This is a genomic window from Dictyobacter formicarum (assembly GCF_016587435.1).
Genome location: NZ_BNJJ01000013.1, coordinates 57,672 through 115,342 on the forward strand (window position 1 = coordinate 57,672; position 57,671 = coordinate 115,342).

At 50.3% G+C, this 57,671-nt stretch carries 51 protein-coding genes and 1 tRNA gene (1 of these 52 only partly in view); 21 read left to right on the forward strand and 31 right to left on the reverse strand.

Annotation, left to right across the window (positions count from 1 at the left end; translation table 11 throughout):
• Positions 1-302: 302 nt before the first annotated feature.
• The 3 genes from JMI88_RS22160 to JMI88_RS22170 all read right to left on the reverse strand — a co-directional run bounded on the left by JMI88_RS22160 (position 303) and on the right by JMI88_RS22170 (position 2,021).
• Positions 303-647: an ArsR/SmtB family transcription factor gene (locus tag JMI88_RS22160; RefSeq protein ID WP_201364160.1), complete on the reverse strand. Its 345-nt coding sequence runs from the start codon at positions 645-647 to the stop codon at positions 303-305.
• 208 nt (positions 648-855) lie between these two features.
• Positions 856-927, reverse strand: a tRNA-Lys gene (locus JMI88_RS22165).
• Positions 928-1,031: 104 nt separating this feature from the next.
• Positions 1,032-2,021: a helix-turn-helix domain-containing protein gene (locus JMI88_RS22170; RefSeq protein ID WP_201364161.1), complete on the reverse strand. Its 990-nt coding sequence runs from the start codon at positions 2,019-2,021 to the stop codon at positions 1,032-1,034.
• A 125-nt stretch (positions 2,022-2,146) separates the two neighbouring features.
• Between JMI88_RS22170 and JMI88_RS22175 the strand changes: the two genes are divergently transcribed.
• Positions 2,147-2,959, forward strand: a complete 813-nt coding sequence (locus tag JMI88_RS22175) for a phytanoyl-CoA dioxygenase family protein (RefSeq protein WP_201364162.1) — start codon at positions 2,147-2,149, stop codon at positions 2,957-2,959.
• A gap of 11 nt (positions 2,960-2,970) precedes the next feature.
• Positions 2,971-3,783: a phytanoyl-CoA dioxygenase family protein gene (locus JMI88_RS22180; RefSeq protein ID WP_201364163.1), complete on the forward strand. Its 813-nt coding sequence runs from the start codon at positions 2,971-2,973 to the stop codon at positions 3,781-3,783.
• Positions 3,784-3,945: 162 nt separating this feature from the next.
• Here JMI88_RS22180 and JMI88_RS22185 read toward each other — a convergent pair whose 3' ends face one another.
• Positions 3,946-5,277 (reverse strand): hypothetical protein, encoded by a 1,332-nt coding sequence (locus tag JMI88_RS22185; protein WP_201364164.1) that lies wholly within the window; start codon positions 5,275-5,277, stop codon positions 3,946-3,948.
• A gap of 684 nt (positions 5,278-5,961) precedes the next feature.
• Between JMI88_RS22185 and JMI88_RS22190 the strand changes: the two genes are divergently transcribed.
• From JMI88_RS22190 to JMI88_RS22215, 6 genes are all read left to right on the forward strand, one after another.
• Positions 5,962-6,627, forward strand: coding sequence for an MBL fold metallo-hydrolase (locus tag JMI88_RS22190; RefSeq protein ID WP_201364165.1), 666 nt, complete (start codon positions 5,962-5,964; stop codon positions 6,625-6,627).
• Positions 6,628-6,631: 4 nt separating this feature from the next.
• Entirely contained in the window at positions 6,632-8,047 is a 1,416-nt protein-coding gene (locus JMI88_RS22195; protein WP_201364166.1) for a UDP-glucose dehydrogenase family protein, read from the forward strand.
• 26 nt (positions 8,048-8,073) lie between these two features.
• The gene (gene acpS / locus JMI88_RS22200) at positions 8,074-8,640 is read left to right on the forward strand and encodes a holo-ACP synthase (protein WP_201364167.1); all 567 of its coding nucleotides are present in this window, start codon (positions 8,074-8,076) and stop codon (positions 8,638-8,640) included.
• A complete protein-coding gene (dtd, locus tag JMI88_RS22205) occupies positions 8,637-9,089 on the forward strand; it encodes a D-aminoacyl-tRNA deacylase (protein WP_201364168.1) in 453 nt (150 codons plus the stop codon). Before acpS ends, dtd begins: the two co-directional genes overlap by 4 nt.
• Positions 9,090-9,540: 451 nt before the next feature.
• Entirely contained in the window at positions 9,541-10,251 is a 711-nt protein-coding gene (locus JMI88_RS22210) for a YIP1 family protein (RefSeq protein WP_201364169.1), read from the forward strand.
• Between the two features lie 301 nt (positions 10,252-10,552).
• Entirely contained in the window at positions 10,553-10,804 is a 252-nt protein-coding gene (locus JMI88_RS22215) for a hypothetical protein (protein WP_201364170.1), read from the forward strand.
• Between the two features lie 69 nt (positions 10,805-10,873).
• On the opposite strand, the gene JMI88_RS22220 is transcribed toward JMI88_RS22215, so the two are convergent.
• A complete protein-coding gene (locus JMI88_RS22220; protein WP_201364171.1) occupies positions 10,874-11,218 on the reverse strand; it encodes a DUF805 domain-containing protein in 345 nt (114 codons plus the stop codon).
• A 456-nt stretch (positions 11,219-11,674) separates the two neighbouring features.
• Between JMI88_RS22220 and JMI88_RS22225 the strand changes: the two genes are divergently transcribed.
• The 4 genes from JMI88_RS22225 to JMI88_RS22240 all read left to right on the forward strand — a co-directional run bounded on the left by JMI88_RS22225 (position 11,675) and on the right by JMI88_RS22240 (position 16,241).
• Positions 11,675-12,748 (forward strand): ROK family protein, encoded by a 1,074-nt coding sequence (locus JMI88_RS22225; RefSeq protein ID WP_201364172.1) that lies wholly within the window; start codon positions 11,675-11,677, stop codon positions 12,746-12,748.
• A gap of 34 nt (positions 12,749-12,782) precedes the next feature.
• Positions 12,783-13,544: a TlyA family RNA methyltransferase gene (locus JMI88_RS22230; protein ID WP_201364173.1), complete on the forward strand. Its 762-nt coding sequence runs from the start codon at positions 12,783-12,785 to the stop codon at positions 13,542-13,544.
• A 381-nt stretch (positions 13,545-13,925) separates the two neighbouring features.
• Positions 13,926-14,684 carry a response regulator gene (locus JMI88_RS22235; protein ID WP_201364174.1) on the forward strand — a complete coding sequence of 253 codons (759 nt, stop codon included), beginning with the start codon at positions 13,926-13,928 and terminating at the stop codon, positions 14,682-14,684.
• 24 nt (positions 14,685-14,708) lie between these two features.
• The gene (locus JMI88_RS22240) at positions 14,709-16,241 is read left to right on the forward strand and encodes a sensor histidine kinase (protein ID WP_201364175.1); all 1,533 of its coding nucleotides are present in this window, start codon (positions 14,709-14,711) and stop codon (positions 16,239-16,241) included.
• Here the strand turns inward: JMI88_RS22240 and JMI88_RS22245 are convergent.
• Positions 16,232-17,137 carry a serine/threonine protein kinase gene (locus JMI88_RS22245; RefSeq protein ID WP_201364176.1) on the reverse strand — a complete coding sequence of 302 codons (906 nt, stop codon included), beginning with the start codon at positions 17,135-17,137 and terminating at the stop codon, positions 16,232-16,234. The two genes, JMI88_RS22240 and JMI88_RS22245, sit on opposite strands and share 10 nt — an antisense overlap.
• A 512-nt stretch (positions 17,138-17,649) precedes the next feature.
• Here JMI88_RS22245 and JMI88_RS22250 point away from each other — a divergent pair.
• The gene (locus JMI88_RS22250) at positions 17,650-20,424 is read left to right on the forward strand and encodes a winged helix-turn-helix domain-containing protein (protein ID WP_201364177.1); all 2,775 of its coding nucleotides are present in this window, start codon (positions 17,650-17,652) and stop codon (positions 20,422-20,424) included.
• Here the strand turns inward: JMI88_RS22250 and JMI88_RS22255 are convergent, their stop codons facing one another.
• A complete protein-coding gene (locus JMI88_RS22255; protein WP_201364178.1) occupies positions 20,425-23,151 on the reverse strand; it encodes a winged helix-turn-helix domain-containing protein in 2,727 nt (908 codons plus the stop codon). It abuts the gene before it with no gap.
• Between the two features lie 718 nt (positions 23,152-23,869).
• On the opposite strand from JMI88_RS22255, the gene JMI88_RS22260 reads away from it, so the two are divergent.
• The gene (locus JMI88_RS22260) at positions 23,870-24,067 is read left to right on the forward strand and encodes a helix-turn-helix domain-containing protein (protein ID WP_126596251.1); all 198 of its coding nucleotides are present in this window, start codon (positions 23,870-23,872) and stop codon (positions 24,065-24,067) included.
• Between the two features lie 68 nt (positions 24,068-24,135).
• Here the strand turns inward: JMI88_RS22260 and JMI88_RS22265 are convergent, their stop codons facing one another.
• Positions 24,136-25,188, reverse strand: a complete 1,053-nt coding sequence (locus JMI88_RS22265) for an ABC transporter ATP-binding protein (protein WP_201364179.1) — start codon at positions 25,186-25,188, stop codon at positions 24,136-24,138.
• A gap of 61 nt (positions 25,189-25,249) precedes the next feature.
• Positions 25,250-25,858 (reverse strand): RNA polymerase sigma factor, encoded by a 609-nt coding sequence (locus JMI88_RS22270; RefSeq protein WP_201364180.1) that lies wholly within the window; start codon positions 25,856-25,858, stop codon positions 25,250-25,252.
• Positions 25,859-26,653: 795 nt separating this feature from the next.
• On the opposite strand from JMI88_RS22270, the gene JMI88_RS22275 reads away from it, so the two are divergent.
• Both JMI88_RS22275 and JMI88_RS22280 read left to right on the forward strand, forming a co-directional pair.
• Positions 26,654-26,839 carry a helix-turn-helix domain-containing protein gene (locus JMI88_RS22275; protein ID WP_126596249.1) on the forward strand — a complete coding sequence of 62 codons (186 nt, stop codon included), beginning with the start codon at positions 26,654-26,656 and terminating at the stop codon, positions 26,837-26,839.
• Positions 26,840-27,396: 557 nt separating this feature from the next.
• Entirely contained in the window at positions 27,397-27,768 is a 372-nt protein-coding gene (locus tag JMI88_RS22280; protein ID WP_201364181.1) for a hypothetical protein, read from the forward strand.
• Between the two features lie 302 nt (positions 27,769-28,070).
• On the opposite strand, the gene def is transcribed toward JMI88_RS22280, so the two are convergent.
• Entirely contained in the window at positions 28,071-28,577 is a 507-nt protein-coding gene (gene def, locus JMI88_RS22285; protein WP_201364182.1) for a peptide deformylase, read from the reverse strand.
• Positions 28,578-28,677: 100 nt separating this feature from the next.
• Between def and tilS the strand changes: the two genes are divergently transcribed.
• Together tilS and hpt are read left to right on the forward strand one after the other, a co-directional pair.
• Complete coding sequence (gene tilS, locus JMI88_RS22290) at positions 28,678-30,153, forward strand: tRNA lysidine(34) synthetase TilS (protein WP_201364183.1); 1,476 nt, start codon at positions 28,678-28,680, stop codon at positions 30,151-30,153.
• A 19-nt stretch (positions 30,154-30,172) separates the two neighbouring features.
• A complete protein-coding gene (gene hpt / locus JMI88_RS22295; RefSeq protein ID WP_201364184.1) occupies positions 30,173-30,757 on the forward strand; it encodes a hypoxanthine phosphoribosyltransferase in 585 nt (194 codons plus the stop codon).
• 74 nt (positions 30,758-30,831) lie between these two features.
• Here hpt and JMI88_RS22300 read toward each other — a convergent pair whose 3' ends face one another.
• From JMI88_RS22300 to JMI88_RS22320, 5 genes are all read right to left on the reverse strand, one after another.
• Complete coding sequence (locus JMI88_RS22300) at positions 30,832-31,806, reverse strand: sugar ABC transporter permease (protein ID WP_201364185.1); 975 nt, start codon at positions 31,804-31,806, stop codon at positions 30,832-30,834.
• The gene (locus tag JMI88_RS22305) at positions 31,803-32,723 is read right to left on the reverse strand and encodes a carbohydrate ABC transporter permease (protein ID WP_201364186.1); all 921 of its coding nucleotides are present in this window, start codon (positions 32,721-32,723) and stop codon (positions 31,803-31,805) included. Before JMI88_RS22305 ends, JMI88_RS22300 begins: the two co-directional genes overlap by 4 nt.
• A gap of 381 nt (positions 32,724-33,104) precedes the next feature.
• Positions 33,105-34,358, reverse strand: coding sequence for a sugar ABC transporter substrate-binding protein (locus tag JMI88_RS22310; protein WP_201364187.1), 1,254 nt, complete (start codon positions 34,356-34,358; stop codon positions 33,105-33,107).
• Between the two features lie 386 nt (positions 34,359-34,744).
• Positions 34,745-35,221 carry a MarR family winged helix-turn-helix transcriptional regulator gene (locus JMI88_RS22315; RefSeq protein WP_201364188.1) on the reverse strand — a complete coding sequence of 159 codons (477 nt, stop codon included), beginning with the start codon at positions 35,219-35,221 and terminating at the stop codon, positions 34,745-34,747.
• A 111-nt stretch (positions 35,222-35,332) separates the two neighbouring features.
• The gene (locus JMI88_RS22320) at positions 35,333-37,219 is read right to left on the reverse strand and encodes a glycoside hydrolase family 13 protein (RefSeq protein ID WP_201364189.1); all 1,887 of its coding nucleotides are present in this window, start codon (positions 37,217-37,219) and stop codon (positions 35,333-35,335) included.
• Between the two features lie 364 nt (positions 37,220-37,583).
• On the opposite strand from JMI88_RS22320, the gene JMI88_RS22325 reads away from it, so the two are divergent.
• From JMI88_RS22325 to JMI88_RS22335, 3 genes are all read left to right on the forward strand, one after another.
• A complete protein-coding gene (locus tag JMI88_RS22325) occupies positions 37,584-38,594 on the forward strand; it encodes an NAD(P)H-dependent glycerol-3-phosphate dehydrogenase (RefSeq protein WP_201364190.1) in 1,011 nt (336 codons plus the stop codon).
• A gap of 25 nt (positions 38,595-38,619) precedes the next feature.
• Positions 38,620-39,264 (forward strand): hypothetical protein, encoded by a 645-nt coding sequence (locus tag JMI88_RS22330; protein WP_201364191.1) that lies wholly within the window; start codon positions 38,620-38,622, stop codon positions 39,262-39,264.
• Positions 39,265-39,643: 379 nt separating this feature from the next.
• Complete coding sequence (locus JMI88_RS22335; RefSeq protein ID WP_201364192.1) at positions 39,644-40,021, forward strand: response regulator; 378 nt, start codon at positions 39,644-39,646, stop codon at positions 40,019-40,021.
• A gap of 230 nt (positions 40,022-40,251) precedes the next feature.
• Here the strand turns inward: JMI88_RS22335 and gcvPB are convergent, their stop codons facing one another.
• From gcvPB to JMI88_RS22415, 16 genes are all read right to left on the reverse strand, one after another.
• Entirely contained in the window at positions 40,252-41,736 is a 1,485-nt protein-coding gene (gene gcvPB, locus JMI88_RS22340; protein ID WP_201364193.1) for an aminomethyl-transferring glycine dehydrogenase subunit GcvPB, read from the reverse strand.
• A complete protein-coding gene (gcvPA, locus tag JMI88_RS22345; RefSeq protein ID WP_201364194.1) occupies positions 41,733-43,085 on the reverse strand; it encodes an aminomethyl-transferring glycine dehydrogenase subunit GcvPA in 1,353 nt (450 codons plus the stop codon). Before gcvPA ends, gcvPB begins: the two co-directional genes overlap by 4 nt.
• A 575-nt stretch (positions 43,086-43,660) precedes the next feature.
• Positions 43,661-44,056 carry a glycine cleavage system protein GcvH gene (gcvH, locus tag JMI88_RS22350; protein ID WP_201364195.1) on the reverse strand — a complete coding sequence of 132 codons (396 nt, stop codon included), beginning with the start codon at positions 44,054-44,056 and terminating at the stop codon, positions 43,661-43,663.
• Positions 44,057-44,141: 85 nt separating this feature from the next.
• Positions 44,142-45,260, reverse strand: a complete 1,119-nt coding sequence (gene gcvT / locus JMI88_RS22355) for a glycine cleavage system aminomethyltransferase GcvT (protein WP_201364196.1) — start codon at positions 45,258-45,260, stop codon at positions 44,142-44,144.
• A gap of 149 nt (positions 45,261-45,409) precedes the next feature.
• Entirely contained in the window at positions 45,410-46,795 is a 1,386-nt protein-coding gene (locus JMI88_RS22360) for a S53 family peptidase (RefSeq protein ID WP_201364197.1), read from the reverse strand.
• A gap of 149 nt (positions 46,796-46,944) precedes the next feature.
• Complete coding sequence (locus JMI88_RS22365; RefSeq protein ID WP_201364198.1) at positions 46,945-47,823, reverse strand: PfkB family carbohydrate kinase; 879 nt, start codon at positions 47,821-47,823, stop codon at positions 46,945-46,947.
• Between the two features lie 154 nt (positions 47,824-47,977).
• Positions 47,978-48,919, reverse strand: coding sequence for an RNA-binding cell elongation regulator Jag/EloR (gene jag, locus JMI88_RS22370; RefSeq protein WP_201364199.1), 942 nt, complete (start codon positions 48,917-48,919; stop codon positions 47,978-47,980).
• A 91-nt stretch (positions 48,920-49,010) separates the two neighbouring features.
• On the reverse strand, positions 49,011-50,084 hold the full coding sequence (locus JMI88_RS22375; protein ID WP_201364200.1) for a YidC/Oxa1 family membrane protein insertase: 1,074 nt from the start codon (positions 50,082-50,084) through the stop codon (positions 49,011-49,013).
• A 24-nt stretch (positions 50,085-50,108) separates the two neighbouring features.
• Entirely contained in the window at positions 50,109-50,336 is a 228-nt protein-coding gene (gene yidD / locus JMI88_RS22380) for a membrane protein insertion efficiency factor YidD (protein WP_201364201.1), read from the reverse strand.
• A gap of 1 nt (position 50,337) precedes the next feature.
• A complete protein-coding gene (rnpA, locus tag JMI88_RS22385) occupies positions 50,338-50,730 on the reverse strand; it encodes a ribonuclease P protein component (protein ID WP_201364202.1) in 393 nt (130 codons plus the stop codon).
• Positions 50,731-50,748: 18 nt separating this feature from the next.
• Positions 50,749-50,883 (reverse strand): 50S ribosomal protein L34, encoded by a 135-nt coding sequence (rpmH, locus tag JMI88_RS22390; RefSeq protein ID WP_126596227.1) that lies wholly within the window; start codon positions 50,881-50,883, stop codon positions 50,749-50,751.
• 250 nt (positions 50,884-51,133) lie between these two features.
• Entirely contained in the window at positions 51,134-51,829 is a 696-nt protein-coding gene (locus JMI88_RS22395) for a double zinc ribbon and FHA domain-containing protein (RefSeq protein ID WP_201364203.1), read from the reverse strand.
• 97 nt (positions 51,830-51,926) lie between these two features.
• On the reverse strand, positions 51,927-53,165 hold the full coding sequence (locus tag JMI88_RS22400) for a vWA domain-containing protein (RefSeq protein WP_201364204.1): 1,239 nt from the start codon (positions 53,163-53,165) through the stop codon (positions 51,927-51,929).
• A gap of 109 nt (positions 53,166-53,274) precedes the next feature.
• Positions 53,275-55,308, reverse strand: coding sequence for a PP2C family protein-serine/threonine phosphatase (locus JMI88_RS22405; RefSeq protein WP_201364205.1), 2,034 nt, complete (start codon positions 55,306-55,308; stop codon positions 53,275-53,277).
• Positions 55,309-55,320: 12 nt separating this feature from the next.
• Entirely contained in the window at positions 55,321-57,390 is a 2,070-nt protein-coding gene (locus tag JMI88_RS22410; protein WP_201364206.1) for a protein kinase domain-containing protein, read from the reverse strand.
• Between the two features lie 36 nt (positions 57,391-57,426).
• Positions 57,427-57,671, reverse strand: partial view of a PP2C family protein-serine/threonine phosphatase gene (locus JMI88_RS22415; RefSeq protein ID WP_201364207.1) — the end only. It continues 640 nt past the right edge of the window; the window shows 245 of its 885 coding nt (coding positions 641-885); its start codon lies beyond the right edge, outside the window; it ends in the stop codon at positions 57,427-57,429.

Below are 57,671 nucleotides of genomic sequence, written 5' to 3' on the forward strand. Positions count from 1 at the left end.
CTCACCTGATATCATGGGCGGTATTCTTTATCTTGTCATCAGAACCAGACATTCGCTCATCCGTTCTGCCTATGCCTTGCAGCACTTGGGTCTACAGGCCTACCCCCCTCGTTCAGGTTCCACTTCCACACTACCATAGGTACATTAAACTTTCGAATTAAAATTATGTAATTTTTTGTTAAATTTGTGTTTACTGACTGCATAGCGCAACGGCTATATACAATTGTAGGTTAAAGAGGCGGACTAGTTGATATTGAGAGTATGCGAAGCTTTCGTCTTGAAGGTTACATCCATGATCATGCCTACTCTTCCGATCCTGTATCGGCCTCAATAAGCGCGGCACCAGTTGGTAGCGGCTCAGTCAGGATATGTGGATCAATGAGCCCCTCTAAGCGCTGAAGGCAGAGCTGAAAACGCTGGTGGTTTAAAGAACAGTAAACCTGTCGGCCAACCCGCCGGGTCTGGATCAGCTTGGCGCGGCGCAATTTACGCAGGTGCCAGGAAACAAGCGGCTGACTGATGTTCAGCCGCTCGGTCAGATCTGTCACAGTAACTTCATGATTATGTGCCAGATGATAAATGATGGTTAAACGAGCTACGCCCGCCAACGCTTTCAAGATCCTTTTGAGGTCACGCCAGTTGTCCATGGGCGTTTAATTTCCCCAGTTTCTTGAATATTTACAGACAGTATTTTGTCTGACTAGGTACCCCTCGATGAAGCTCTAAGGCCGTTTCGATAGAGGTTACACAATGCATAAAACTGTATTTATATTTTATGTTTCATTCCATACTATGTCAAGATGATGAGAAAAATGGGTCAAAAAAAAGCTTCCCAGTACTAGGAAGCTTATCTTATGGGTGACCAGGGACTCGAACCCTGAACCTAGCGATTAAGAGTCGCTTGCTCTACCATTGAGCTAGTCACCCGCGCCATTCCGCGTGGCAACATGATAATAGCATACTGTCCGGTTAGCGTCAAGGGGGAAAAGCATCCATTTTGTTCAATGTTATCACATCGACGTGCCCGGCTCCTACTGTATGCGGAAGTTGCGCCGATAAGCGGTGGGGGTGAGGTGAAAGGTTGAACGAAATACACGCGCCAGTTGAGCACTATCCCGAAATCCTACCTGGTGGGCAATATTGGTGGTGGAGAGTACGGTGGTGCGCAGCAAGGTCTGTACCCTCTCCAGTCGCAGTTGCTTGATATAGGCGGCCGGTGACATGCCAACTTCATGGGAGAAAATTTCGCTGAAACGGCTGGGCGATAAAAACATTCTGGCCGCTAGCTGCGGGACATTGAGTGGCTCGTGGTAGTTCTCTTCACAAAAACGGAGGATGCCTGCCAGACCCATCTTCTGCTGCGTATCGGTCTGGGCTATGGCCTGTGGTGCGCAGCCCTTCACCTCCGCTTGCTCGTTTTGCCAGCGCGCCAGGTGAATTAACATGCGAAAAAACTGGCTGCGCGTGAGTACGACGGCGTCCGGTGTGAGCGTTATATACTCGCTGTGAATTTCTGCAATCTTTTGCTCGATCTCAGCTTGTTTTTCTGGCGATAAATGCAGATGATGGTCGATCGCTTCTTCACGTACCTCTGGCTGCTTGAGCTGTTCAGGGACGATAAAGAGCCGCCAGAAGCCTGACAGTGAGTGGAGCGCCAGTAATTCATCGGCCCGAAATACTTCAGGCTGAAAATAAAAGGCATCAATAACTAGCTGACAGTAATTGCGATAAGCATGCACGGTTCCAGGGGAGAGCACATAGACGTTGCCACGGGTAATAGCATAAGGATGATCGTTGATCAGGTGCACGCCACTGCCAGAGCGTACGATATAAAAGGCATAAAAGTCTTCATGCTTATGCAGACCGGTGTCGTTGCCTTGCTCGAAGAACTCCTGTCGTATCCCCAGCGGCAGCCGTGGATGCGTTAAGATATCAGTAAAGAAGCAGCGCTGTAACTCTGGCCGGGCATTAGAGAAAAATCGGTATTCATATCGATAATGCAATTGCTCGTATACTGGCATCGGTCTTGCTCCTGTTCGGTGAAAATGCCAAAATCTCTCTCCAAATTGACAAGCAAGTCGGGCCTATTTTCCTTACTATTATCACTATAACCGTAGTATACCTTATCCAATCGAAGGAGAGAGATATGAGTCAGACAGAAGCAGCTGCCGCCAGCTATATCCCTTTTATTCAGTCGGATGCTCATAGCGATGCCGCAACGCTACGGGCTCGGATAGATGAGTATGGGTATCTGTTCTTTCGCCATCTTGTGCCGTCAGAGACAGTATTAGGGGTGCGACGCTCGGTGCTGACGGTCATCAAAGAGGCCGGCTGGCTAGATCCCGATCGTGACATGATGGAGGGCATTGCCCTGCCGGGCATCGAACCCAAAACCGAGGGGCAGCGGGAATATCTGGATGTCTATCGCCAGGTTTTGCGCTTACCAGACTTCCACAATTTTCCTTGCCATAGTTCATTGATGGCTATCGCTACGAAGTTGCTGGATGGCGAGGTGCTGGTTCATCCACGCCGCATCGGGCGCATTACCTTTCCCGGTTCAATGAAATATACGACTCCAGCCCATCAGGATTTCTTCTATATCCGTGGCTCGGTTGAGACGTATTCCTGCTGGACGCCCCTGGGCGCCTGCCCAATTACACTGGGAGGACTGGCCGTGTGGCCCGGTTCGCATCGTCGGGGCTTTATCGAGCACACCGCGAACCATCCAGGTGCCGTGGGAGGCAAGGGTGTACCGGTTGATGAGTCACAGGCGACCTGGCATACCGATAACTTCGAAATTGGTGATGCGCTCTTCTTCCGCTCCTATACCATCCATAAAGCGCTGCCCAATCTAACGCCCGATCACCTGCGCCTCTCTACGGATAATCGCTATCAATTGGATAAAGACGCTATCGATCCATCCGCCTTGCGTCCCCATTTTGATAGCAGTGGCAAATAAAGGAGAGATGTATGACAGCTACGTATTCTCTCAGTGAAGAACAGGTCCGTTTTTATCAGGAGAATGGCTATCTTCAGTTACTCAATGTATTGACGGCTGATGAGTTGATGCAGGCCCGCCAGGCCCTGGATGAGGTGCTGGAACAACAGCTAGATGCCCGCCATGATCGCAGCGAGGATGCCGAGTATCGCAAGATCTTCGTCCAGAAGGTTAATCTATGGCAGGTCAGTGCGGGCATGCGGCGGTATGTCTTTAATACCAGGCTGGCCGAGATCGCTCGCCAGTTGACACGGGCCAACACCATTCGCCTCTGGCACGACCATGCTTTGATTAAGATGCCCGGCGACTCTAAAGCCTCTAGCTGGCACCAGGATATTCCATACTGGCCGATGCAAGAGGATGGTGCGCTCTCCTGTTGGATGGCATTAGACGATGTGTATGTGGAAAATGGGTGCATGGCCTTTATACCGAAGTCGCATAAGCTGGGACGCCTGGAGCCGATCAATTTGAAAGCTCCACAGGATCTTTTCAAGCTGGTACCGGATGAGCAGGCGCGTACTTTGAATCTGGACTTCACGCCGCGCTTTCAACCTATGCCCGCTGGCAGTTGTACCTTCCACGATGGGCGCACATTCCACTATGCCGGCCCCAATCAGAGTAGCAAGCCGCGGCGTGCCATCATTACTATTTATATGCCGGATGAGATTCACTACAATGGTAATCCACACATTGTTACCGATGATCTGCAGCTTACCCCGGGCGCTACCTTGATCGGCGAACGCTTCCCGATCCTCGCCCCTAAACCCATGGTCGCAACCGCATGATCTTTAACAAATAAAGCGGGGAGGTGCAGGAGGGGCGGCGAGCCCCTCCTGCCGAGGTGTGGGCGAGCATGCCGGGGGCATGATCAAGTTCCCCACAAAATCCCCTCCCCTTCCTCGCGCTTTTTCGAGTGGTGAGGGAGAAAGCGGCCACGAGGGCCGCTTCTACCGGGCAGTTGGTGGTTTAGGGGTTGGCGTAGCCGTCGGTTTTTGATTAACCTTAGCCTTTTCATCATCAACCTTGCGCTGCAGGGCGCGCAGATACGCCTGTGCGCCATCTAGATCGGATTGCGTAATGGCATCCAGTTGTTTGGGTAGTTTATTGGATTGGTCGACCCAGGATTCCAATACCTTCTGGATCGCGATCAGCGTGGCGTTATCCTGATAGATACCCGCCAGCAGACCACGGGCAGTCTTGAAGGCACTCAGCATGCCCTTCAGGACGTCTCCTGTGATGGTGGCACCAAATTTGATGATTGGCGAGACAAACACATCATAGGCAACACGGGTGAGACGGGCCGCGGTAATGGCGCCTTCCAAGGTAAAACCTTCGAGATTTTCCACTGAGACGATGAATTCTTTGCGCGCCTGGTCCATACCTTGCGCTACCCCTCTATTAAAGGCATCCTGCACCTGGTGCTCGATGTTAGTGCTTACATCTCCCACCGATTGGGGTATTTTAGGAGCATATTCATAGGCAGCAATACCAGCACCAGCCACCACAGCTGCCCCGGCGCCTATCAATAAGCCACGGCGAGATAATTTCTTCTTTTTTGCCTTGCCTCTGGAAGGGCGTACCGCAGGTCGGTCTTCCGTATATTCATATTCATAATCGTAGTTATCGTCTTCTTCGGGATAAATCCGCTCGATCTCTTCGGGCTCCAGGCGTCGTGTTAATTTAGACTGAGGACGCTGACGTAGCGCGACAGACTGCACTGACTCATCATCGTCCTGATAATCTTCATAGTCACTGTCATAGCGCGCACGCTGGTCCAATGGTTCATCTATACCAAGATCGGGATCAACATCCACCAGGTCCCGCCAGTCATCCCCGTATTCGTCGTCTTTCGGCAAGTAGAGAGCGCTGGTCGGCGGCAAGTCTCTCCGCGAAGCTCGCTCTTCAGGTTGGATCCCCCGGTAACTCCTGCGAATAGGCGTTAGATAAGGATCGGACTCCTCATGACGCTCAATTGGTCTCCTACTAGGACGAGCTTCGTACAGATCATCGTCGCCATCATAGGGATGATCATTAAATTCTAGTTGTTCGGTTTCATCTTCGATCGGACGTTTACTGGCAATAATACTTTGACGCATGAGCTGCCGAGTTCGTCGAGGGTCCGGGCGCTGGGCAAGCAACATCCCGGATCTACCCGCAGTTTCGCCCTTGGACGATTTCGAGTCACTTCCACTTCGACTACGCAACGGATCATAATCATAGCCATACTGGCGTCCAGGGCTCTTACGATACATTCGGCGTTCCAGGTGATCCTTCGACATGCTTTCTTCTACTCCTCCTGAGCTGACAGTTGCCAATTGGGGCACTCATGCGGCACCAAGACACAGGATAATGAAGCAAGTTCCTTATAGTACACATTCTACCTCACATATTCCGTTTCGTCCACATTCTCCCCATCATGATAGGCACCAGACACTTTCTTATGGTATGGTGCAGAATATGTGCGAACGCACACATTCTGCACCATACCATAAGAATCTTTTTGAGCGCTGAAGGCGCGTAGGGTCAGGTGTCGAAGACACAATGCGCACACCTTTCAGACACGCTTTTGGAGGATATATTTTAGTATCCGATAGTAATTAACTGCTACGTGCCTCTAGTTTTGGAGAAATCACTCGTTGCAGATTGCAGATGCATAGCAAAAAAGGATTTGTATACATGAGGTGGGAAATAGATAGAAGATAAACCATTAGTACCCAATGAAACTTTCTATCTACTTGATTCGTCCGAAACAAACAGAAAGGTACATAAGTACTGTCGCCTGAAAAAAATATCTCCGGGCCGCCGCCACAAGTTGGCTCTGACCAGTGGAGAGCAGCGTTGTCGAGCTGACGCAACACGATCCGGCACGGCATTAGGCGATAGTTTTCACGCTCGTGATTGATGGGAAGCTATGCTATAATGTCTCTCAGTGTTATGCGCCTGAGGGCTAGGAGGAACACAACATGCCTGAAAATGCAAACAACACAGAACAGACGCCCATTGTGAAGTGTGTGACAGTCGGCATGTTTGAAGAAAACTGCTATTTGTATGCCTGTCCGGAAACACGTGAAGCTGTCATCATAGATCCAGGTGACGAACCAGAGAAAATTCTTGATGCTATTCAAGAACTTAAGCTTATTCCCAGGTATATCATCAATACCCATGGGCACGTAGATCATATTTGTGCCATTGATGCTGTCAGCGCGGTCTACCCGGTACCGCTCGCTATTCATCCTGCTGATGTTCCTCTTTATACAGATGAGCAAACTGCACGGGAGTACGGATTGACAGTTCCATTGGTCAAACGGAAACCGGATATTTTACTTCAAGAGGGTGATACCATCTCGTTCGGTAATATTACACTCGAGGTGATACATACACCCGGACATACACCTGGCGGCATCTGCCTGATCAGTCAACCGTATTGTGTCTTTAGTGGGGATACCCTCTTCTATCGGAGTATTGGGCGCACCGATTTTCCAGGAGGGAGCTATGAACAGATTGAGCAATCGATCCGAAATAAATTATATACCCTTGAAGATGAGCTGGTCGTCTTTCCGGGTCACGGGCAGCCGACAACTATTATAGAAGAGAAGTATGAAAATCCATTCGTAACTGCAGAGGAGTAATATTGTGTCAGTTATCTGTGTAATTGGAACAGGCTATGTGGGCCTGGTAACGGGCACGTGCCTGGCCGATCTAGGCAATACAGTCACCTGCATTGATATTGTTCAGGAAAAAATTGATCGTTTAAAAAAGGGCATTCTCCCAATCTATGAGCCCGGCCTGGAGGAGATGGTGGACCGCAATGTGCAGGCTGGCCGCCTGCGTTTTACGACGAGCTATCCTGAGGGTCTTGAAAATAGCGAATTTATCTTTATTGCTGTCAATACTCCCACCGGCAACAATCAAGGTGGGGCCGATATGCGCTATGTCGAAAGTGCTGCACGCAGTATCGCTGAAAATCTCGATCATTATGCTATCGTTATTAATAAGAGTACCGTTCCAGTCGGTAGTGGCGATGTCGTTTCTCGTGTAATCAGCAATAATTTGAAGTCACCTGATGCAAGTTTCTCGGTCGTTTCTAATCCTGAGTTCTTGCGTGAGGGCGCTGCCCTGCTGGACTTCCAGAATCCTGATCGCATTGTACTGGGCTCTTCTGAGCCTGAGGCGGCCCATAAGGTTGCGCGTCTGTACCTCCAGTTGCGTGCCCCATTCGTGATCACTGATCTCTATACCGCTGAAATGATCAAGTACGCTTCCAATGCCTTCCTGGCTACCAAGATCTCGTTCATCAATGAGATCGCTCAGGTCTGTGAGCGCCTGGGTGCCGACGTAAAACAGGTCGCGATTGGTATGGGCTATGATAAGCGCATCGGCCATTCCTTCCTGGATGCCGGTCTGGGCTATGGCGGCAGTTGCTTCCCGAAAGATGTGCGTGCCCTGGCACATATGGCAGATGAGGCTGGCTTGCATCCTCAGATGTTGCGTGCGGTAATGGATATCAACCATGATCAGCGTCGCCTGGTCGTTACCAAATTGAACAATTTGCTCGGCTCACTGCGCGGCACCACCATCGGTATCCTGGGCCTGGCCTTCAAACCCAATACAGATGATATGCGCGAAGCTCCAGCCGTCGATATCATCCACTGGGTAACCAGCCAGGGTGCACATGTGCGCGTCTATGATCCGGTGGCAACCGAAACTGGTCGCGAAGCATTGGTACGTGAGAACGTCAAATTGCAGGATGTCACCTTCTGTAAATCAGCCTATGATGTTGCTGAAAAGGTCGACGCTCTGGTTGTGGTGACGGATTGGAATGAGTTCAAATCGTTAAATATGCAGAAGATTCACGACTCCATGCATCGTCCGATTCTGATTGATGGCCGCAATATCTACGAGCCATCGGAGATGACCCGCCATGGTTTCACCTATCGCGGTATAGGTCGCGCCACCAATCCTGCCCCGTCTGTCCTGCCCTCTGAAGACACTACCAGTGAAATTCCCGAAAAGATGGCTCAGGAATCCTTGATTGCCAGCGAAAGCTAAGCCAAGCTAAAGGAGCTATGAATACAATGAATGAAGAAGAACAGCCATTATTGTTTACTCCACTGGTACGCCAGGCAGATGCACCTATGCCGGAATGGTTGTTTGGTTCAAGCGGTATGGCTGGTCTTCCCTCTTCATTGCATCCTACGCAGGGTGTCAATGTGGCGGTCGGCGTGGATATCATTGAAGTGGATCGTATTCGTAAGGTCTTTGAACGACATGGAGAGCGCTTTCTGAAGCGAGTCTTTACCGATTTAGAAGTGGCCCAGAGCCGCGGCAAAATGTCGCGTCTGGCGGGTCGCTTCGCGGTAAAAGAGGCGATCAGTAAGGCGCTGGGTACCGGTATCCGTGGCGTGGGCTGGCGGGAAATGGAGGTCGTCCATCTACGCAGTGGACGCCCTTCTGTGCGCTTGCATGGCAAGGCCAGGAGGCGCGCTGAATATCTGGGCTTGAATGCCTTTGATGTCAGTATGGCCGATCTGGCTCAGTTCTCGATTGCTATCGCCGTGGCCATTCAGGCCTCCTCTTTAACGGCTGCAACACAAATGTCGGATTCATCCATAGAGTTAGAAACAGGGAAGCAATACGAGTGAGAGCAGTAGTGCAACGGGTAAAACAGGCCAGCGTCAGTGTAGAGGGCCAGATTGTCGGCGCGATCGAGCAGGGCTTCCTTGTTCTGCTCGGCGTTGGTCATGAGGATGGAGAGGCCCAGGTTACGCAACTGGCGGAGAAACTGGTGCATCTACGCGTCTTTGAGGATGCTGAAGGGAAAATGAATCGCTCGCTGCTAGATGTGCAGGGAGCGGTACTGGTGGTTTCTCAATTTACCCTCTATGCGGATATTCGTAAAGGGCGTCGCCCCAGTTTTACGGCGGCCGCTCCACCCGCTCTGGCCGAGCCTCTGGTTGAACGCTTCAAAAACGCGCTCTCCTCGCATGGCCTGCACGTCCAGGGCGGCATCTTTGGCGCTGATATGGATGTCACGCTCACCAACAGCGGCCCCGTCACCATCATCATGGACAGTGAGCACCTGACCCGCTAACCGCCCCCCCTCGGGCGCTAACGCGCCCGCATCTTTATCTTAGGAAGTTGTCCGCAGCACACTGAGTCCCTTCCTTAGGAAGTTGCCTGCAGTGCGCCGAGTTTTTATTTTAGGAAGTTGCCTGCAGCTCGCTGAGTCCCTTCCTTAGGAAGTTGCCTGCAGTGCGCTCGGCGCACTGCAGGCAACTTCCTAAAATATTTTTTTGAGCGCCGAAGGCGCGAACCGTCAGGGGCCGAAGGCACAAAAAGCCAGGAGTCCACCCCCCTCTACGCGCACCTCTTGCACCACTGAATAAAAGGGAGACGGGCGCTTCGGTGCCCGTCTCCCTTTTATTCACATCTAACCTCATCTTATGTTCATTTGCACATTTCATCTGAGTCAGTTATGATAGTACCGTTAGCTTGCTTGGAAAATCTCGACTATGGATATACATGCGAAGAGGTAGAAAACCATGAAATGGGATTCTGAACATTTTCAACCGGCGCAAGCTCAAACGCTAGGCATGCCGCCACATCCAGGACGCAGGTTACCCGGCTTCTACATTAAAGCCATTACACATCCGACGGCTCATACTTTTGCACAGGCAGCTGAATATGCCAGATGGCGGCTGGTCTGGATTCAACTGGCGATACTCTTATTGATACCCGTAGTCATGGGACTATTCAGGAGCGTCTTACGCGATACCTCTACCGGGGTCAATACCCACTCGAACATCATCTTTGGTCTACTAAGTGTAATCACCATAGGAGCAACGGTCGGCGCCTTTATTCTCAAGGTCATTTTTGTGCCGCTGCTATTCTTTATCGAGGTCGGACTACAATATTTGGTAGCACGCCTGCTTAAAGGAAATGGGCGCTTCGTGGCGCATGCCTTCGGTATGCTCCTCTACCTGCTACCGTTGAGCTTGATTGGCGGTATCATCATCACGCTTTTTGTGGCCTTCCATTTCTCAACTCTCTTCTTTGCGCCTCTAATCAGTCTGCTAGCATTCTGTTATGGCGTCGTCATCAACGTATTCGTCGTAAAAGGAGTCCACAATCTCGACCGTGATAAATCCATCGTAGTTGTAGCCGTCCCTTACATCATTGGTGTCCTGGCCCTGTGTGGTGCACTCTTTGCTCTTGCCCACTACCTCTCCACCAACCTCCCGATCCTGCACTAAAATATATAGAAGCAAGCACTCAGGGCACGCAGAGAAAAAATGCAGAAGGCTGTCGGCCCTCTGCATTTTTTCTCTCTATGCCCTCTTAGCAGGAGGCGCCTCACCTTTTTATTAAAAAGAAACTTTATACGTCTTAACACTAAGAGCAGAAAATGCTCTGCACAAAAACTAAAAAGTAACATATTATATCCATTACCTATTGATCAAACGTAATATATCCACAGAAAACTGTGAACTATTTCATTCATAGCAAAGCGACTATCGCTATATAACGCTAGGAGCGCATTTTGAAGGTAAATATATGACATCACCAGCAATTAATCCGAAGGGGCTCACAATGGGCAAAAAAGTAAGCTTGCTTATCCTGGGTGCCATTATCACCATTTTTTTTCTGGCCTTGAGCGCCTACCAGCTCTCGAAGGTTTTTACAGGCAGTGTGGCTGGTGACGAATTAACGGCAGCTCAAATCTCGGGCTGGACTGCGTTGATTCTTTTTCTCCTCGGCATCAGCGGTATTATCTTCATTATGCGCAGCAATAGTGCAGATCTCTAGCCAGCTACACAAAAAATAAAGAGGAAGCTTTCCCAGCTTCCTCTTGAGTTGATATTGATTGAGCGCACCTTAGTAGCGCGGATATTGTGGTCCCGATTGAAAGTTTTGGCCTGGTGTGAATTGTGGCCCCTGTGGGTTAGGAGCATATTGCGGCGGCATGGATCGCACCTGCTGGCGCAACATGTTCAACTCCTGCAGAACAGGCCAATCTCCAAATGCCAGGATGCACAGAGCAACCAGGTTAGCAATTGGAACGAACATTAAGAGGCTCATAGCACCGCTATAGCCCGCTTTAGAGAATATTTTCCAATAGATAATTACAGAAAACACAATAGAAATGAGTACAATAATTCCCACTATTGCGAAATACGCTGTTAGCGCGGCGGCTACCTGTGTGCTCTCACTAGATGACATGGCTGCTCCTTTTTGTTAGTGACAATGACATTTCAAATGCTTGCCCCAACATCAGAACAAGCATCGATAGATGCAACTAAAAACACCACAATGTACATGTGGCGACGTTTAACCTTACCAATTAAACGTCGCTGTCTCCGTTTATTGGGGTAGCAAATTTCAATCTACCAATAAAATATGCCCTTGCCAGTTGCTCTATATATGTATAACGTGTAAAGTTACATTCAATATCATGCTTGCCGTAAATCTGTAGTTCGATGCTCTCGCCACTTATTACTGGTTAATGACTATGCGAAAGTACTCATATTTTTCTGTGTCGTGACAGAGCTGCGATCCTTTCTCACACTTGTTCTGACGGACATTTATCCGCCTGCCACCAGGTTGCCCCTCCCTTGTTCAGTTGGGTGAAATGCAGTATCATCTATGGTAAGAAACTTCAACCGGAGCTATAAATCCATGAACGACCAACAGACAGAGTTGAGCCAATCAGCCAGATGGAGTAAGAACACTGAAGATCTCCCACTGGTTATTGGACTGGATCTCGGCGGTACACAGATTCGTACCGCGGTCCTGCGAGGGGAAAAGTTATTGTCGCGTGTGGGATTATTGACTGGTGAGTCTCCATCTCCCGATCGGCTGATTCCACGCATGTATGATTCAATTCACCAGGCGTTACGAGAAGCCAATGTGACATTGGATGAGATTGCTGGCATCGGCATTGGAGCCCCAGGTCCCCTTAACAGTCGTACTGGCGTTATTTTCTCTCCACCGAATCTCCCCGGTTGGAGGGATGTTCCTTTACGATCTATTTTCTTTGAAAAGTTCAATATACCCATCTATGTTGAGAATGATGCCAACGCAGCGGCGCTCGGCGAGTTTATGTTTGGAGCCGGTCGCGGCAGCAATGAGGTGGTGTATATTACGATCAGTACCGGCATCGGCGGCGGCGTGATTGCAGATGGGCATATCATTGAGGGTATCTCTGGTACAGCAGCCGAGCTGGGTCATATGACCATCGATTGGCGCGGGCCACGCTGCAATTGTGGTAATATTGGGTGCTGGGAAAGTATCTCTTCTGGCACAGCTATTGCTCGTCGCGCTCACGAGTTGATCGCCCTTGGACGTGGTGAAAAACTGTTCAATTTTGCGCTAGCCCACCAGGAACCTGTCACCGACGCCGATACACCAGCGGATGTGAAGCGGGCCCAGAAAAATGCGCTGCATATCAATGCACGTATGGTTTCGCTGGCCGCACAGGCTGGCATTCCTGAGGCGCGTGAGATCATTGCTGGCGCCGCGGAAGGCATTGGGGTTGGACTTATCAATGTGGTGCATATCTTCAATCCGGAACTTATCGTACTGGGTGGTGGGGTCGTACAGATGGGTGATGCATTGCTGGAACCAGCCAGGCGTATTCTAAAAGAGCGAGCGATGAAGGTACCCGCCAAGTCAGCTAAAATTGTGCTGGCCAAGCTGGGTTCGGATGTCGGACTGGTAGGTGCCGGCGCTTTGTCATATTATAATCATTAAGATACATATAGGATAGGGGAGCAGCAAAGTCAACATGGCAGCAAAAAAAGAGCGCCTGGATGTAGCGTTAGTACGCCTGGGGTTAGCTCCAAGCCGGGAGCGGGCCCGCGCCATTATTATGGCCGGGCAGGTTTATGTCGGGGAACGGCTGGTGGATAAACCCGGAACCCTGGTGCCACTGGATGCGTCGTGCCGTGTAGCAGAGGCTTCTCCAGAATTAAAATTTGTGAGCCGTGGCGGTCTTAAACTGGAAAAGGCGCTGGATACCTTCCAGCTGCAACCAGCGGGCCGGATTGCGATCGACGTCGGCTCTTCAACCGGTGGCTTCACCGAGTGCCTGCTAGAACGCGGAGCCACCCGTGTCTATGCCGTAGATGTTGGCCATGGACAGCTAGCCTGGAAATTGCGTAATGACCCTCGTATAGTGGTAATGGAGCGCACCAATATTCGGCATCTCACCAGCTTACCAGAGCCAATGCAATGCGCGGTCATCGACGTTTCCTTCATTTCGTTGCGCCTGGTGTTGCCAGCACTGGTCCCATTGTTGGCCCAGGATGCTGATACCTGGATCGTCGCACTGGTCAAACCCCAGTTCGAAGCTGGCAAGGCAGAGGTTGATCGCGGTGGTGGTGTCATCAAAGATCCCGAAGTTCATCAACGCGTTCTACAGGAACTACGTAGCTGGATTTCCGAGCAAACACCGTTACAGGTCGCAGGCGAAATCGATTCGCCTATCCTGGGACGAGATGGCAATCGCGAATTTCTCTTCCTGCTACGTTTCAAAGAGAGTGGATAATTCCCATGAATATGGGAATTATAGCGCTCCTTGCGGACGGGCGCATACGAGCCCGAGCGGTTTTATTGTGTATTATGTATTGCATGAGTTGTGCTTCGCACAACTCATGCAATACATAATACACAATAAAAATCAGACATCTGTGATGCAAACATGTATTTTTTTATTTGGTGCAAAAAGGGCGCTGTGCGCACTTTTTGCACCAAATAAAAAAAGGGCGCGGGCGCGCATGCGCCCGTCCGCAAAGAAACAACACATCCTATGACAAAAGAACACATATTTATCTCTTGCATGCGGGCTCACCCGCATGCAAGAGATAAATATACAAAAACCTTACAAATTTCTGGTATTTTTTTGATCAGTGATAGGTAAAATATAGGTATGAAAATTCTGGTCATAGAGGATGAAGCCAATATCACACAGGTCATCCGGCTCTACTTAGAACAAGCTGGCTACACAGTCCTGGCTGTCAGCGATGGTATTGCTGGCATCGAACTTCATGCCCGTGAGCATCCCGACCTGGTCGTGCTGGATTTGATGCTTCCCATCCTGGACGGGATGGAGGTCTGCCGCCGCATTCGTACCTGGGCCGATACACCCATCTTGATGCTTACGGCACGCCAGGGCGAAGACGATCGCATCGCCGGCTTAGAGGCGGGCGCGGACGATTACCTGGTCAAACCGTTTAGTCCACGCGAACTGGTAAGCCGGGTTAAAGCTATTTTACGTCGTAGCAACTCTCATCCATCCGGCAATCCAGCAGAAAGTCAGCCGGCGAGAGAAGAACAGGCCGTCAGCAGTAGCAATCCCGATGAAGAGCTTCACTTCGGTGGGCTTGTCATCAACCTGCCTTCGCGCCGTGTCACCGCCAACGGCAAACAGGTGACCCTGACGGTCAAAGAATTTGATCTGCTAGTAGCACTGGCGTCGGCACCCGACCGTGTCTTTACCCGTGAGTCTCTGCTCAACCAGGTCTGGGGCTATAGCTATCTCGGCGATGGTCGCACGGTTGATGTGCATATCGGCACCCTGCGCAAAAAACTAGAGGCTGCGCCAGGCATGCCCCATCATATTCAGACCGTCTGGGGCGTAGGCTATAAGTTTGTGCCAGCCCCCGCCACCTCTTCACAACACGCCTGAGTAAGATAATAGGGAGCGTTTAGCATGCGTACCACTACCCCGAAAAACTCAACCTTTAGTCTGAAATCAAAACTGGTGCTAAGCTACCTCCTTGTGATTCTGGGCACGGTGTTAGTGCTCAGCTTTGCCGTCTCGGTCGCGGTCCAGAACTACTTTTATAGCCTTCAAGTTGAGCGACTAAATTACAATGCCGCGTTGCTGGCACGCAGTATCATCACGTATTATCGCATGAATGGCTCAGACTGGAACAATATGCAGCCACCTAATCTGGTACCTAATGACCAGGTGTTCGCCTTGATTGTTGATAACAATGGCAAACATATCGTATGCTCCAACAACAATCCTGTAGAGCAAAATAACTGTGATAATTCTGATATAGCCCAGGCGTTAAAGACTGTGTTGCAATCGGGCAATGCCAGTTCTGGTAGCATACAATTAACGCTAGATAACTACAACGGCCCCGTTATCTATGCCAGCGTACCACTACAATATGGCAATCAAACCATCGGAGCCGTCTTTATTGCGCAGCCACGTATTACCTCGGGCTACGATGTGTTAAGTCAGATCAACCAGTCAATCATTCTGGCTAGCCTGGGAGTGGCGGCGATCGCGGCCCTCTGTAGCTATCTCTTTGTGCGCCGCTTTGTACGCCCACTGGAGTTATTAACCACGGCGGCAGAAGATATGAAACATGGTCGTTATACCCGGCGCGTGGCGCAGAATTTTCCACAGGACGAGGTGGGACTGCTAGCACAGACGTTTAATGAGATGGCGGATACCATTGAGGCCGATGTCACTGAGCTACGGCGCCAGGATCAGATGCGCCGCGATCTGATCGCGAATATCGCCCATGACCTGGCGACACCTTTGACAGCTATCCAGGGATTAAGCGAGGCGCTGGCCGATGATGTAATTTCTGATCCTGAATCTCGCCAGGAGACCGCGCAGCGCATTGGACGCGAGGTACAGCGTCTGCGCCGCCTGGTGGCCGATGTGCGCCAGATGACGATGCTGGAAGCGGGACAGATCCGCCTGGACCTGGCCCCGCTAGATCTGAATTCGCTGGTGGATGAAACGGTGGCGGTAATGGCGCCCGAATGCGAGGAACTCGGGATTAAACTCCAAAATGCGATCCCGACCAGTATTCCCTATGTCGAGGCTGATAGCGACCGTATTACACAGATACTCTTAAACCTGCTGGATAATGCGCGCCGCCACACCAATGAAGGCGGTCGGATCAGCGTGGGAGCGGTAGAGAAGGATGGTCAGTTGCGCGTCTCAATCAGCGATACTGGCGTCGGCATTGATAAGGACGACCTGCCACATATCTTTGAGCGCTTCTACCGTGCCGACCGTTCGCGTGCCGCGAAAACTGGGGGTAGCGGTCTGGGACTGGCTATCGTCAAGGCTATTGTTACGGCCCACAATGGACAGGTGTGGGCGGAAAGTACGCCAGGCAAGGGCACAACTGTCATTTTTACGCTACCGCTGGCTCAGCAACTACCCCAGCAGGCCAAACAGCTACTGAATAGCATTCCTGCTTCCCATTATGAGTGATGATGTATTTCCTGCGCCGACTGCAAGGAGCCAAACATTGGCAGGGCCGTATCAAAGTAGGAGTCATCCGCCATGCGCAGAGCATAAGCGAAGTCCTGTATATGCTTGAAGCGCTGGTATGGATCTTTAGACAATGCTCTAAGAATGACTTTTTCTACCTGATGCGGAATGGTAGGAATAATCTCGTGGGGCGGCAATGGCTCTCGATATAAATGTTGCTTGCACAGCTGAATAGAGGAACCCGCAAAGGGGGGGCGGCCGCATAGCCAGGTATAAACCAGTATTGCCAGAGCATATTGATCACTCATCTTCAAGGGATAGCCCTCGATCTGCTCAGGCGCAGCATAGAGCGCTGTCCCGATCGATTCTTGTATGGCATGCAGATTCCAGGGCTGCACAGCCACAGCGATCCCAAAATCGCTCAGCCAGACTTCATAGCCGCGACTGAGCAGGATATTCTGCGGCTTGATATCCCGATGAATGATATTGTGATTGTGAACATATTGCAAGGCGCTGGCAATGCTGACCACAAAGGGAATGATCGTCGATACTGGCTGGGGCACATCAGGCTCAAAGTAATCCTGCAGCGTGCCGTTGGTGGCATAATCCATCACCATGAATGGAGATTTCCCCTTGATGCCAAAATCCAGCACACGCACGATATTGGGGTGACACAGACTGGCATGCAACCGGGCCTCAGCGCAAAATTTAGTGATTTGCTCATCGCTGGCCACCCAGTTATTCAAAACCTTCACCACTACTTTATTGCCCAGATGGATATGCTCTCCAAGATAAATGGTTGAGGCCGCGCCGCGTCTCAAAACACGAAACAAGCGATAGTTCCCAAACACAAATCCATCAGTACGCTTTTCTAAAAAATCATTTGGCATAGACATACAGTATTTGTCCTTGTCCAGCGATCACATGTCATCAATAATGCTCTCTTTGAGTGCATACAATACCCTGCTCAAAAAAAAGGTTCTGGTGAGGTGCAGAAAAATGTGTGCGACATATTTTCCTGCACCTCACCACGACCCAATAACCAGCCAAAACCAGAGATCTTATCTCTGATTCCTCTGAGTGTACGTTTTCTCTGCTGGAATGTCATCAACCAGAAGGAGGATTCATCCGTCCAGATGGAATGTGTCTGACTATCGCCCAAATGGAGGAAACAGGCCACGTTTTCAACACTCGCTAACCTGACATACAACAACATGTTATACTATGTTAAGCAAATAAGCAGTATTTTAATAATGCAATCCTCGTGTGGTTAGAATAGATAGGATGTTGGCTGTTTAGTGTTCTATGCTTCGTAGCTCGCCGATAATAAAGAAGGTGGGAGAGCACATTGTCGATAAGAAAATCGAGATACACATTCCTGACCGAGCACGTAAAAAAGGAGTCTCCGATGGAACGAGGAAGTCAAGACCCGCAAATCATTACAACTAAGCTAACAATTCCACCTTACTACCTAAAAAAAATAATTCCCCGTAACCATGTTTATATGACGATGGATGCTGGTTTGCAACGCCCATTGCTGCTAGTGACGGCTCCGGCAGGATTTGGCAAGACAACCGTGGTCAGTGAGTGGATTCGGCAGCACCAGTTGCCAGCCGCCTGGGTCTCCCTGGATCCTTCGGATAACGATATTGTGCGCTTCTGGCGCTATATTCTAACCGCCTTAAGTCGTTTTCTGCCCGACCTCACTGATTTGATTGTTGCCTGGCAAAATGAGCAGGATGAGCTCAGTATCGAAAATATATTGACCCGCTTCATTAATAGTGCGATTATGCTTCCAGAGGATATCTTGTTGGTGTTAGATGACTACCATACCATCTGTACGCCAGCAATTCATCAGAGCTTTACGTTTCTGCTGGAACATCTCCCACCACGCCTGCATATTATTCTGATTACCCGGCGCGATCCTCCTCTGCCGCTGGCGCGCCTGCGCGTGCAAGGAAAATTGACTGAGATCCGGACACAGGATCTCCGCTTCACCAATGAGGAGACCAGTATATTTCTAACTCAGGCAATGAATCTCAATCTGAGTCCTGACGATGCCATTGCGCTACGCAAGCATACGGAGGGTTGGATCGCAGGTTTACAACTGGCTGCTCTTTCGCTGCAGGGACGCTCCAGTTACGACTCGATTGCACAGTTTCTCAAAACATTCTCAGGTATCAATCGTAATATCTTGCACTATCTGACCGATGAAGTCCTGCAGCAATTGCCGGAGCATATACAAACATTTCTGCTCCAGACGTCGATTCTAGAGCGCCTGAATGCTTCCCTGTGCGATGCAGTGACTGGTAACGCAGATGGAGAGATGATGCTGGAATGGCTGGAGCAAAATAACCTCTTTTTAAATGCACTGGATAATCAACAGTGCTGGTATCGCTACGATCAACTTTTTCTGGAGCTTTTGCAGCATCGCTTGAAACAAAAATATCCAGAACTGCTGCCGGAATTACATCATCGAGCGGCCACCTGGTATGCGCAACGGGGAATGGATATCGATGTGATCAAACATGCTATTCTGGCGGAAGACCTCGAGCAGGCAGTACAGTTGATTGAGCATCACGCCTGTCACTTTATTCAGCGTGGAGAGGAATCGTTGGTAAGGAAGTGGCTGTCCAGCCTGCCAGAACAGCTCGTAGCGTCCCATCCTATGCTCTCCCTCTTACAGGCTTATACGGCTTTCTTACAGGCTCAAATGGACGTCTATGAACAGGCCCTGACACGGGCTACACAATTGTGGCAGGAGGATAAGCAGCATCGCTATATGCTTAGCCGTGTCTACGATTTGCGGGCCCGCGTGGCCCTCTACTGTGGCGATGGTCCCCAGACTATAGACTATGCCAGGCAGGCGCTGGATTTCATTGACGAGGAACATTCCTCACCTTTCTATTGTAGTACCATGCTGCACCTGGGCGCGGGCCATCTCTTGCAGGGCAAACTGGTGCAGGCGACCCACTATTTGACAGAGAGTTACCGGCTGGGCCAAAAATATGGCTATACAACTGTGGCGCTGGCGGCGGCCGTCTATCATGGTTTGCTGCAAAAAATTCAGGGAAACTTGCGTACTGCCATCCAAACCTTTCAGCAGATCTGTGGCGAAGCACAGGCAATAGTAACCTGGCCAGTGATCGCCGCCCATGTCTATCTGGCGGATATCTATCGCGAATGGAATGATATCTCAAACGCCCAGGAACATATGCAGCAGGCACAATTATTGAGCCTGCAAACCTCAAATGAGGGACATATAGCTGCGGAACGCTATCTGGTAATGGCGCGCCTGGCATGGTTACAAGAGGAGCGTGAGCAGGCTATGACCTTCCTGGTGCAGGCTGAACATAGCTCGCAACGCTTTGGATCCAACCCGACCTTTCTGGCCCGCGTGGCCGAGCTACGCATGCATTTCTCACTGGCACAGAGAGATCTCAATGCCGCCCAGCAGTGGCAGACGCAGTATGCACCGCCGCTGACAGATGAGATGTTCCTCTATGAGCGCGAGAACTGGTTAATGGCACAGGCGCGCCTGTTGATTGCGCAGGAGCAGGGTGGACAGGCAATCCAACTATTAGAACCAGCTTACCAGCAGGCACATAATCAGGGCCGGAGCCAGAGTGAATTAGCGCTGCTGCTGCTGCTGACGCTGGCTTATCACATCGAGGGCAATACACAATATACGCTGCAGAAGCTTGAACAGGCACTGCTTCTGGGTGAAGCGGGCGGATACATGCGCAGCTTTGTGGATGAAGGAGCGGTCATGATCGCACTACTGACAGAGCTCTATAGTCGCTATCAGCGCCATGCTGCGGCCGAGACAACCCATAGTTCACCGGGCTATATCTATACGTTGCTCTCATCGGTTAGTACCGAGACCCAACCTCCACGCTGGCTGATCTCGCAGGAAAATGATGATGAGATGATCGATAAGCTAAGCGAACGCGAATATATGGTGCTGGGCCTGATCGCCGAAGGGCTCTCTAATCAGGAGATCGCCCAGAAGCTGGTAGTCACCGTCAGTACCATTAAAACGCACCTGAATAACATTTATGCCAAGCTCCATGTGCACACTCGGCTGCAGGCCGTCACGCGCGCTTACGACCTGGGTGTCCTGCGCCGCAGCGAAGTAGATACTGAGCCACTGATCCCTCCGCGCTCCGCGGAACGATTGTAATTAAATTTCTAGCAATCCAACCGTATGCGCTTTTGTCAGAGCCTGCAGCCGGGAATTGACATTTAACTTGCTGTAGATGTTATTAAGATGAGTCTTGATCGTACTTTCAGCTACAACAAGGGTACAGGCAATTTGCTGGTTGGAATTTCCCTCGGCAATTAGCTTTAAAACTTCTAGCTCGCGATCACTCAGTTGTTCCAGCGAGGCTTGCGCACGCTGCGCCCGCTTTTGCCAGGATCTCCAGTCGCGTGGCTCCACATCACACCCGAACTCCAGTAGCAGGGCATGTACGTAGCTCAGGACCAGGGAGTGCAAATCGCCGGTATAGCGTTTCTGCTGGCGGTGATATAGTTCGGAGAGCAACGTCATTAATACCTGTCCCTCATCAAGAAACAGGCGGCGGTAGCCTCCTGGCTCGGCCAGTATCAAGATATGTTCCAGGGTTTGCCTGGTGCGTCGAATATCTCCTGCTATATAGTAAGCTTGCACTAAGAGCATTTGGAACTGAAGCTCGTCAGCAATACGTCCCTGAGCCTTGATGGTTGGTAACAGTGTCTGCACCAGTCGTATGACTTCGGCAGGACGCTGCTGAGCCAGCAGCAGACGAGCTTTTGCTTGCTGCCAGAGTTCTTGTTCCAACAAGGAACGCTCATCAAGATTGGTAGGATAGTTGCGCTGCAGCAATTCTTGCACAGCACTCACATGGCCTTGTGCCAGTCGGTATTGTGTGCGTAGCAGGGCAATCTGTGCCAGCGCATATGTGTGGTTGTCCCTGTACGTCAAAGAGCCCTCCGCCTGGTCCAGCAGCAGCAAGGCTTGCTCTACCTTACCATTAGCCCAGGCCAGCCGGGCGGCTAGCATGCTATATCCGATCGCAGGCGGGCCAACTTCAATTTGCTCGCTACTCTCCTGCGCCATCCTGAGCTGCTCCTGTGCTCGCACCAGCTCATTCCATTCTAAATAAAGCTGTCCAGCCTGCACATGCGCCTGCCTGGCAAACCAGGCCATGCATTCTCCACGATTACTGCTGCATTGTTGATAGAATTTCATGGCCTCGCGCAACTGACCCTGCATCATGCGCAGACGACCTTGATGTAGCTGGCCGCTAGCGATAGCAATAGCGCAATTCATCTGGCTGCCGATGCGCTGACCTGACGTCAACTCAACCTGCGCCTGCTGGATCTCTCCACAGCATAAATGGGCGGCCCCACGCAACACATGTGAGAAACTGGACAACAAAGGTCTATTCCGATTGGCATCCAGCGCCCGTTGCGTATACGCCAGAGCTTGCTTGCCATTGCCAGTACAGATAGCGTAACAGGCCTGTAAGTCATAGATGCTACTCAGCATTTCATTGTTCTGGCTGGCCTGCCAACTATGGCGTGCAATAGCCAGCGCCTGCTCATAGCGCTCCCATTGTCCTGTGTAGAGATAGCTGCAGGCAGACAGGTAGGCCACAACCGGACGTTGCTGGAGCTCAATAGATTCATGTAATTGCGCCAGCCAGTCAAAAATGCATGGGATATGTCCCTGCATCCAGAGGGGCCAGGCATGGGCTTCCAGCAGGTCAGCGGCCCGCTCGTAGGCATGAGCTGCCAGTGCATGCTCAACCGCTTCGTGCAGCATATGTTCCCGCTCATACCAGCAGCTAGCACGTATATGTAGCTCACGCAGGCGTTCTGGATATTTCTGACACAATTGCTGACGCAGGAACTCGGCCAAAAGTCGATGGTGACTTCTCCAGGCACCTTCCTCATCCGGAGTAGCAATAAACAGGTTGGCCTGCTCTAGCCACTCCAACATCGTTTCAGCGTTTCCCTGACCAGTCACCGCGTTGCAGAGGTCAGCCCTCATGCGCGTCAGGATAGAGGTCGAGAAGAGAAAGTCAAGGACGTCATCAGGTAAGGTCATCAGTATCTCTTCGCTCAGATAGCGAGCAAGATGGCGGTTGATGCTCATAAACGACGAGATCGTAGCTGGCCGCTCTTTCTGCTCAGGCATTCTTTGTAGCGTCATGGCAGCTAGCTGTAAACCGGCGATCCAGCCTTCGGTAGCACGCAGTAAATCAAATAGGTACTCTGGCTCAAGCTGTAGCTTCATACCATGGCTGAACAGTTGCACCGTCTCGTCCAGAGTAAAACGTAGTTCACTGGAGCGTATTTCTAGCAGTTGTCCTCGTACGCGTAGACGCACTAATGGCAGGAGAGGGTCAATCCGCGTACTGATGAATAAGTGAACATGAGACGGCAAATGTTCCAGAAAAAAGGTCAGGGACTGGTGAATGACTGGCAGTTGAATGTATTGGTAGTCATCCAACACACATATCAGCGGCTCAGGATAGGTCATCAAAATATTAATAAAGGCGGCCAGCATATCTTCGATCGATGTGTGCAGATATACATCCAGGCACTCCTGTACTTTAACCTCCAGATCAGGATTGACGCGGGCAAAGGCAGCCAGGCAATAGCACCAGAAGCGTATCAGGTCGTTATCATCCTTATCTAAGGAAAGCCACGCTACCTGGCTAGAAGAATGCTGCTGCAACCAGCCAGCAAGTAATGTAGTCTTGCCAAAGCCTGCCGGCGCAGCAATTAAAGTCAAGGGATGGTTTGCGCCACGCTCTAACTTATGATAGAGACGTATACGCGGAATAACCAGGGGAGCATAGCTCTGAGGCATAGTCAATTTCGTCGCAAGCAGTAATTGTTTGGTCGGGCTAATCTCCATCTCCATCCTCTTTCTTCCAACACGCATCCCTGCTAGCGATACCTGATACCAAAGACCAATTAATCACTATTATACAATAAACTCAAGGTCTTTATCTATGCATATCTATATATGCTCGTGCTGATATATGCAGTATTTCGTTTAATCTCATATCAATACGTTACTATTTTCCATGTCATTATAATAACAATACAGGAGGAAAATGCTTTAATACATGATTTTGAGGAGCATCACATCCATATTTTACGAAAACTTATGCAAAAATGTTCGCTCAAAAATTGATACCTTGATACACCCCTGGGTCATACAAGTATCACATTGAGTATGCCACCCTACCGGGTCGGATAATGAGGCAACTACTCTCTGCTACCATACAGACGTACATGTGTTGATCCTACCTTTTTATCCACCCTACGGTGGAACAAACACTATCACGTCCTCACTATACTAATGCTGTAACAACATTGTACTCTAGCTGAGCATAGCGAGAAGGCTTATTTGCACATGTGACCGTAAGAGAAAGGGGCAGACAGAATTGTCAAAAACTTCTCAGCCGAGAAGGTCCTTCATCAAGGATAGTATGTCTTCCTGTCATGCTGCTTGACCCAGGCCTGGCTAGATTTAGCAGGCCATACATGCGAAGAGTAACGATGGGTTATCCTGCGCAAAATCTAGTCATGTATGAATACAACGCTAATTAAATGGAGGGTATACGACCATGGAACAAACTGATGAACTGCTGACTGTCCGGGAGGTCGCACGCCGCTTACGCGTGGATGATACAACGGTACGTCGTTGGATTAAACACGGCACTCTGGAGGCTGTCTCGCTTCCTCATGTTGGCAAGCGTCAGGCTTATCGAGTACGCCGTAGCACAATTGATACGTTACTCAATCAACCAGCCCTACCCGTATAGAATTCACAACCAACGAAGAAGGGTATCCTATCTGGGAGACCTTCTTCGTTGGTTGTAAGCTATATCGATCACGCAGGGGTGGTGGCATGAAGAGGTGTTGCAGTCAATTCGAGGAAATATTGTTCCAGACTGGTTTCGCGCCGGCGAATCTCGGTTGCGTAGATGCCGCGCTCAGCAAGAAAAGCATTCACAGCTCCCGCCTGTTCCATTGTAGCCTCAACCTCCAATAGCTGCCCTCCTGGCGGCGTCCAACCAGTATTTGTTGGAGCTGTCACAATCCGAGCATGGCGCATCCAGCGCAGGTCCCCGTCTGGCTGTGTATGTAAGAGTAACTCGGCCTGCTGTAATAGAGTTGGCTCTGCAAAGCCAAGTAAAATACATTGTTGCTCGGAAAGAAGGTCCTGTACATTACCCTGTACCAGCAATTTACCACGCTTGATGATAGCCACCCTTGAGCAAACCTGTTGGATCTCATGTAATTGATGGCTCGATAACAGGATAGTAATGCCCTGCTGCGATAAACGCCCAATCAGTTCGCGTATCTCAACGACTCCGGCTGGATCAAGTCCATTGGTCGGTTCGTCTAAAATAATCAGCTGTGGGTAGTGAACGAGGGTGGCGGCCAGGGCCAGGCGCTGCTTCATGCCCAGCGAGTATTTACTATAGCTGTCATTGGCGCGCGTGGCCATGTCGACTAGTTCGAGCACTTCCTCAATACGCTCATCGGTCGTCTGATTGTTTGCCATACAGCCAAAGGTAGCAATACCACGCAAATTCTCACGGCCAGTCAAAAAAGGATAAAAGACAGGTTGTTCGACAATAGCTCCCATATGATGTAAGGCTCGATAGCGTTGCTTCTCGTCGCCCATAGCATACCCCAGCGTAGTGACCTGTCCCGACGTTGGATGAATCAATCCTAAGAGCATGCGAATCGTCGTAGTTTTACCTGAACCATTGGGACCAAGCAGCCCGTAGACATCTCCACGATATATCTCGATGCCCAGATGATCAACGGCAGTAAAGGTATCGAAACGCTTGGTCAACTCTTCGGTCCGTAATACAACCTCAGCATGCTGCGATGGTCGTTGATCATGACTGGGTATCTTTGGCAGATCGCCCATACACACTATGTCCTTTCCTCAACCGTGTGCAGACGTTCTCCTCTATCATCCATCCAAAACATTAACGGGACTGCAAGGAGGCGCGCAGTTTGGTGCAGGCGCGATAGTAATACGTTTTGGCCGTGGTCATTGGCATCTCTAAAACTTGCCCAATCTCTGAAAAACTACATTGATAGAGATAACGCAATAAAACAACTGAGCGGAATTTGGTGGGCAGCGCTTGAATAGCCTGCTGAAGCGCGTGCTGCATATCATGATATTCCGCGATCTCTTCCGGCAAGGGATGGGTATCTGGAATGGCTGCCAGTGGAGGCATCTCTTCTTCTTCAGATTGCCACTCTAAGGCGGAAAACAGCGTTACTCGTCTGCGTCGCCGCTTGCGCAATTCATCACGACAACAGTTCTGGGCCACGCGAAATAACCATGGTTTAAGCTGCTCTCCCGTTGGAAGATTAGGCAAGGCAATATATAACTTGAGAAATACCTGCTGCAACACATCACAGGCCTGATCATACTCACCCAGGTGATGATAAATAAAGCGATAAAGCATGGTGTGATAACGTTCAACCAGGGCCTCAAAAACAACCTGATTGCCAGCTAACACTTCACGTACCAGGACACCATCAGAGAACTCTAGCCATTTAGAAGGAACGTATTCTTGCTTTTGCATGAGAAGATCCTTTCTATCAAACGCGTCCCTTTGCGAAGTCGTTTGGTTATCATTACCAGAGGACAGTATGGGTGCACTACAGCAATACATTACAGCACTGTCTCTTTTTTCCCTTCTCCCGCGTTACCATATATTCGTGTGCTTGCTCAGAAGTGTAGCGGATTGTTGAGGAAATTTCATCCTCCAAAAGGACGATTCATCAACTACTGATCTCATCCACCACCCTCCAACGCGTAGAAGTTGCAATAACAGCTATTGTATATATTCAGGGCTTACCCCAAAACTTTTAACTCAAGGCGATAATTTTAAGATAAGATAAAGCAACAAGAAGAAACCTGCACCTTGCAGGTTTCTTCTTGTTGCTTTATCTTATCTTTTACACTTATATAAAAGTTATTGCCGCTTTTCTATAATAGAATATGGTGGATAGGATGCACAGATTGAAGATATCGCTTATATTCAACATATTCATGCTATGCCCCACATGTCAATCTATAGTTGGAATTACAACTTGCAGTCGAACAAACAGCTCATAGTTACATGAACAGGTATGAATAACACAATTAAATGTAGCATACTACGAACCGCTTTTTTTAGCTATGCATTTAACGTAACTTCCAAACAAAAAAAGTCATATCTATTTCATAACCCATCCAAAATCTCTTTTTATAAACCTTTACAAGTCTTCATCAATATTATACAATATTTATACAATGTACTTGTATGAAGATTCTCATACATCTTTTTTTTGAAACTTCACAGGGGTAAGTCGAAATAACAGGTAGGAGGAGCCCTATGAGCAATTTATTAACTGTATCGGAAGTGGCCCGCATTCTACGCGTTGATGATGCAACAGTGCGCAGATGGGTAAAACAGGGTGTACTAGAGGCGGTAGTGCTACCACATGTGCATTCCAGACAGGTATATCGTATAAAGCGCGAAACCCTGGACCGAGTTCTTGGTGACAACAGCATTCAATAATGTATCTCTACCAATATAAAAAAGGATATTCCAGGCTATTGCAACGGCGCGCCAGCTGCTATGGCGCCTGAGTAAACACAATCGTACCTTCTCTATTGTGTGCCTGTTCATCGTCTGATTTCGCTCCCACAAGCTTGACTTCAGATGATGGGTGTTTCTTCGCTTTGGGGGATAAGCGAAGAACAAATTTTGAACTCAGCGGTTATTTATCATGGGCGATAAATAACACTAATACTCTCACCATTAACTTCACATATCATATCAAAAAAATTCGTTCTATTTCTCTTTTTATATCATTTCTCATGGCAATATCTTATTGCCGCATTTAATACTTGACAAACAGCAAACCAGATGTTATTACTTACATAAGTAATGCATAACTAACTCCCGGTGGTCATAGTGTAGTGGTTAGCACCGGAGGCCGTGACCCTCCTGGCATCAGTTCAAATCTGATTGATCACCCCGACCTGCTAACAAGCCAAGCTTGCTTTCACTCATACCGGAAGGTATAATAACTGAAGTGTTACCCATTGCATTTGTTTCGGGAGATTTTTGCTTTGAGCAATAACTATACAGGTGGATCCGAAGGTGGAACATTGAACAATGGCAGTTCACCGATTAGCCGTCGCGAAGCGCGTGCTAATAGCAGCACTGGCGCTTTGCCGCCGCTGGGTATGTTAGGCATTGAACGTCCAACATCACCAGGCGGATTTGACTTTGAACAAATGGTGCTATCACTGAAAGATCTTTTCGAAAAAGATCGTCAGGTTGCCAGCCAGTCAGATGCGACGCGTTGCGGAATCTGCTATCTTCACTTTCGCGTCAACGAACTTCACTATCGTGAGGAAGGATTCTATGTGTGCTCCCATTGTGAGCAACAACTGGGATCTCATCGTCTAACAGTGTTACGCAAGCAACAAAAACTGTAGGTTTATATATAACTCGCTAGCCTGGGGGCGCTGACGCCCCCATTCTTTTTTTATGGGTTGTTGCAGCACATGCGCATCTGCGCATGTGCTGCAACAACCCATAAAACGTTTTGAGCGCCGTAGGTGCGTACCGTCATAGGTGCTGACGAGCATGCTGGGGGCCTGATCTTCTCCTCCTCCTTGCCTCAGCTTGAGGGCACGAAACGCATGTTTTTCAAACACTCTCTCAACGAGAGATAAAGGGCGCGGCCTCTCCCATCCTCATCAGGGAGAGGCCGCGCCCTTTATCTCTCGTTTATTGTCTATTCGGCTAAGACTGGCTCGCCTTCTTCAAGGTCGCCTTCTCTTACTTCACGCAGGTCTTCGGGGCTATCCAGTCGATCGATAAAGAGGATACCATCCAGGTGATCGATCTCGTGCTGGAGGATACGTGCAAACCAGCCTTCGGCATTAACCCGAATGGCCTTGCCACGTACGTCCTGTCCCTTCACAACAATTTTGGTCGCGCGACGAATATTTTCACCGATATATCCCGGGATACTCAGACAGCCTTCGGGTCCTTTTTCCTCACCCTCCGCTTTTACGATCTCAGGATTAAAGATTGCCACCTTCCGATCTTCGTATTCAGCTACAAAGACACGAATTGATTGTGCAATTTGCGGCCCTGCCAGTCCCACACCGTTAGCTGCACGCATGGTCTCAAACATGTCTTCCACCAGCTTTGGCAGCGATGGATCAAAATGATGGACCTTTTTGGCTTTCTGGCGTAGAATTGGATTTTCAGTGGTAATAATTTTCCGAATGGCCATAATCTTCTCAATACCCCTACACAACACGCTAGCAAACTATCAAAACATTAGTGTTATAATTGACCTTAATCGTATCATACCAAAGGGGTAATGCGCAAACATGTTGGAGACCATCACTTCTACCATTGAGGATCATCATTTATTGCCAGCGGAGGGTGTTGTGGTTGTAGCTGTGTCGGGAGGCGCTGACTCGCTGTGCTTGCTGCATGTGCTCCATCAACTCTGTGGCCCCGCTAAACGCTATCCGCTGGTGTCCTTGCATGTGGCCCATTTGAATCATCAGTTGCGAGGTCAGGCGAGCGCACAAGAAGCTGAGGCGGTGGCGCACATCGCCCGTGCCTGGCAGATTCCCGTAACGCTGGGCAGCGTGGATGTCGCCAGCCTGGCGGCTCAAGAGCATCGCTCCCTTGAAGAGGCGGCCCGGCTGGCCCGCTATCGCTTCTTACGCGAGGTGGCGCAGGGACAGCCTATCGCGGTCGCCCATCATCTTGATGACCAGGTGGAAACGCTGCTACTCCATTGGTTACGCGGCGGCGGCATCGCCAGCATGGTGGGACTCCAACCACGGCAGCAGGATATTATTCGTCCTCTGCTGGCCGTCAGCCATGCGGACACACTGGCATACTGCGCACAACATCAGCTTGTGCCAGTTGAAGATGCAAGCAATCGCGATGTGCGCTTTCTGCGCAACCGTATCCGCCACGAGCTCCTACCTCTACTTGAGGCCATGAATCCTGGTTTCCGAGACACATTGCTGCGCAATGCCGAGGTACTGCAGGTAGATTTTGCCTGGATTAACGCACAGGTAGACCAGTGGTGGCCACAGATTGTCTTACAGGAGCAGCCAGATCAGGTACAGCTATCTATCCCTCCTCTGAAGTCGCTCTCCCCAAGTTTGCAACACCACCTGCTACGCCGGGCTACCGCCCATCTATATGCCGGCCAATCCCCTCTAGAGGCTCGCCACTATCAGTTGCTGGGCCAGTTGTTGCAACGGCCAGCTACGCGCGAGGTTGTGACCCTACATTTACCACAACATCTTCACACCATACGCAGAGGTGATATACTAGTCTTCAAATGTATTTCTGAACAAGCAAGCGAAGATAAAAAAGAGTCACCTCTTCGTGAGGTGGCCCTTCCGTTATCAGCTCGCATAACTGTTCCAGGCACCTCTTGGATCGCACAGACCGAGTGGGTGCCGGAAAATATCACCAGACAGGTACAAACAGCCCTACGTCAACAGGACTGGTCAACAGTCTGGAACATTTTACCAACAACACCGCATACTGTCTATGTGGATGCAGATACACTTACAGGAGATCGTTCTGCTCCAGATCTGCGCGTGCGCACGCGCAGGGACGGAGATCGTATTCAACCGCTGGGCATGAAGCAGGAGAAAAAAGTCAAAGATGTTTTGATTGATAAGCATATTCCACGCGAGGAGCGGGCACAGCTGCCACTGTTCTTTTCAGGTGCACGTTGCATCTGGTTAGGTGGCGTCCACCTCGATCACCGCGTACGCTTGACTGAGACGACGCGCAGGATCATTCGCTTGTCAATCACCCATTCATTATGATAAATAAAAAGAGGAACACATGCATCAAGATATCGAAGAAATTCTTATTTCAGAAGAGCAATTGCAGGCTAAAATTACTTCCCTGGGACAGCAAATCGCTCATGATTATGCAGGCAAAAACCTGCTCTTACTGGGAACCTTAAAAGGAGCCGTCCCTTTTATCGCCGATCTGGCCCGTGCCATTGACCTGCCGCTGGAAATCGATTATATGGCGGTTGCCAGCTATGGGAATACTACCCAATCCAGCGGTATTGTGCGGATCATCAAAGATCTAGAGGGTCCAATTGACCAGAAACATGTGCTGATAATTGAGGATATCATTGATAGTGGCCTTACCCTGCATTATTTGGTCGATCTACTCAGGCGCCGTAATCCGCTTAGTTTGAAGATCTGTTCCCTGCTCAATAAAGAGCGCACTCGTCTCAAAGATGTGTCCATTGACTACCATGGCTTTACCATTCCCGATAAATTTGTCGTTGGCTATGGCCTCGACTACGCTCAGCTCTACCGCAATCTCCCCTATATCGGCATTCTAAAGCCGTCCGTCTACTCCGAAACCACCCGGCCCGAAAAACAACATAAAAGCATGGCCGAAGAATTTTAAAATGCATGTAAACAAAGAAGGCTGATCCGCAGTGTGCTGCGGATCAGCTTTTTTTAATGCAAGTGTACTATCTTCTATCCTTTGACGCTACCGATGGTCAAGCCGGATTTAAAGAAGCGTTGGGCTAATAAGAAGACAATTACCAGCGGCACGGATATGATGATCGATGTGGCTGCAAAGTAACCCCATGGGGTACGGAAGTCTCCCTGGAGGCGATAGAGACCCAGGATAAAGGTGAGGTTTGAGCCGGTGTCGTTAGCGTTCAGAATGTAGTTGGCAATCGCAAACTCGCTCCACCCACCAACAAAAATCAGGAGTCCAGAAGCTGCCAACGCTGGTGCCGCCAGCGGCATGATCACGCGCCAGAAAGCCTCCCACTGACTGGCGCCATCAATGATAGCAGCCTGGTCTAATTCAATTGGCAGCGTATCAAAGTAGCCTTTGATATTCCAGCAGCTAAACACAATCGAGGTTGCCACGTATATCATGGACAGGCCAAACAATGGCGCACTATCCAGGAGATTGAGATACTGCAGCAGATAATAGTAGGCGCTGATAACCAGCAAGCCTGGGAAGGCCTGTAAGACCAGCAAGAGGTCAAGGGACAGCTTACGACCTTTAAAGCGGAAGCGCGAGAGCGCATAAGCACCTGTCATGGAAAAAAAGAGCCCGACCACTGTGGACAAACCGCAAACAAACAATGTGTTGCCCAACCAGGCCAACAGGGGCTCCTGCGTAAAGGCATAGACGTAATTATCCCAGCTGGGATTAACCGGCAACAGGTGCAGATCTGTCGTGTACAGGTTCTGGCTACCGGCGAATGAAGCCTGCACTACAAAATAGATCGGGAACAGCGCAAAGATCGCCATAACGATCAGAAAGATATAGATCAGGCCGAGTTGAAAAGCGGTCACCACTTTACGGCGGCGTATCCTGGCGTCAATACGAGCACGATAACGTTTGTGCTCGGCCGTCTCCACAGGCAATACAATATTATCTGTGGCAGAAACTGGCTTTGGGGTCGTGGTGGCTGTAATATTTTTGCTCATGCCGTCGCCTCCCTTGGGGAACTACCCAATGTGCGCGTCAGGAATGTTACTGAACCCAGTACAAGAAAGACCAGAACAGCAAAGGCGGCAATCTGTGCATAATGAATGTTGCCAGCATTCTGGCCTAGAACTTTATTATAGATATACACCATGACAAATGAGGTGGCACCTGGTCGGTCGGCACTGGTAATTGGACCACCCTGTGTGATCAGGTAAACTACTCCGAACATCTGGAAGGTGGTAATGGCGCTCAAAATAGTGGCGGGGGTAATGGCTGGAACCAACAATGGCAGTGTCACCGCACGGAAGCGCTGCCAGGCATTAGCGCCATCAACGTTGGCAGCCTCTCCCAGCTCCGCTGGCACGCTCTGTAGCGCACCTAAAATGACAATGGTGAAGAAAGGATAGGACAACCAGACGTTCACCACTACTACGGCAATAAATGCCCAGATGGGATCAGTTAGCCAGGGGATGCCAAATTGAGGGCCAAAAAAGACACGTCCAATCTGGTTGAGGGGACCAAAATCATAGTTGAAGAGGAACTTCCAGATCAATGAGGTGATCGCGTATGGGGTCGCCCAGGGAACCAACAATACAACACGCCAGAAGGCCAGACCCTTGATTTTCTTATTATTGAGTGCCAGCGCAGTCGCAAGTCCAATGAATAAGAATAATGTGATGCAGACCGCTACATAAAACAAAGTGATTCCTAATACATAGATTAAATCGCTATTGACAACGCTAAACCAGTAGGTATAGCTGTTCAAACCCGCAAAGTTGTATTCGTTGTTGAATAGCGTATTGTTGGTGAACGAAAGATAAATGGTATAGATAATTGGAGTGAGGTTAATAACTGCAATGGTCAGCAGCATTGGTAGCAGGTAGAGAAAAATTTGTGAACGTTTGACTCTTAACATGGCTACTCGCTCCTTCTGAGAACGTCAGGTACACTCAGCATAAGAGTAGGGCCTTTCTGTATTTAGTAGAGAGTGTCCGACTCCCATATCCATCGCGGTCTCTCTGCCTCACACTTTGCACCAACATAAAAAGAGATTAGGGAGCGTCAGCGCCCCCCAGGCTGACGAACAGCGCACTTCCCATCATACGCGTCTTCTTACGGCATGAGCTCCTAGACTCTGAGACTCAAAAACGCTTCCTTGTGTTGGTGCATCGGGTGCGCACCGCGCACCCGATGCACCAACACATAAAACCAGCGCGGGTGCGCATGCACCCGCCCGTGCGGGAGCGACCAGGCTCCAAGGCACTGGGAGTCGGACACTTTCTTAAATCCTGACGGATTAAGAATTAATACCTTTGACGCCCTGCTCGGCAGCTTTCTGAGCGGCACTGAAAGCCGTATTTACGGACTGGCTACCTGACCACACAGCAGTCAGAGCATCCTGTATAGGCTTCCATAGAGCGGACATGTAAGGTGTGTTTGGCAGTGGAACACCAACTTTGACCTGGGCCGAGTAGGCAGAGATAGCGACATTCTCGGTCACCGCTTTGTCAGCAGCGGCGGCGGCATTGGCTGGAATCTCGCTGGTGGCTTTGATCATGCTTAGCTGATTGTCTTTGTTGGTGTAGAATTTCATAATGTCGGCAACGGTTGCTGGATCTTTAGCGATCTTGGTCATCCAGAGCGATTTCACACCAACGAACGGGGTGGCTGGTGTGTTGCTAGCAGTTATGGTTGGCAGCTGCGCAAAACCAATGTCCATTTTGGCTTTGGTAGCATAGTCCGCATAGGACCATGGGCCATTGATGATAGCGGCAGCTTTACCCTCGGTGAAGAGAGAAGAAGCAATATCAATGCTGATCTGCTTTGGCAGATATGGGCGGAAGGAGCTGATGAATTGAGCAGCCTCAAGGGATTTGGAGGAATTGATGCCAACCGTTCCATCTGCGGTGACGTAGTTACCGCCGAAACCATAGAACCAGGGAGCATTGAAGTAGGCATCTTCTGTCGGCCACACGATCCCATATTTGCCCGGATTTTTCTGCTGGAAGGTTTTGGCGAAGTTCAGCATATCGTCCGTGGTCTTGGGTATATCTGTATCTTTGACCAGCTTTTTGTTGTACATCATGGTGATGGCTTCGGTGGTCTCAGGCACGCCGTAAATTTTGCCATTGTAGGTCACGGCCTTGGCAGCGGCAGGTGTGAAGGTAGAATTAATATAATCGGAGCTCAAATACTGATCCATTGGCACAACCATGCGGCTGGCAGCCAGCTGGCCCAGTGAATCATCAGCCCAGGCAATAATGTCTGGTCCATTGCCGCCTTTCAGCGCGGTAATGGATTTGTCAATCAGTTGATCCTGCTCTACCAGCTTAATGGTGATATTCGGATGCTGCTTGTGATAGGCGTCAAAGATGGCCTTCTTGGCATTTAAATAGTCCCCCTGCCAGCCGTGCCAGATCGTGATGGTCTCGGGTTGATTTGATGGGCCCGAACTTTTCGAGGTGTCACCACTACCACCACATGCCGAAATCAACATGGCACACAGAATGGCCAGTGAAAGGAAACCAGTGATCACGCGTTTAGATAACATGATCTAAATCCTCCAAATATATTTAAGCTTAAGCTTTTGCGAGTTTACGCCTATAGGCGTAACACACCATGTCCTGATAACCTTATGCCTAAACAAGGCACGGAAAGTTAGCGCGAGCTGTACATCAGCTTGCAAAAGAAAGTTTGGGAGTTAGCTATTCCCGGCTTGAGTCTAGTCACTAACAACCAGGAGTCGGCATAGCTTGCACATGTGAAAAAGGGAGTAATGTGTGTATACATTGGTCTGTATACATGCAGCGTGCGTATAAGAGGTATATATAATTGGCTTCATGAAGCAACCACATCCACGGGTGTGCGCCAATACACAACAACGTCTCAGTCATCACCGCAACACTGCTGTACCAGAGCCCAAAGAATACGAAATAGTTACTCCGATTGACCAGTATCAACCTGGTTCAATTCTTTTTCAATGCTCTGACTTACCAACGTTAGATACTCTAAGAGCATTTTTTGTTTAGAAATATCCAGCACGCTCATCAACTCACGAATACGTAAGGTATGTTGCGTGTTGATCTTCTCACGTAAACGGCTTCCCTCCGCTGTTAGCGTGATCAGGGTAACCCGACGGTCCTGCACACTTGGAACTCGCTTGACTAGCTTAAGATGCTGCAAGCGATCAATAATTCCTGTGACATTGCTTTTATCAGTTATCAGCAACCGACTCAAATCAACCATCGAACGACCATTTACTTCATCTAAATACTGTAATGCCCAATACTGCCTGGTACTTAAACCATAATCAGCGAAAAAACGATTGTCGCTATCATCTAATAAAATGAACGTTTTGGACAACAACTGATAGATCTCAAGTTCGATGCCAGCACCCTTACTAACTGGACCCATGGATATCACCTTTCCCATTTCTCCAGGGAAGATCTGGTAATTTCTATTGAAAAGTATACCGACAAACAGTTTGATTGTCAACTATTGATCAGTAAATTTTCTACCAAAAAACTATTTTTGTGATATGCAGCATATCTCAGCACCTAATGGGGGCAAGCTTATTTCGACCTGGCCATTATGAATTGGCAACAACGCCTGATCCTCTTGCCTTGAAAGTACTGCGCGCAGATAAACAGGCATTGGCCCGCTATTCTTTAACATATCATCTAATTGAACGTATACACGCGCCGGTTGTTCGCTATTATTCAGCACCACTAACACACAATCTTCATCATTATATCGTATATACGCACCAACTTGTGCTGAATCTACATCAGAATCGACAGCAATTTGCCGCCGTTTTCCGGTCCGCAGCACACGGTATTGATGACGTAACGCGATCAATCGACGATAGTAGGCCAGCATATCCTGGTCCTGTTGCTCTCCCCAGGCCATGGGTGCGCGACAATAGGCATTCTCTTTATGCGCATCATCGCTCTGCGACAGACCAACTTCAGTACCATAATAGATAATTGGGGTCCCTTCAAGCGTCATCTGGAATGCCGTAGCCAGTTTCAGACGGTCGCGCTGCCCATCCGCCAGCCAGAGGAAACGATGCATATCATGGTTGTCTACTACCACAGCCCTGATCATACTGGGGGGAATCTCCTGGCTATGGGTATCCAGGAAGCTCAATAGTTCTTGCAGCGTGTTGCTACGCAGGGCAAAGGTGCGTCGCAGCATAGCAGACAGAGGAAAATCCATAAAGCCATCCATGCGACCTGCGTAGTCAACGATTTCTGACATTGGTGATGTGATTTCGCCAATGGTCAGGGCTTCCGGGTGCGCTGTTTTGATCGCCTGCTGAAATGAAGTCCAGAAGGCGTGTGAGGGTCCCGATACATAATCCAGACGCAGCCCATCTGCACCATAATGCTCCAACCAGTAGAGAGCGGCCCCATTGAGGTATTCACGCACCTCGGGTTCGTCTGTGCTCAGTTCGGGCATGGTATGGACCATAGCGTAGCTACGATAGGTGTGGGGGGGCTCAATTTCTGTAAAGTTGTACCACCGGGCATAACGACTGGTAGGATTATTATAGGCATCGACAAAAGCAAAGTGCTCGTCAGAGGTATGGTTGGCCACAAAATCTAATAAGACGCGCATGCCACGCCGGTGGGCCTCTTGGATCAATTGTTGCAGTGTTTCATCCGTACCATAACGCCTGGCGACATGATGATAATCAGACGGATTATAACCATGATGACTGGGACTTTCAAATAGCGGGGAAAGCCAGAGGCAATTCACGCCTAAGGACTGGATATAGTCCAATTTTTCGATAATGCCGCGCAGTGTTCCCCCAAAGAAATCTGTAATGCCGCAGTTCTCTTCACTGTGCAAAGGAGCTTCATCCTGAGCCGAGCTAAAGCGATCGACAAATATCTGATAGACGATGGCCTCATGCCACCACTCTGGCGCTTCCCAGCGATCAACATGATAAGCAAAGCAGCGCCCTTTCTTTTGGGCCACGGTCACAGGATCCACACGGTCAGCATACCAGTGTAGAGAGGAATCACTCAGGCTCCAGCCATCCGCACGATAGCGGACCAGGGTGCCGTCTTTTTGGGCTGGTATGCACACCTGCCAGATGCGAGCCGTCTGTCCTGTCTCGGCATTATAATGCTGCTGTTCCAATAGCTCGGCAAAAAGCACCGTTCCCCGCTCGACAATCCCTCTTTCACCAGCAGGTTCGGTGCCATCTGTGGTGTAATATACTGCCACCCGCTCAATGGGCTTATTAACATTAACAAACAGTGAAATCGTGACGGCTTGCCCGGGCTGAGGATCAAGAGGCTGTATCTGACTTAAATGAGCCAGTCCATCTTCAATCGCAGCATCGAAACGTCGCTTGTGCACAGAAGTATATGGGGAAAAAAAGAAGTCTATAAGTTGAGTCATTCCGGCACTCACCTCTTCTTCGGGTACAACCAGATACGCTGGGTACCATCATAATATCGTTTGCAAGACAACAGTTGACTTGTCAACTATACCTAAGTCTAATGATTTTAGCTAGTTTGTCAAGCTATGACATTCTCAACTATGCTACAATGGCCTTGTCCAACCTGCTGACAATATCTATTGAAAAACGGCCGGTTGCATACATGTAGTACGCTACAATCGGATGGGCGCCACCTGGAGAGCATACGTTGTCTCTTATAGCTGACATGGCACAGTTGCCGTGTAGTGAATGGTGGTGTAGCAAGCCGCAAGCGAGCTGCGTTTCTGATTGCTTTTCATACATATCAATAGAGGAGATTTTGTAATGGTATCTGTTGGTGTTATTGGAAGTGGTGCCTGGGGTACGACACTGGCGCTATTGCTGGCTCGTAACGGCATCTCTGCCACAATCTGGGATCACCGGCCAGAGCGGGCCCTTGAAATGCAGCGCGCTAGAGAAAATAGCATGTTTCTCCCAGGTATACATTTTCCAGAGGCCATACGTGTTACCTCAGATAGCGCGGAAGTGGTGCACCAGAAAGATCTTTTGTTATTAGTGACCCCTTCGCAAAAATTGCGGGATAATCTGCGCATCCTGGCTCCTCATCTCTCGCCTGAAACGATTCTGGTAAATGCCAGTAAGGGAATTGAGATCAATAGTCTGCAGCGGATGACCGAGGTGATCGGGGAAGAAATACCAGGCTCACACCTGCGTATCGCAGCGCTCAGTGGTCCTAATCTGTCTCGTGAGGTGGCCGAAGGGAAGCCAACGGCAGCCGTGGTCGCGGCCTATAATCCTGAAGTTGCCAGGACGGTTCAAAATATTATAAACTTTAACACCTTTCGTGTGTATACATCCAACGATGTCATTGGAGTAGAATTGGGTGGCGCACTCAAAAATATTATTGCCATCGGTGCCGGTTTCAACGATGGGCTGGGCTATGGAGAAAACGCTAAAGCTGCGATCATTACGCGTGGCCTGGCTGAGATTTCTCGCCTGGGTGTCGCGGCCGGTGCGAATCCCCTGACCTTTGCTGGCCTGGCAGGTATGGGAGATCTGGTGGGAACCTGCGCCAGTCCGTTGAGTCGCAACCAACAACTTGGTCGACGCTTAGCCAGTGGCGAGAAACTGGCCGATATCCTTCAATCCACCCATAGCGTAGCAGAAGGAGTCTCAACAACGCAGGCTGCACTACGGCTAGCAGATCGTTATCATGTAGAGATGCCCATCGCCAAACTTCTGAGTCAGATACTCTTCGAAGACTTAGATCCGCGTCAAGCTGTACTGGAATTAATGATGCGCGATCCTAAAGGAGAGTTGGAAGGATCCTTTTAAGCATTATTTAAAGAAGAGAAAGAGTATGTCACAAGCACAAATACAAACTTTTGCTTCCTGTACCCAGGCCACGTTCCCTGCTGTATTACAGCGTTTTCAACATGCGCTTCGGCTCCTTGGCAGTAATGATCAACAGGTGTTGTCCTGGATAACAGATATCACCTGGCCCAGGAATGATAATGATGCCTTTGGCGATATTTATGCCGCCCCCCTACGCCTGGCGCCGCCCGCCGCGCCAACGATTGAGTGCGCTGGCATAGAGGTTTCGCTCTATACGCAACCAGCTATTCCTAGTCTGGAAGAATTACCATCCTGGATTGGTTTTAATCTTTTGATTGAGAGCGAACAGTTACAGGAAGATATTCCCGCCCCCTATACGCGAGAAGCAGGGGAAAGCATCTGGAGCATCCTGCAAATACTGGCCAGAGACTTTACAGAAGTGGGGGCATATTTTACCAATGAGTGGCAGGAAAATCAGGTCTGGCGAGCCATTGTAGAAACGGCGGGTGATCCCTGGGTCTTTGATCTGGGTATTTTTCCACGTAAGCTGGCCACACACTTTGAAATGGTGCCAGCTGGCTTTAAGGGAACCTTGACCGACGCTGGTTTTGGCTTTGCCCAGCTTAATCGCTGGCAGCAATTGCCCTGGGAACAAACGGCCAATTCATAGCGTCAGGAGTAAAGCAGGACGCAACCAAAACTGCTATCCGGCTTCTCACTAGTTACTATATGATATACTTGAGTATCCGATTTTTACGTCCACTCATGACCAGGAGAACAGCGCGCACAACAAAACACTTCAGCAATTAGTTAATTTTTAGGGGTTGCTTTTTGTCGAGTACCCTTTGAACGTGGCCAGGACATCTAAAACCAGAAGGCGAACCTATTATTTTGATTTTATTACGTGGTTTCTTTCAACAAAACGTGGTCAACGTTCCGATCGTAGAATTAAATGGAGAGGATCGAAGGTACGCGGGCAACCTTTACTTCTCTGTCGCACCCATTCACGTACAATCAAGAGCTTGAGAACTTTTAAAGGAGACAGACATATGGGACATCACATCCTGGTTGTTGATGATGATGAGGGAATAACCGAGGTCGTACAAATTGTACTGGAGGGCGAGGGATACGTTGTGCGTACCGCGACCAATAAGGATGAATTACAGAATATCATCAATGATTTGCCCGACCTTATTTTATTAGATGTGCTTTTATCAGGAGATGATGGTCGCGAGATCTGCAGAAAACTTAAGAGTGATGGGGCTACCAAACATATTCCCGTTATTATGCTCTCAGCACATTCAGATGCCAGTAAAGTGGCCGATGCAGGCGGAGCCGATGATTTCCTGGAAAAGCCTTTTGATGTTGATGTGCTAATTGAGATCGTGGCCAGGCATCTTTCTTCTTCGCAGCATGTGCCTAATTAAGGCGTTTTTTCTTATCCTCCCTTTGTGGGCGGGCGCATACGCCCGAGCTCATTTTTATTGTGGTTTTTGTGCCTTCGGCCCCTGACGATTTGCGCCTTCGGCGCTCAAAAAGATTTAGAGTGGGTTGCGAAGTGCGCCGAGCGCACTTCGCAACCCACTCTAAAGAACGGTGCAGACGCGCCTGCACCACTGAATTAGAATAGCTCGGGCGCGGATGCGCCTGAGCTATTCTAATGGGTTACTTCCTGGCCGGGATGCCAGCGTAGGTTGGGCTTGCGGGCCGCCAGGGCCTGGTCGAGGCGACCAATCACGGTTGTATGGGGGGCCGTCTTCACCAGTTCAGGATTGGTACGGGCCTCCTCAGCGATCTGGTGCATCACGCTTACAAAGTAGTCTAGCGATTCCTTTGTCTCGGTCTCCGTTGGCTCGATCATCATAGCTTCTGGTACGATCAAAGGGAAGTAGATTGTTGGAGCATACATGCCATAGTCCAGCAGGCGTTTGGCGATATCGGTTGCCGTCACACCATGCTCTTCCTTTTGCTTGCGCGCAGTAGCCACAAACTCATGCTGGCAGGTCAGCGGATAAGCAATCTCATAGTCGGAGGCAAGCTCCTGACGCAGATAGTTGGCATTGAGAATAGCGCTTTCAGAAACATGGCGCAAACCATCGGGACCATTAAAGCGAATATAAGTGTAGGCCCGTACCAGCACGCCAAAGTTGCCCAGGTTGGCGCGTACCTTGCCAATGGACTGTGGTCCAGCCTCTTCCCAGTAGTAGCCCTCTGCATTCTTGGCGGGCAAAGGTCCAGGCAGGAATGGTACCAGATGGGATTTCACACCGATCGGGCCTGCTCCGGGTCCACCACCACCGTGAGGCGTGCTACAGGTCTTGTGCAGGTTAAAGTGGACCACGTCAAAGCCCATATCACCGGGACGAGTAATGCCGAGTACGGCGTTAGCATTGGCCCCATCATAGTAGAGCTGTCCGCCAACCTTGTGGATCATGCGGCCAATTTGCGCGATATTGGCGTCAAACAACCCCAACGTATTAGGATTGGTCAGCATAATGGCTGCGACGTTATCGCCATGGGCATCCAGCAGGGTCTTCAGGTGATCCATGTCGATGCCGCCGGTCCGATCATCGCTTTTAACTTCAACCGCTTTATAATTGGCCAGGGTAGCGCTGGCTGGATTGGTGCCGTGAGCGTTATCAGGGATCAACACCAGATTGCGGTGACCCTGTCCCTTACTTTGATGATATGCTTTGATCAGCATTAATCCAGTTAACTCGCCATGAGCCCCCGCCGAAGGCTGCAGGGTAACACGAGCCATACTGGAAATCTCTGCCAGGTAGCGCTCAAGCTCATACATTAATTGGATCGCGCCCTGCACCGTCTTGACGGGCTGCAAAGGATGGATATGCGCAAAACCTGGGAGCGCAGCCATATCCTCATTCAGCTTGGGATTATATTTCATAGTGCAGGAGCCAAGCGGATAGAAACCTGTATCGACTCCGAAGTTACGTTGCGAGAGATGGGTATAGTGGCGCACAACCTCTATCTCACTGACCTCTGGCAAGGCTGCTGGCTCCTCACGCAATAGGGAGGAGGGGACCAGGCTATCCAACGGCTCGACTGGCACATCCATGCTCGGCATGGTGGCTCCGCGCCTGCCCGGGGCGCCCTTTTCAAAAATTAATGACTCTACGCTCATGCCTGCACCTCTTTCAGCACACTGACCAGGGTATCGATATCCTCTTTTGTACGCGTCTCTGTTACACAGAAGAGCATATAATTGTCCATGCCTGAGTAGCTCTCAGCCAGCGGATAACCGCCGATGATACCGGCCTGCTCAAACAATTGCTCCATCCTGCTGGTAGAGACCGGGCACTTGATAACAAATTCATCAAAGAAGGGACCACTGAAGGCTGCTTCAAATCCTGAGAGAGCTGTAATCTGGCGGAAGGCATAGTGGGCTTTCTGCAGGCAGAGCTGGCCCAACTCCTGGAAGCCCTGTTTGCCAATGGCGGCCAGGAAAATGGTTGCTCCTACGGCCAGCAAGGATTGATTGGTACAGATGTTGGAGGTAGCACGATCGCGTCGAATGTGCTGCTCACGCGTCTGTAGCGTCAGCACATAACCAGTCTGCTTGTTTTCGCCTTCTTCAATGGTCTGTCCTACCAAACGGCCCGGAAGGAGGCGCATAAATTTCTGCTTGGCAGCCATAAAGCCGAGAGCCGGGGCACCATAGCTCATGTTGTTACCCAGACTCATCATCTCACCTACCGCTATATCAGCATTGTAAGCTCCTGGAGGGGCGATCACCCCCAATGAGGCTGGTTCGGTAATCACCGACACAAACAACGTTTTTCCTTGATGCGCAATCGGTTCAATGGCACGCACATCCTCAACACAACCAAAGAAATTGGGTTGCTGAACGACAACCGCGGCCGTGTTTTTGTCGACCGCCGCCTTAAGGTCCGTCAGGGAGGTCACACCATTTTCCAGGCCAACTTCTTTAACGCTAAAGCCACGCGCAAAAGCATACGTGTGCAGCACCCGGCGATACTGGGGATCCACGCCTGCCGAGATCACAATTTCGCCACGGCCACCAGGACCCAGCGCCATCAAAGACGCTTCGACCAGTGCCGTTGAACCATCATACAGTGATGCGTTAGCAATATCCAGGCCCGTGATCTGGCACACCATGGTCTGAAATTCATAGATAGCCTGTAACATACCCTGGCTTACTTCTGGCTGATAGGGAGTATACGAGGTCACGAATTCAGAACGGTTCTGTAAATGGGGCACAACACTAGGAATAGCACGATCATAGGTACCGGCACCGAGAAAAGAGATGGTTGTATCCAGGCTTTTATTTCTGGCTGCCATCCGACTCATCAGGCGCTTCAGGTCCGGCTCAGGCAGCGCAGGCGGCAGGTCAAGAGCATCGTTCAAGCGCACCTCAGAAGGCACGGGCGTCAATAAATCTTCTAGCGAAGAAAGGCCCAGGCGCTCCAGCATAGCCTGCTGCTCTTCTTGCGTATTTGGCACATAGCTCATTCAGTGAACTCTCCCTTGGGTTTAGAAGCTCCCCGGACTCTGGCTTCTTCTTTAATGATGCGCAAGGGGAGCCACTACGATATAACCAAAGTAGCATAATAAATAAGGTGCCTCACATTCTTGTACTACGATGGAATTTTTGAGTACCTCTTGCGGCAAACCTGTTGACTAATATCAGAGGAAAACAACACAAGTGAGTAGAAAGAATATCCACGTATGGCATCGCTATACATCGAAGCCCAGAGAACGAAGCACATTTATATGCTAATTATGTTCTTTCAATGGTTGCTACTATTATAGCGCATACACGTGCTACATATCCAAAAACATATAGAGAAATAGGAATGTTATGGAAACTTTGCCCATAAAAAGGCAGGGGTGCATGCGCCCCTGCCTTTTTATGGGCAAAGGTGCTCTTTCGAGAGCATTTGAAAAGCATGCGGTTCGCGCCTTCGGCGCTCAAAAAGATTTAGAGTGGGTTGCGAAGTGCGCCGAGCGCACTTCGCAACCCACTCTAAAGAAAGTCGCGGGCGCGTATGCGCCCGCCCACAAGGGGCGCTGACGCCCATATCTTTTTAACGGACCTGTAAATATTGGAGATATTGATTTACGTCCATCAAAGCATCAACCTGGGATGGGTCAGAAAGTTTGACTCTCAACATCCAACCGCTCTCGTAGGGATAGTCATTAATATTTTCAGGATGATCTTTCAGATCTTCGTTGGCGCTGATAATATCGCCGCTCACAGGTAAGACCAGTTCTGAGGTAGCTTTGACCGACTCGATATCGCCAAATTTCTCCTCTGCAGCAAAATGCTGGCCACCCCCCCAGGGTAGCTCAATATAGACAATATCGCCAAGCTGGTCCTGGGCATAATCAGTAATGCCGATTACTGCCTCGTCGCCCTCCACACGTATCCATTCATCAGTTTTACTATATTTTAGATCAGCAGGATGATTCAGGCTAGCCATCGTTTGTTTCTCCCTTTCTCAGGACGGTTAGTGCTTGATTGAGTGTGTGAGTGAATGAGTGTGTCGACCACTCGGATGTATGCTTTTATTTTCGCTTATAAAAGGGCAAGGCCACAATCTGAGCAGGAATACGTTTGCCACGGATCTCTACAAAGATAGAGGTTCCGGGGATGGCGTAAGCGGCATCTACATATCCCATACCAATATTTTTCTGGACGGTTGGACCGGGGGCTCCACTGGTAAGGCGACCAATCTGTTGCTCACCTGCATAGAGGGCGTAGCCGCCGCGTGGGACGCCGCGTTCCAGCAATTGAATGCCGACCAGCAGACGCTTTGGACCTTGCTCTTTGACCCGTTGTAAGGCTTCGCTACCGATGAACGCCCCCTTAGCCAGTTTGACCGTCCAGCCCAGGCGAGCTTCCAATGGATTGGTCTGCTCATCCAGTTCGTGGCCATACAGACACAATCCGGCTTCCAGTCGCAAGGTATCACGCGCACCCAGACCCGCTGGCAGCAATCCCTGCGGCTGGCCGGCCGCCAGAATGCTATCCCATAACCGGACCACGTCGGCCGAGGCACAATAGAGCTCAAAGCCATCTTCGCCAGTGTAGCCTGTACGCGAGATCAGGCAATGGATGCCTGCCACCTCGCCGGGAGCAAAGCGGTAATAGCCTATTCCCTTTACATCAATTTCGGTCAATGGCTGCAAAATCTCTGGCGCCAGCGGACCCTGCAAAGCGATCAAGGCTGTGGTATCCGATTGATTTGACAGCGAAACGTGCTGGAACTGCTTTGCCTGTTCTTGCACCCAGGCAAAATCTTTGTCGATGTTGGCCGCATTGACGACCAGCATGTAGTGATTCTCCGCCAGGTGATAGATGAGCAGGTCATCTATCACATTGCCATTAGCCAGACACAACTGTGTATAGAGAGCCTGCTGAACTGCCAGGCGTGAGACATCGTTTGGCACAAGATACTGCAAAAAGGGGAGCGCATCCTGTCCTTCTACTTTAAACTCACCCATATGGCTTACATCAAAGAGTCCTGCCCTGGTGCGAACTGCCTGGTGCTCATCCAGGATTCCACTATACTGTACCGGCATCTCCCAACCACCGAACTCCACCAGGCGCGCTCCCAGGACGCGATGTCGCTCATAAAGAGGGGTTCGTTTAAGTTGTAAGACGGCGTTGTCATTCGTTGTCATTCCCAAATACTCCAGTACGTTTCAATGGACATAGCTGCTTTAGCTTGCGCCTCCAAGCAGCGCTTGATGCGAAAGCAGAAAATAACTTGTACCTGTCCACTATATCAGATTTTTTGGGGGATCACAATAAAGCTGAGAAATGAGCAATGTTAAGGCGCGGTTTGATGAGTTACTGCCAGCTGCGCCATTAGAGGGACCAGATTAGAGACAATAGGAGTTCCCAGACCCGTGGTGGCATCCCACCCGGGAGCGGCCTTATATCCATGCAGCATAACAATAGTATTGTTAGCGGATTTCAGATTAACTGCGTTATCCCCGTCGACGATATCATGGAACGCACTCTGATACCAGACGGGCGTACTTCCAATCTGATACAGCAGTGGATTGATAAAACCTAATCGTTGATTGGCATATTGATCCGCTATCGCCACAATGGCCGCCCACTGAGGCGTACCGGCGCTGGTACCACCAAAGCTATACATGCCACCGGGACCATGATCGCCATCAGACCAGACCACGACTACACCGTGATTGGTTGAACTATTATAGGCAACATCTGGCACGCCACGCTTCTCACCAATGGCCGTGATGTGGTCTTGATAAGCAGGTTTTTGATAGACAGCACTGAAACCGCCACCACTGGCAGATCTAACGGCAGGGTCGCTCCAAACCGTCTCGCTCTGGTAGGTGCCCATCTTTACATCAGCATTCAGGGTAGTGCCACCTACGCCAGTGACCAGCGGATCAGAAACTGGGATCGAGGCAGCCTCATTCCAGGACTTGTTATCGCAGGTCGGTTCGCCAGTTCCACTATCGCCTGACGAGGACAGCAATGTTATGCCACTCCTGGTTGCCTTCTCAAAAGCTTCATGCCAGGCTTTTAAAACGTCCGCCGTTGCACAATCTTCGCTCTCACCAAAGCTCATCGAAATAACGTCGCCTAAATCATGATCAATCGTATAATTTAAAACGCGAATCAAATCTGGATCATTCTCGCTTTTCGACTCGACCAGCGTGATGGAGGCATCTGGAGCCATCGCATGGGCCCATTCGACATCCAACGAGATTTCGGCGGCCCAGGTCTGCTGGGTTGTATCATGACTATCCCAGGCTGGCAGAGTATCCGGGGCAATGATCTGTAATGATAGCGGCGGCAGGCCAAAACGCGCATCAAAATCACCAACGTCATCACGCAGGTGCGGCGCCTGGTAGGCATCGATAATAACAATAGTGCGTCCCTTACCAGTAAAGCCATTCGCAAGTAACGGAGCAATACTATAGGCAGTGCGCACCTGGTCCACACCATAGCAATATTTATTAACCTCACTGGATTTACAGTTATAAGCCAGTGGCCCATCTACCCGACCAAGGTAGCGATGGAAGGGAGAAACAGTAACGAAATGGGGAATTACGTTCCCCACCACGGCATAAGTAGCGGCCCCCGAGGAGAAAAGTAGAGCCATCACAAGGTTTAGTCCGAGCACATAAAACCAGACTCCACATGGAAAACGACGAGGTATATTGAGTAGCTGCATCAGAATAATATCCTTCTGGCATTGTTTTCTTTCACACGACCACCACCAGCAACGGAATATGCCATTCGAAAATGCTAGGTGTGTAGCTACTCTGAGTATAGTAGAGAAAACAACACACCACATTCTATTTAAGGATATCTTCGCGCTATCTATGAGATATGACGACGCTGCTCAACCTGGGAGAGTGTGGGAATGCCACTAATGCCAGTTCGTTCGATTGAAAAAGCGGCCACGCAATTAGCAAAATCAACGGCCTGCGCGGGATCGCGATGGCGATAGAGATGCGTCAGAAAAGCGGCCGCAAAGACATCGCCCGCTCCTGTAGGATCAACTTCATGCGCGCTATAGGCAGGAAAACGCTGAGGCTGACCCTGTTGGAATAAGGTTGCCCCATGGCGACCATCGGTCGCCACCAGCAACGGCACAAATGTACTCCAGTGGGCCAGTAAACGATCCGCCTCACTACGATTGCCCGAGGCAAAGGGCAACAGATCATCGTGGCTGAGAATCAATACATCCAGGGAGGGCAAAATCTTTTCCGCTTCTTGCCAGGGCGTTGGCCAGACACGACCATCGGCGTCCCAGCGCCTTAGCCAGCCCTGAGGAGTAGCGGCCAGCAACGTACCTGGACGACGAGGAAAGTGGGTCACCATATCAGGTCGCAGCTCCTGGGTCAGAGGACCAAAGAGAACGATGCCCGCGCTATTGCGCCAGTCGAGGGGAATATCGGCTTCGGTAATATCTACGCCTCGCCCATAGAGGTACTGGGTCCGAAAACCTTCATGGTAGCGATTAGCAAACGTGGTCGTTTGAGGAGAAGGGCATACCTGTAATGCAATCTCCGGCAAAACTGTCGGTAGAAGCTGAGCCACCTCAGCGTCTGCACACGTCACGATCGCCGCAGCCAATCCCAAATGATAGGCGGTCTGGGCAGCGAAAGTAACGGTTCCTCCAAGAACAAAGGAACCATCGACCTGCACATCTCGTGTGACATGGCCGAGCGTTAAAAAATCAGGTTGTCGAGACACAGACAATCATCCTCAAAATTTGTACTCAGAGGTGCAAGCTCCGAACCTATGGTGGCGGGGTCGCTCGTCAAGGGTTCAAATCGGGGGCAAGCCCCGAACCTATTGGCGTCATCTTCCATAGGTTCGGGACTTGCCCCCGATTTGCCGCTCGACGCTAGCGCGCTGGACGCTTCAGCGAAATAACAACCCTGCGCTCTTCGCCTTCTCCAATACTTTCCGTACTGATGTCCTTACTATCAGACAAAGCGATATGCACGATACGGCGCTCATGCGGCGGCATAGCTTCCAGAGCAATCGAGCGGCGATAATTGCGCACCTGCTGGGCTACGCGCAGAGCCAGGGAACGCAAGTTTTCCTCGCGGCGCTCACGATAGTTTTCAGCATCGACAATAATACGCATGCGGTGTTTGGTACGATGGCTGACGATCAGATTGACCAGCAACTGCAAGGCAGCCAGGGTCTCGCCACGGCGTCCGATCAGCAGACCCAGGTTCTCATTAATACCGCGAATATTCAGGGTTAAAGGATTGGTTGAGCGCACCTGTACAGTTGCATGAATATTCATGTAGCGCAAAATATGCTGCAAGACATCAACCGTAATCTCTACATCCTCGCGCGAAGGATGCTCCACATCCTGCAATATATCACCAGCCCCGGCGGTAGCGGCTTGCTCGGCCAGCGGCTGAAGAGACGGCTCAGAGGAAGCAATAAAAGGCACAGGCTCATCGTCTTCGTCTTCTAATTCTTCCTCGTCTCCATCTTCATACTCTTCCTCATCCTCCTCTTCATCCAGGAACTCTTCTTCTTCCTCATAGAGTTCCTCTTCTTCTTCGGGGAGAGGAATTTCGATATCGCCCGAGCCCAGTATAGCATCGGCCATTTCAGGAGTGATAATAGCGCTTGCGCCGCCAGAACTGGTAGCCCCCGGACGAACAGTCACGCGTATGCGGGCATCTTTGCTCCCCAGACCAAATGCTCCTCGACTGGGCTCCTGTAGAACAGCGATGTCCACCTCTTCACGGCGCTTGCCCAGGCGTGTTAGCGCCTGCGTGATCGCCTCATCAACACTTTTGCCACTAGCCTCTATGCTTTCCACGGTTTCCGTGCCTCCCTGTAAAAATTATCTATGACCACGATCACCCTGTGGCAGGACAGGGTGATCGAATTTAGCATGCTGCAAACGCTGACTAGCGGGCTTTTTGCGAACCACTCCGTCTGCGGGCCGATGCACTTCCCCCTTGTTTCCGACGGGTATACTGGGAAGGACCACTGCCGTTTGATCTGGGAGTGGTCGTGCGCAACTGCGAAACTGCGGTGCTCTCGCTCTTGTCAGCATCCTCTTTTGTGCTTTCAACCACCGTTGGCTTCCTGCTACGAGAAGCCGCTGTGCTTATTTTATCATCTTTAGCTGCCACGCTACCGCTCACGCTAGCTGGCGCAACCTCTTTTTTCATGTTGGGTGTGGTCAGCAACGAACCCCAACCGGTAACGAAGTACTGCTGTACCGCCTGGAAAATCGACGAAATGGTCCAGTAAAGGGCCAGGCCAGAAGGGAAGTTCCAACCAATGAAGACGGTGAAGAATGGCATGATGTACTGCATCATCTTCATCGATTGCTGGGTTGGGTCCGAAGCTGCTGGCTTGCCACTAGTAGTTGTTACTGGCGCGGTCTTTGGCTGCGCCATACGCAACGAGACAAACGTCGCCAGGCCGGCCAGAATCGGCAAAACGTGCGAAGGATCAGGAGCATTCAATGGGAATGTCCAGGTCCAGTTGACATGCAAAATGGGATTCAAAAATGAAAGCCAGGCAAACCAGTCAAAGGTTAGCTTTGGCAGAGTGGTGAAATGCGGAACAAATGGGTACAGGTGCTCGTTAATATCTTGCAGTCTATCGGTGCGCAATCCGGTGCTCAGAGCATAATACAAACCATACAAGACTGGCAGTTGTACTAACAGGGGTAGACAACCTGCCAGGGGGTTAACGCCATACTCTTTATAGAGATTTTGTAATGCCGCCGCTTGCGCCTGTTGATCGTTCGCGTATTTTTTGCGAATCTCCTGCATCTGTGGTTGCAACGCCTGTGTGGCTTTAGTGGATTTAAGCTGCTGCAACGTCAATGGAAAGAGGACCAATTTGATGATCAGCGTAAGCACCACAATTGAGAGGCCAAAATCACCGAACAGGTGATAGAGAAGTATAAGACCATTAAAAATGGGGTATGTAAAAATGATATTAAAGAGATTAAGGATCTCGCCCACAAAAACTCTCCTGCCTTCCTTGATCTAGTTACTCAGACGCTCTGGAACTGGATCATAGAGGTCACCGTGATAAAATGGTTGGCATCGGCCAATACGTTTAATTGTCATCCAGCCGCCACGGAAGAAGCCAAAACGTTGAATAGCCTCATATCCATATTGGGAACATGAAGGGGTGAATCGACACGATGAGGGCAGGACTACCGACAGCGTGCGCTGATAGACACGAATTAAAACGAGTGCGATATATTTCACATTAAAAACCCTTGCGTGTGTTCAACTCTTTCGTCTCCACATGCGTGGAGCTTTCCAGAAGTCGCGCTCGACGTAACAATGTAGATACATCCTGCATCAACACAGGTAAGCGTACACCAACGATCTGATTTCTTGCACTAAAAACTATATCCCAACCGGGTGGAATATCTGCTAAAAGTGGGCGAACCGCCTCTCCTAGTAGCCGTTTAATATAATTTCGCTGAGCTGCACGTTTTGAAATGCGCTTACTTACCACAAAGCCAACACGCAGCGCAGCTTGATCATTGGGCTTCCACGCGAGGATAAGCAGCCGGGACGCTATACTGCCTCCCTGCTGCCTTACTCGCTGGAAATCACTATTCTTACGTAAGCGGAACGCACGGTTGAGTGCCACGATGATGTCTGTTTTAAACTAAACAGTCAAGCTCCAGCGCCCTTTGGCGCGGCGAGCTTTGAGCACACGACGTCCATTGCGTGTGGACATACGTTTCATAAAACCGTGTTCGCGTTTACGCGGAATGCGTTTTGGTTGCCAGGTGCGTTTCATAAGACCCTTTCTTAGCCTCCACTCAAGATATCCCGTAGATTATAGCGAGTATCGGGCATACTGTCAATTCTGTTGACAGATTTACTGTTGGACTTTTCGCAGAATGTTACCTGGCTGTGAGGTCTGCCGCTTCCCTTCCAACCAACGAAACTAAGGCATGATACCAGCAGAGAGGCCAGGCGAACAGAGAATTCTTTGCCAGCCTCCCTACGCAATGCTACCAGAAAAGCCCTGGGTGACTAAAGTTTTCTTACGGAGTTTTGAACCGTAAGAGGACACGTCCGAGACGGACTTCATCGTTATCGTGCAGCGGTGTGGGCGTCTTACCGGCCAGGCGCTGACGATTGAGGAACGTAAAGTTCGTGCTGTTCTCATCCTCTAGCATATATTGGCCACTCTCGACGAAGATGCGTGCGTGGAGGCGCGAAACACCACCCTCTTCACCACCATTAGGGGTCAGATCAACATCCGGGTAAATGTTGCTGACAGGATCTTCGCGTCCAATGGTGATAATATCTTTTCCACTAAGGTCGAATTCCTGATTGTCTGCTTCAACGATCAATCTGGCCTGCAGAACTGCCGGGCCACCGGCAGGAGCAGCGGCTGCCTGTTGCTGCTGCTCAGGTTGTGGGGCGGCAGCGGGTGCTGGCTCGGCCGGAGCGGCTGCCTGCGCAGCTGCGACTGGAGCTGGCGCGCCCAGCAGGCTAACGCCGCAGTTGGAACAAAATGCCTCACCGACAGGATTCTCCGCTCCACACGAGGGACAGGTCTGGGTTCCAGCGGGGCCTGCGGGTGCCGGTGCAGCGGGTGCAGCAGGTGCCTGGGCCTGCGCTGCTGGAGCCTGCGCCCCGGCAGAGGCCTCTGCAGTATTCAGAGGCTCGCCGCATTCATCACAAAATGCTGACCCATCTGGGTTTTCATGGCCTAAAGAGCATCGTACCGACATAAGAATTTTCCTTCCTCTGCCTTATTTTGTAACTACTCGGGTCTCCCTCTTGTGCCGCCTGCGGCGGCACGCGAAAAAGGAGTAGGTTTCTACTATATTACGGAAGCAAATCATCCAATCGCTGTGTAAGTTTGCGCGTCTTATTCCCGATAGATTTTACTTGTTCTTGAGAAATTTGCTGGCCTTGATTGATTTGCTCAATCGCCGAGAGCGTTTCCGCATCCAGCACACGAGTTACATTAGGAGCGATCTTGGTGGTTGCTTTACCAGTGCGCTTGTATTCGTCCAGAATACGGGTTACCAGGCGCTGGGCGTTGGATTTTTCGGCGAAATTCATCACCAGGGCATTCACCTGCGAGGTCTGGTTGGGATCGTTACTAAATGTCACTTTAATATCTTCGCGAATCTTCTCGCTGGTTAATCCAACCACTGGTACATCATAGGTCAGCTCAGCCTGAGCGATACGGAAGAGTCCAGCGGGACGTGGATCAATCATGAGCTCGATCAGGACCGATTGCGCGGTGTCCTTCTCAAGATCACCTAAATTGATCACGACCTGGCGATCCGACAACGATGAAGCATCTACATCGCGAATAAGCGGCAAGACCTTGACCGCTTTACGTGGTGTAACGCCGGTTGGCAAGCGCAGTGTCATGGTAGCGTTACGCACAGCAACGGCCACCGCGCTCTGAACCTGTTGTTCAAAGATAGCCATGGCGTCGGCTGGCGATCTAATAAACTCGGCCGGCAAGCCACCGCTCAACTGCCCAACATCATCCAGCAATCCTTCATCCCAGTCAGAACCAATACCAAGAGGGTAAATCGAGATACCAGACGCTGCGGCATCCCGAGCCAGCTGGCGACAACGATCGGTATCACCATAGGTGACACCATCTGTCAGCAGGATCATGCGATTAACCGCGTTAGGAATGTTCCAGCGACGCAGCTCACCGAGTCCTTGAATCATACCCAGCGACATAGTGGTACCGCCAGCATCCTGAATACGGTCAATCGCTGCCTTCATGCCTGGTTTGTCATTAGCAGGCATAGATGGAATGATGACCTGCGCAGTATCATCAAAAATGACTACCGAAATGTAGTCGCTGGGCTCAAGGCGGTCAATGACCATCTTTACCGCTTCGCGTACATTCCTTAATTTTGCCCCTTTCATCGAGCCAGAATGATCAATGACCAGGGCAAAATTTAATGGCATACGTACCTGTGCCATTAAAGCCGTCGGCTTGGCTTCTAATAACAGATATGCGAGCTGGCTTCCACCAGTTACGGGCATATAATCTTTTCCTAATTGGTGGGCCAGAGTTACCTCTCCGGGCATGTTACATCTGCTCCTTTCGCATTCGGCTGGCTCCCTAGTATATCATAAATCTCTTCACCAAAGCGCCCGCAAGGGGCGCATCTGCGTGCTGAGACTGATGATGCAGCTCTTAACGTACAAAAACAACGACGGCGCTGACATTGTCTTCTCCGCCATTGGCATTGGCGACCTCTATCAATTGCGCACAGGCAGCCTGTGGATCTGGTGCTTGATTGAGTATATCGGCAATCTGTGGATCGCGGATCATCTCCCACAATCCATCCGAGCAACTTAAGAGTATGTCGCCGGGATGAATCTGTTGCGTAAAGAGATCTACCTGAACATTCTGTTTGTCGCCAATGCTCCGGAAAATCTGGTTACGCTGCGGATGGGTATACACCTCATCTGGCTCGATTAAGCCACCTGCAACCAGTTGCCCGACCAGTGAGTGATCATTGGTCAATTGATATATTTTCTCGTCTCGTAACATATACGTACGACTATCGCCTACGTTAAAGATATATGCATGATCCCCTACAATCATAAAACCAGTCAGGGTCGAACCCATATCGGATTTGTCTTTCTGGTTAATCTGACAGAGGGTGGTATTGGCGTCTTCAATAGCTCCACGCAGGAGCTCTTTGTATGTCTCGTCGTCGGTCTTAGGGGCTTCTTCCCCTGCTTTCTCTGCCTGGAGTGGGGCCAGCAATAACTCACGGGTAACTCGTTCGGCGATCAGGGCAATCGTCGTCCGACTGGCTCCCTGTCCATTGGCATGTCCCCCCATACCATCGGCCACCACGAACAGACCGGCAGGCGAAGAGATCGATTCATGCACGCGCTCAAAAACCAGGGTCATGGTGCTATCTTCATTGGGCTCACCGCGCCTGACTGCGCCCGCGTCTGAATCGGAGGCAGCAATCAGATGCACGCCGTTAGGGAAGGCCGTCTGCGATGTTTGTGGTTGCTCAACAACGTACGTTACGCCCTGATCAACAAAGGTGTTGACGATTGCCCCCTGCAGCACCTGGGCTTCGCCTCCTTGCTGAGAGGACAAAGGATACTCATGCAGGATATAAGAAGCGTTCAGCAGTTCCGCTCCACAATCGATGCAGAACTCGTCACCCTCAGCATTTTGTTCGGAACCGCAGTTCCAACAGTGCTGGTACCCCTGGTGATCGGCTACAACATAGATGTGCTCATTCTCAGCATCGCTCAGAACTTGTGTTACCTCATAACGTCCACCAACGGTGTTGCCTACTTCTAAGAGCGGTAGACTCTCTGAACTGCCAGCAACGGTCTTCTCTGTTTCACCAGTTTGCTGCTCAGTGGTCGGTTCTAATTCGCCTTCATTATTGGTAGGCTCCAAGTTGTCCTCCTTTGCAGGCATTGCAGAAGCCTCGTCCTGTGGAGCGGAAACCTCTACATTTTCTGCCTGTTCACTTTTTTGATCAGTAACCTCAACTTCGGGCTGCTCTTTTGGCCCTTCGGAGGCTGCCGTGGCGGGCACAGTTGCATAACTGCCCGACTCGTCAGCGGACACCTGCGTGGCTTGTTCGTCCGCAGAGGTGGCTTCTTCGGTCTGCGGTGTCGAGTTTTGATAGATGGTCGTCGGCATGTCCGCGATATCAGGTGATGGTACAGCGGCGGCCGTTTCGGCCTGCTGCCCATTGGTCGTCTCCGGCCTGATCAGGAGAGTCGGGGCATCTGCGATATCGTCATAGGTTTTACCTGTCTGGCGCTCACGCTCACTATCTTGCTGCCAGCGGCGCGCATGAAAGGCCAGCATCTGCTGGGGCGTAAGGATCTGTGTCGGTGCCTGACTAACATCCTCGCCAGTATCGCGATTCTCTCGCTGCTCATTGCGGATTTCCGCATACTCCTGGTGCTGCTCGGGGGCGGTCGTCTCCTCTTGAGCAGCCGCCGGAGCCGCCGTCTCGGCTTCGCCATTCTGAGTAGCTGGCCCGGCCTTTACTTGATCGGCATCCTCAGCAGGTGAGGAGGGTGGCGGCGTTCCCTGTGTCTGAGCCTGGTCTGTAGATTCCTGCTGCGCCACTGCTTCAGGCTGTACGCCGGCCACCACTTCAACCGCCAGGAGTTGACCACAGCCTTTACAGAATTTGGCATTATCACGATTTTGTGTATGACACAACGGACAGAGCATTGCTGCCCTCCTTTAGAGTTGTTTTTGTAAACGGATCGCTTCGGCATTCTTTGGATCGAGTTGTAATGCCTCGCTCACCATCTGCCGGGCATCCGACTTCTTTTTTAAGTTGAAAAAACAGGTTGCCATCGCGCTATAGATAGAAGCTGAATGTGCATTGACTTGTTGTCCCCGGCGCAGGGCACTCAAAGCATGATTCCATTCTTTTTCCTTCATATGAGCGCGTCCTAGCTCATACCAGGCCTCCCATAAAGTGGGATCAATCTGTGTGGCATGGAACAGAGAGGAAATAGCAGCAGGAAGCTGGTTCTTCATGTCAATGTAAATGCGACCCAATGCTATTAATATTAACGCATGATCGGGGTTAATCTCCAATCCTCGTTTCAGGTATGAAACCGCCTCGCTGGTCAATCCTTGCTCTAAGGCCACCAGGCCCAACTGGTAATAGACAGCGGGATCATCAGGTGCCGCTAGCTGCGCCTTTTTGAAGGCCGTCATCGCCAATGGATACAATGCCAGGTCTCGATAGCACATACCCAGTTGGAAGCGAGCATCCAGCGCATCAGACTTCACGCGTAAAGCTTCTTCAAAGTATTCAGCAGCATGCTTCATATTCTCTTTGAAGAGCCTGGGATCTGTCTCTCGCACTGATTGCCCATACTGACGATAGACACGCCCAAGGTTGTAGAGCGCATCATAGGCCGATACTCCCTGGCTTTGTGCCAACTTGAACTGGCGAATCGCCTCGGTATAATTTTTACTGGTTAAGCCCTGCAGACCCGCTCGGTACGTCGCCATAGGATCTGTTGCCGCCGGCGTAGTGACTGGACGAGCCCGAATGGGCTGCGCTGGTCGGGACTGAATGCTCCCATTTGATTGTACGGGCCGGGGCTTAATAGGTTGCGATTGGATTGGCCGGGGCCGGATTGGTTGTTGCACGGGTCGGGCCTGAATCGGCGCACGAGCTGCCTGCGCACGTATCTGCGGCGGTGCAATCGTCACGCCCTGAACCAATGGTTGTCCATCACGTTTACAAAACTTCGCTCCCGGTCGATTCTGGAATCCACATTTCGGACAGATAATGCCACCTGTGACAGATGAGGCTGCACTGCCCGTCGCCGGGACAACTATAGTAGCATTGGGCGATATGACGGGCATTTGAATCGTGGCTGGTGCAGCATTGGGTAAGCATTGCAGTAAAGCGACACGCATCGCTTCAGCACTCTGAAAACGCTGGGCAGGATCTTGCTGCATGGCTTTAATAATAACCTGCTCAACAGGACATAGTGTTTTATTTCCTAATTGGACGGTTCTTAGACGGGGATTTTTCGCCAGCACACTTCCCTGCGGGGGTGTTTGAATCGGATCAGGTTCGTAGTTCGTTAACAGGTGATACATGGTCGCTCCCAGAGAATAAATGTCGGAGCGTGCATCAGTCTGCACGAGTTTACCTGGATTCTGGGCGGAACGTCGCTGACCGGGCATCGTAATCGAACCAAGATGCTCGGGTGAGGCATACGATATGGTCCCGAGATTTTCTGTGTTGGTTCGTTTATTTGGATCGAAACGGCGCGCAATACCGAAATCGATCAATTGTACCTCATCATCGGACGAAATCATGATATTCCCGGGTTTCAGGTCTCGCAAAATGATGGGGGGATTACGTGTATGAATGTAGGTCAGAGCTTCACATACTTGAACCATCCACTTTACTACCTGTTCCCCGGGTAGCGGTCCTTTGGAGTTCTCCAGTATCTTCTCCAGACTACGCCCGGGCACAAATTCCATTACAAAGTAATAATTGCCTCGCTCTTGAAAAGGGAGCATCAAGGCGGCAATACGTGGATGCTTCAAACCCCGTAGCAGGGCTATTTCTTTATTGAAGCGGTCAATGGCCGCTTTGCGGTCTTCTTCGCTGGTGTTGGGACTGATGAGCAGTTCTTTGACAGCGTAATAATAGGGAGGAGTACCTGGCGGGGTTCCAATCTGTTCAACTTTGTAGACGGTGCCCATACCACCTTCGCCAAGAATCTGCACAATCTTAAATTTTCCGTCAAGGACAGTACCTATTGGGAGAGCCATACAAACTTATTCTCCATCCAAGTGCGCTCAGCATGCTCAGTGGGCACTTATATGCACAACAATCGCTGAGATGTTGTCTTCCCCACCGTTGGCATTTGCCAGGTCGATTAAGGTGTCGCAAATAGTTTGCGGACTATTCTGCTCTCCGAGCGCGTTGAGCAGATCCTGGTGCCGTATCATTTCCCACAATCCATCAGAACATAATAATAACTTGTCGCCAGGCTTGAGTTGTTGATGGAAAATGTCTACTTCTACATGCTTGTGACCCGCACCCAATGAGC

Bases quoted from the DNA above. Each gene is read 5' to 3' on its own strand.
- acpS (WP_201364167.1), top strand. From the start codon at position 8,074: ATGAATGAAGAAGAACAGCCATTATTGTTTACTCCACTGGTACGCCAG.
- JMI88_RS22275 (WP_126596249.1), top strand. From the start codon at position 26,654: ATGAGCAATTTATTAACTGTATCGGAAGTGGCCCGCATTCTACGCGTT.
- JMI88_RS22230 (WP_201364173.1), top strand. From the start codon at position 12,783: ATGGCAGCAAAAAAAGAGCGCCTGGATGTAGCGTTAGTACGCCTGGGG.
- JMI88_RS22265 (WP_201364179.1), bottom strand. From the start codon at position 25,188: ATGGGCGATCTGCCAAAGATACCCAGTCATGATCAACGACCATCGCAG.
- JMI88_RS22330 (WP_201364191.1), top strand. From the start codon at position 38,620: ATGTCACAAGCACAAATACAAACTTTTGCTTCCTGTACCCAGGCCACG.
- JMI88_RS22220 (WP_201364171.1), bottom strand. From the start codon at position 11,218: ATGTCATCTAGTGAGAGCACACAGGTAGCCGCCGCGCTAACAGCGTAT.
- JMI88_RS22270 (WP_201364180.1), bottom strand. From the start codon at position 25,858: ATGCAAAAGCAAGAATACGTTCCTTCTAAATGGCTAGAGTTCTCTGAT.
- JMI88_RS22240 (WP_201364175.1), top strand. From the start codon at position 14,709: ATGCGTACCACTACCCCGAAAAACTCAACCTTTAGTCTGAAATCAAAA.
- hpt (WP_201364184.1), top strand. From the start codon at position 30,173: ATGCATCAAGATATCGAAGAAATTCTTATTTCAGAAGAGCAATTGCAG.
- JMI88_RS22410 (WP_201364206.1), bottom strand. From the start codon at position 57,390: ATGGCTCTCCCAATAGGTACTGTCCTTGACGGAAAATTTAAGATTGTG.
- JMI88_RS22400 (WP_201364204.1), bottom strand. From the start codon at position 53,165: ATGCCCGGAGAGGTAACTCTGGCCCACCAATTAGGAAAAGATTATATG.
- JMI88_RS22235 (WP_201364174.1), top strand. From the start codon at position 13,926: ATGAAAATTCTGGTCATAGAGGATGAAGCCAATATCACACAGGTCATC.
- gcvPA (WP_201364194.1), bottom strand. From the start codon at position 43,085: ATGAGCTATGTGCCAAATACGCAAGAAGAGCAGCAGGCTATGCTGGAG.
- JMI88_RS22175 (WP_201364162.1), top strand. From the start codon at position 2,147: ATGAGTCAGACAGAAGCAGCTGCCGCCAGCTATATCCCTTTTATTCAG.
- JMI88_RS22245 (WP_201364176.1), bottom strand. From the start codon at position 17,137: ATGTCTATGCCAAATGATTTTTTAGAAAAGCGTACTGATGGATTTGTG.
- JMI88_RS22320 (WP_201364189.1), bottom strand. From the start codon at position 37,219: ATGACTCAACTTATAGACTTCTTTTTTTCCCCATATACTTCTGTGCAC.
- JMI88_RS22300 (WP_201364185.1), bottom strand. From the start codon at position 31,806: ATGAGCAAAAATATTACAGCCACCACGACCCCAAAGCCAGTTTCTGCC.
- JMI88_RS22315 (WP_201364188.1), bottom strand. From the start codon at position 35,221: ATGGGTCCAGTTAGTAAGGGTGCTGGCATCGAACTTGAGATCTATCAG.
- JMI88_RS22310 (WP_201364187.1), bottom strand. From the start codon at position 34,358: ATGTTATCTAAACGCGTGATCACTGGTTTCCTTTCACTGGCCATTCTG.
- gcvT (WP_201364196.1), bottom strand. From the start codon at position 45,260: ATGACAACGAATGACAACGCCGTCTTACAACTTAAACGAACCCCTCTT.
- JMI88_RS22255 (WP_201364178.1), bottom strand. From the start codon at position 23,151: ATGGAGATTAGCCCGACCAAACAATTACTGCTTGCGACGAAATTGACT.
- JMI88_RS22185 (WP_201364164.1), bottom strand. From the start codon at position 5,277: ATGTCGAAGGATCACCTGGAACGCCGAATGTATCGTAAGAGCCCTGGA.
- JMI88_RS22160 (WP_201364160.1), bottom strand. From the start codon at position 647: ATGGACAACTGGCGTGACCTCAAAAGGATCTTGAAAGCGTTGGCGGGC.
- JMI88_RS22250 (WP_201364177.1), top strand. From the start codon at position 17,650: ATGGAACGAGGAAGTCAAGACCCGCAAATCATTACAACTAAGCTAACA.
- JMI88_RS22335 (WP_201364192.1), top strand. From the start codon at position 39,644: ATGGGACATCACATCCTGGTTGTTGATGATGATGAGGGAATAACCGAG.
- JMI88_RS22180 (WP_201364163.1), top strand. From the start codon at position 2,971: ATGACAGCTACGTATTCTCTCAGTGAAGAACAGGTCCGTTTTTATCAG.
- JMI88_RS22210 (WP_201364169.1), top strand. From the start codon at position 9,541: ATGAAATGGGATTCTGAACATTTTCAACCGGCGCAAGCTCAAACGCTA.
- JMI88_RS22170 (WP_201364161.1), bottom strand. From the start codon at position 2,021: ATGCCAGTATACGAGCAATTGCATTATCGATATGAATACCGATTTTTC.
- gcvPB (WP_201364193.1), bottom strand. From the start codon at position 41,736: ATGAGCGTAGAGTCATTAATTTTTGAAAAGGGCGCCCCGGGCAGGCGC.
- def (WP_201364182.1), bottom strand. From the start codon at position 28,577: ATGGCCATTCGGAAAATTATTACCACTGAAAATCCAATTCTACGCCAG.
- JMI88_RS22305 (WP_201364186.1), bottom strand. From the start codon at position 32,723: ATGTTAAGAGTCAAACGTTCACAAATTTTTCTCTACCTGCTACCAATG.
- gcvH (WP_201364195.1), bottom strand. From the start codon at position 44,056: ATGGCTAGCCTGAATCATCCTGCTGATCTAAAATATAGTAAAACTGAT.
- tilS (WP_201364183.1), top strand. From the start codon at position 28,678: ATGTTGGAGACCATCACTTCTACCATTGAGGATCATCATTTATTGCCA.
- rpmH (WP_126596227.1), bottom strand. From the start codon at position 50,883: ATGAAACGCACCTGGCAACCAAAACGCATTCCGCGTAAACGCGAACAC.
- JMI88_RS22325 (WP_201364190.1), top strand. From the start codon at position 37,584: ATGGTATCTGTTGGTGTTATTGGAAGTGGTGCCTGGGGTACGACACTG.
- JMI88_RS22225 (WP_201364172.1), top strand. From the start codon at position 11,675: ATGAACGACCAACAGACAGAGTTGAGCCAATCAGCCAGATGGAGTAAG.
- JMI88_RS22360 (WP_201364197.1), bottom strand. From the start codon at position 46,795: ATGCAGCTACTCAATATACCTCGTCGTTTTCCATGTGGAGTCTGGTTT.
- JMI88_RS22215 (WP_201364170.1), top strand. From the start codon at position 10,553: ATGACATCACCAGCAATTAATCCGAAGGGGCTCACAATGGGCAAAAAA.
- JMI88_RS22190 (WP_201364165.1), top strand. From the start codon at position 5,962: ATGCCTGAAAATGCAAACAACACAGAACAGACGCCCATTGTGAAGTGT.
- JMI88_RS22260 (WP_126596251.1), top strand. From the start codon at position 23,870: ATGGAACAAACTGATGAACTGCTGACTGTCCGGGAGGTCGCACGCCGC.
- JMI88_RS22395 (WP_201364203.1), bottom strand. From the start codon at position 51,829: ATGTCGGTACGATGCTCTTTAGGCCATGAAAACCCAGATGGGTCAGCA.
- JMI88_RS22405 (WP_201364205.1), bottom strand. From the start codon at position 55,308: ATGCTCTGTCCGTTGTGTCATACACAAAATCGTGATAATGCCAAATTC.